Below are 51,302 nucleotides of genomic sequence, written 5' to 3'. Positions count from 1 at the left end.
GTTGTAACACGACGGCATTGGCGGGGGCCAAGTCGCCGACCGCCCACGATCCTCCGGCCGGGCCCTGGGGCTGTCAAGTACAAATCCCATTGTTTCAAGGGAATGGGGAGCCGCTATGATGCCCTTTCCCCGAACGGGACGAGGGAGGCTGGGTGAATTCGAGCGAAACGCCCCGAAGTGCCCTGGACGTCAAGGCGCAACTGACTCTATTGCAGTCATTTCTGACGATGCCCCGGGAGACCCTCCCGGGATTGACGGCGCGCGAGGCGGGACGCTACCTGCGCGGCGCCGCGGACCGTCTCGGCCTGGAATACATTGAATTGGCGGGAGTTGCTCCCGTGTTCCTGCTCCTTCCTCGGGGCGGCATCCCGCCCGCTGCGACCCTCTTCCAGACGTGGCATGCGGAGTCGGCCGGGGTGGCGCCGGCAGCCGTCGAGGGGGCCGAGCGATTGGCCCTCGGAGCCGCCGTGGCTGGCGCGGAAGCCGTGGCCGGGATCCAAGCCGCGGCCGGAACGCAGGCAGGTTCGGGGACGCGAATCGCGTTCGTCGTGGCTCCCTCGGCCAGCTCGGGTTCCCGGGGGCTGGCCGAAGCGCTTCGCGCCAATCGGGATCGCCTGGTGGGGAAGGCGGCCTACTGGATGCGGGTGACGCCATGGGGCTCGGGGCGGCGCAGGATCTTCCTCGGGGCCAGGGGGCGCGCGGTGATCGCGCTCCGAGGCGGCGATGGAAACCCCTACCGCGCGCGGGACGCGGTCCTCCAGGCGCTTCAGGAAGATGCCTACGGCCCGCGCCCGCTGGACTTCGAGCTGATCCGGAAGCTCGCCGTCGGGACGGAGCCGCTCGCGCTCATCGGCGCCGAGGCCGGTGGCGCGGGCCGGCGCTCGGCGGAGGAACGCTTGCGCTCCGCTCTCTTCGAGCCGCGCGGCGATGTGGTGATTCCCGCGGTGCCGCATCCCGACCGCCCGCGCGCCTGGCTCACGTTCGAGACCGCCGAGGCGATGGAGGCCGAGGCGATCGCGAGCCGCGTGGAGGCCGTGTCGGGCGGAGGCCGTGCTGAGGCCGTCGAGGATTTCCCGTGGGATCGCGCGAACATCCACCATCCCGCGATCCACGCCCTCATCGGGTTTTCGCGCGAGGTCTCCGAGGGCCCAGAGATCTGGCCCTCGTCACCTTGGGCGACCCCGTCGGGCGTGTTCACGCGCGCCCTGGGTCTGGGCCTGGCCGAATGGGGGGTCCCTCTTGCCCCGGGGGCGCAGGTCCGATTCCCTCGTCTGGAGGAGTTCGAGGCAATGGTCTCCGAGGTCCGTGGCGTGCTCGCCGCGGCTTCGGCGGAAGGCACCTAGCTACTCGGATTTAGGACCGGGCACGTACCGTGCAGTACGAGCTTGTACCGCATCCGGCACCTTTTTGACAGAAACGCAGGGCGTTGATTTTGGAAGCCGCGCATGTCATTGGGAAATAGTCGATTACGGGCAGGTGCCGATTAACCCAGTACTGGCACGCGCTCTGCCACAGTGTGACATCGAAGAGGAGGCGACCAGCTCCTGGGAAGACACAGGGGCGTGACACCACTCCCCGATTTGCACCTTGGCCGCCCCCTCTTTCTCGCCGTTGTCAGCGGCGGGTCAAAATGTGAGTCGCGCGTCGGCAAATTCTGTTTGCCCTGACCCCCCACGTGGCGCGCGATGAACGGCCCCCGCGTGCACTGCACGCGGGGGATTTTTTTTGCGCCCGCCTCTTGCGCCTGCTCGCGTGTCGGTGGGCTCGGCCCCGGCCGGGGCCGCCGGCTGCTCACGCGCCCCGCTCGGCTACCTCACACGGCCCGCCCGTAGCTCCTTCAGCGAGTAGAAGGTCCCACGCCAGACGATCCCGCCCCGGCGAAGCGCCTGCACCATGGACGCCAGGATGGAATAGCCGAAGAGGGTGGCTCCGATCGGCATGGTGAGCGCGTGCCACGTGCGCGTCTCCACGACGTGCGCCGTGGTCGCGTAGACGAGGAAGACGCCGGACCAGGCCAGGATCGCCGCGCCCTGCATGCGCGGGTCGGCCGCCAGCAGTCCCGCAACGGGAAGCCAGGAGAGCGCGAGCTGGAGCGCCACGGCCCCGACGGTGGCCGGCACGTCGTAGCGAAGCGCGGCGAAGGCGTTCTTCTCCACCCCCACGATCAGGCCGCCCAAGCCCTCCTGCCAGCGGGCGCGCACCAGCCCGTCGTGTCCCGCGAACATCGAGACCCCGCCGCTCCGCTTCACGATCAGTCCCAGTCCCATGTCATCGAGGAGCTCCATCCGGAGCCGCCGGTGCCCTCCCGCCCGTTCGTAGGCCTCGCGCCGGACCAGGTTGAAGGCGCCGATTCCAATGTGCGCTCCGGAGCGCGGGTTCTTCGCGTCCCAGGGGCGCTGACTCAGGTTGAAGGCGTAGACGAAGTAGGCGAGGAAGGTCGCCTCGCCCAGGCCGCCGACCTCCAGATCGGCGGCCACCGCCACGTGATCGGCCCCCTCGTGGATGGCGAGCGACACGGCGCGGCGCACGGCGTCAGGAGCGATCGTCACGTCGCCGTCGGTGAAGAGGATCCACTGCCCGGCGGCAGCCTGCTCTCCCACGGCCAGCGCGTGGCACTTGCCGAGCCATCCGGTTGGAAGCTCCTCCACGTGAACCACCCTCAGGCGTGGGTCTTCGGAGGCCAGGCGGTCCAGGATCGAGCCGGTCGCGTCCTCAGAGCGGTCGTCCACGGCGATGACCTCCAGCCCGGGATAGTCCTGGGCCAGGAGGCTTCGTGCCGCGGCTTCGATGCGCGCCGCTTCGTTCCGGGCGGCGACGACGATGGAGAGGGAAGGAAGCTCGGTATCGGAGAGCGGCGTGACGGACGTCAGCCCCCGGACGCGCCGAGTGCCCATGTAATAGATGAAGCCGCCTCCGAGCCACCCCGCGGCGGTGACCGCGGTCGCGACGAGGAGGGCCGATTGACACCATCCGGGCAGGGACATATGGTCCGAGAATGCGGCCCGACCGAGGCACGGTTCAAGTCGAGACGGTGACGAGCAAGCTGCTCGAGGACAATCTCCCGGGCGACCCGCACGTCCGCGATCTCTGGATCTATACGCCCCCAGGCTACGAGAAGAGCTCGGAGCGCTATCCGGTGATCTGGTGCCTGGCGGGATTCACGGGGCGCGGCCGGTCGTTCCTGAACGACGGCGCCTGGGTTCCCGCGTTGAACGAGCGGATGGACGGGTTGATCGCCACGGGCCGCTGCAAGCCCGCGATCCTCGCCCTTCCCGACTGCTTCACCCACCTGGGCGGAAGCCAGTACGTGAACTCCGAGGGCCTCGGGCCCTACGAAGACCACATCGTCGAGGAGCTGGTCCCACACGTGGACGCGAAGTACCGGACGCTGGGGTTCGGGCACCGGGGGGTGATGGGGAAGTCGAGCGGCGGCTACGGGTCGATGTCCTTGGGCATGCGCCAGCCCGACGTCTTCAGCGCCATCGCCTGCCACAGCGGGGACATGGGCTTCGACTGGTGCTACCCGCGCGATTTCGGCCCGGCGGCGAGGCGCATCCGCAAGTTCGGCGGCGTGGCCGGCTGGATGAAGCAGTTCGCGGCCCAGCCGAAGAAGCGCGAAGCCGACTTCCCGGCGCTCGACACGATCGCGATGGCGGCCGCCTACTCGCCCAATCCGGAGAACCCGCCGGCGTTCTGCGACCTTCCGTTCGATTGGGAGACGGGCGAGCTGCAGCCTCACGTCTGGGCGCGCTGGATCGAGCGCGATCCCCTGACGATGGTGGACCATCACGTGCACGCGCTTCGCGAGATGAAGCTCGTCTTCTTGGACTGCGGCACGGAGGACGAGTTCTATCTCGAGCTGGGCGCGCGTCAGATGGCGAAGAAGCTCACGGCGCTCGGCCTGAAGCACGAATACCAGGAGTTCGAGGACGGGCACATGAATATCCCCTACCGCTACGACGTGAGCCTGCCCAAGCTCACGGCGGCACTCTCCCCGTAGAGGCGTTCGGCCCGGCGTGACGTCCGAGCAGGCTGCGCTGGTGCGGGTCTCGGCGGCCGTCGCGGCGGGCGCCCCCGCCGACGTCGCGGCCCAGGCCCGCGCCTCGATCGAAGCCGGCGTGGACGCGTCGGCCCTCTACGAAAGCGTGCTCCAGAGCTATCTGTTCGTGGGATTCCCGCGCGCGATCGAGGCGCTGTTCGCGGTCGCGCCGATATTGGTGGGTGGGGTCCCCGATCGGGCGGCCCCCACCGATCCCGACCGATGGCGGCGCGACGGCGACTCCCTCTGCCGGCGCGTCTACGGCCGGAACTACGACAAACTGGTGGAGACGATGCGCGGACTGTCGCCGGACCTGGCCGACTGGATGATCCTGGAGGGCTACGGCAAGACGCTGTCGAGGCCGGGCCTGGGCGCCGTGGAGCGCGAGCTGTGCGTGGTCGCGATCCTGACGGCGACAAGGATGTGGCGCCAGCTGAGGTCGCACGCCATCGGCGCGGTCAACGTGGGCGCCGCGCGCGCGGACGTGAAGGAGGCCATCATGCTGTCGGAGCCCTGGAGCGGTGCTACGGCGGTGCGCGAGGGGCTGGCGGTGGCGGGGCTGGCGTGACGCGGGTCGCCGCGTCCGAGAAGGGCCTCATCGGGGCCGATTTCGTGAAATCGCACGGCCTGGGCAACGACTACATCGTCGTCGACGCCGCGCGCTTTCCGATTTCCTTGACCCCGGAGCGCGTCCGCCTCTTCTGCCATCGCCATCTCGGCGTGGGTTCGGACGGCGTTCTCGAAGTGAGCGCGAGCGACGATCGATTCTTCGTGCGGATCTGGAATCCTGACGGATCCCAGGCCGAGCGGAGCGGCAACGGCCTGCGCATCGTGGCCAAGTTCCTCGCCGAGCACGGCTACACCGCCGAGAGCGTTTTCTCGGTCGAGACGGTGGCGGGTCCGGTGCGCACCGAGGTGTTTCGAGAGGGGACCCGCGTCCGCGCGGTGCGGCTGGAGATGGGACGCGCGCGGGTGGATCGCGGCGTGAAGCGGCTGGAAGTCGCCGGACGGGGGCTGGACGTCACGGTGGTATCGGTGGGAAACCCGCACTGCGTGGTCTTCGGCGAGCCGCTGACGCGCGAGCGCCTCTTCGAAGCGGGACCGCTGATCGAGAATCACACGCGCTTTCCCGATCGGATCAACGTGCAGCTCGCCGAGCCGGTGTCGCGCGATCACGTGCGTGCGTTGATCTGGGAACGGGGCGCGGGACATACCCTGGCGTCGGGCACGAGCGCCTGCGCGGTGGCCGCCGCTTGCCGGGATCGAGGGCTCGTCGGCGGCCGCGTGACCGTCTTGATGGAGGGCGGCGAGCTCACGATCGAAGTCGCGGACGATCTCGACCTGGTGATGACGGGCCCGGTCGAGGAGGTGGCGACGGGCATGTTGAGCCCGGATCTCGTGGCGAGGCTGTTGGAGATCCAGTAAGGGACGCGGGCCGGGTCGGCTGTGGCCCGGTGCGCTTGCCGCGCCCGCGGCTGCCAGCCACGGCTACTGAGCCGCGCCCACTCGCCGTGCAGCCTGTTCGGCTCGCTTCGCTGACGATCCACGTCAAGTTATTCATTTTGTAAACATTCCTATTGACGGGTGTTGATGATCCTTCCAAGTCGCTTCTAGCCCCCTAACACAGGCTCGCTTCTAACCGCTCCACGAGTCTCCCCGGCGCTTCGCACTATCGAATCCCCCTCGTATCCTGACGCCGGCCTCGCGGCTCGCTGAACGCCACCCCGCTGGCTTGAGTCACGGCATGTTGTACTAGACCCACCCCAACCGGCACCCCCGCCGGCGAACCGCTCGACCCTCCCCGTTACAGGTGTTCGCATGTCTCAGTATTCGTTGACGCATCTCAGCGATGCCGTGCTTCTTCGCGACTTCAGAGGGATCCTCGCGCGTGAGCGCGGGGCCGCGGCCATGGCGCTCGCGCACATTGCCGAGGTGGATGCCCGGAAGCTGTACGCGCCGGAAGGGTACTCGTCGATGTTCGCCTACTGTGTCGAAGCGATGAGGCTCTCGGAAGACGCGGCGGCGAAACGGATCCACGCGGCGCGCGCGGCGCGGCGCTTTCCCGTGCTGTTCGATGCTGTGGCCGAGGGACGCCTTCATCTCACGGCGGTTTGCTTGATCGCGCCCCATCTCACGCCCGAGAACGTCGACGAGCTGATCGAGACGACGACCCATCGCCGGGCGGCTGAAGTCCGGGACTCGCTCGCGATGAAGTTTCCGAGCGACGTCTCGACCCCGGTTTCGACGATCCGTCCGATCGCGCAACATGCTTTGAAGCATGTTGAGAACGGATCGGAGCCGGGGGCGCTATTTGCGGAAAGCGCCGGCGCCCAGCCGGTTACGTCGTCCTCGAACCCAACTCTTGGCACGAACGCGGCAGAAGCCCCGCGTGAACATGCGGCGGAGGAACATGCTTTGAAGCATGTTGTTCCGGTGGCCGCATCGAAGCGGTTCCTGCTTCAGGTCGCGCTCGACGAGCACACCCACGACAGGCTCCGCTATGCGCAGGCACTGCTCAGCCACTCGGTATCACCGCAAGACTTGTCGCGGCTGATTCTTCAGGCTCTGGAAGCGTTGATCGAGAAGACCGAAAAGCGGAGGCTCGGGGCGCCGGAGCCTCGTAGAGCGCCTGCTCACAAGCGGGCCGCCCGGTCGATCGCGCGCAAGCCGGCGCGAAACCGCTACATCCCCACAGGCGTTCGCCGCGCCGTCTGGGAGCGCGACCGGGGCCAGTGCACGTTCGTCAGCGCGGGCGGCCATCGGTGCGCCGAGCGCCGCTTCTTGGAATTCGATCATGTGGAACCGCTGGCGCGTGGAGGAAGGAGCACGGTGGACGGTCTGAGACTTCGATGTCGCGGGCACAATCAGCTCGAAGCCGACCGGACATTTGGAGCCGAGTTCATGAATCGGAAACGCGCGAATCGTCGGAGGGCGCTTGTCGTAGAGCGATCGAACGAGCTGACGCAGGACGTGCTTGCCGGACTCCGAGGCCTGGGCTGCCGCGGAGACGAAGCGCAACGAGCCGCTCAGTTCTCCGAGACGATCGAGGGAGGCTCGCTCGAGGAGCGCATGCGTGCGGCCCTGACCTTCCTTTCGGGAAGGTCGAGGGCCGTGCGATACGCTTCGCCCTGAAGCTCCGGCCGACTCGGGGAAGTGGAGCGCCGAGAGCCCGGCATGCGCGCCCCGACGGCCGCCTGATGGTGCAGTGCAAGAGGAGCGGGGACCCGGAAGCCGGTGGTGCGGCCTATTTTTTCCGGGGCCAGATCACGAAACTGGACAGGAGCAGCGCCAGGCCGACCAGGAGCGGGATCGTCCCGATCACGTAGTGCTGCTTTTGCGGCTCGATGGAGTAGAACAGGATCATCATGCCGATCCCGGCGGCTACCGTGATGAGCCCGCCGATCATGAGACCATGCGCACGGCGCAGGCGGCCGTTACCGTAGCCGCCGTAGCTCTGGTCCTCGTAGCCCTCGACGCCGGCGAGAGGCGGGAGCTTGTCGGGATCCATGCCGCGCTCGATGGCGGCGATGCGCTCGCGACGCGCCAGCTCGGCCATGCGCTGCTGCCCGAGGGTGCGGATGATGCCCATCGTAATTCCGCCCGTGACCGCGATGATGGGGATGATGAACAGGATCGCGAAGCTGAAGAAATCGTGGCTCATGGAGCGACCTCCGTCCGGGTGTGATGGGGACGGCCGCGCCGTCCCGCTCGGGTTCAGCAGAATAGACCGGCACGGGCGATCCGCGGGTTTCAGGAATCGGCAAACCCCTGAAACCCGGCCGGCCCGATCCCCGGTCCAAAGGGGTCGATGATGGACTCCCGTCCGGCGCCCATGGAGTCCCCGACGCCGGCCGGGGATGAGCGGAATCTCCTTGCGCGCTGCCGCGCCGGGGACACCCGGGCGTTCTCCATCCTGGTCGAACGCTATCGCGATCGGGCGTACGGGCTGGCGCTGCGGATGGTGCGGTCGCCCTCGGACGCCGAGGAGGTCGCGCAGGATGCCTTCGTGAGGGCCTGGCGATCGCTGGCCGACTTTCGCGGCGATTCCTCGTTCGGGACCTGGCTCTACCGGATCGTCTGGCGGCGGGCGGTGGATCGCGCGGCCGTGCTGCGCACGCGAATGGGAAAGGAGACGGCGCTCGAGGAGATGCCGGAAGTCGGGCGCACCGCGGTCGCCCGCGAGAGCTCGGCAGCGGACACGGGCGACGCCTCCGAGTGGGATCGGATCACGGAGGGTCTCTCGGACGCGCAGCGCGCGGTGGTCACGTTGTTCTACTATGAAGACATGGCGCTCAAGGACGTGGCCCGGGTGCTGGACATGCCCGAGGGCACGGTGAAGACGCATTTGAGCCGGGCGAGGGCCGCGCTTCGGGCGCGGTATCGGGAAGGGAACCATGCGATGTGATGAGCTTCGAGCGCGACTCGACGCCGCGGGTCCTGGCGGCCTGACGCCCGCTCAACGGGCGCACGCGCGCGATTGCGAGACCTGCTCGGCCGAGCTCCAGGCGGCTCAGGCGGTCGAGGCCATGCTCCGCGCCGCGCCACCCTCCCCTTCGATGACGTTCGCGACGAACGTGATGAGCCGCGTCGAAGCGACCGAGCGCGTCCGGCAGCGGCTGGCCGAGCTGCCTCGCGTTCCCATGTGGCAGCGCTGGCTGCGTGCGGTCGTGGACGAGCCGGTCGCGGTCGTGGCGCTCGCGCTCGCGCCGGTGCCCATTCTGGTGGCCCTGTTCTGGCCGGGCACCGCCGTGACCCTCACCGCATTCCTCCGCGATGCGTTCGCCGCGTGGATCACGGCCGTCCATTCAGGGACGGCCTTCGCCGGAGGCGGGATCGGGGAGATCTCCTCGCCGATGGGGACGATCGCGAACCTGCTCGCGATCCCCGTGCTGATCGCGGTCGCCGTGCTTGGATTTCAGCGCGTGGGCGAGGGCTTCGGCGGCTCGCTGAGCTCGGCCAGACGCGCCCACAGGGAATCCACCTCGCGGCGCAAGCCCTCGTAGCGGGCCAGGAGCTCCTTCGTGCGCGCCCCGTCGGCGTAGACTCCGGGGTCGGCGAGCTGCGCTTCGATCTGCTTGAGCTCCGCCTCCTGCTTCTCCAGCTCTCGCGTGAGACGCTCTTCTTCCTGCTTCCGCTTGCGAGGGTCGGGAGCGCGTTTGGGAGACGGCTCCGCCTTCGCGGCGGCGTGCGCGTTCGGAGCGGCTTTCGCGTTGTGGGCGGCATGCGCCTTCGGGGCGGGCTGCGCCTTGCCCGAGTGCGCACCGGCCTTGCTCGAGTGCGCGCCGGCCTTGCTGTGCTTCTCAGACCTCTCGCCGCCTGACGGCGTCGAAACCCGGACTTCCGACTTCGCAACAGCCGCCGCGGTCTTTCCACCTCCGGGCGTGCCGCGCGACGCGGCCTCCGCCTTCGCCACCCGCGCGGCCTCGTAGTCGTCGTAACCGCCCGGATAGGGCACCACGCGGCCATCCTCGACGGCCAGGATGCGCGTCGCCAGCCGCGCCATCAGCGAGCGGTCGTGCGTCACGACCACCACGGCGCCGGGATACTGGATCAGCGCCTCCTCCAGGACCTCTTTGCCGGCCAGATCGAGATGATGCGTCGGCTCATCCAGCAGGATCAGGTTCGCCGGCGTGAGCAGCATGCGCGCGATCGCCACCCGCTGCCGCTCGCCTCCCGACAAGATCCGGCATTGCTTGAACACGTCGTCGCCGATGAAGAGGAAATTCCCGAGCAGCGAGCGGAGCCGCAGCCGCATGTCGTCGGACGCCACCTCTTCCACCGCTTCCAGCACCGTGAGCCTTCCTTCGAGCGTCTCGGCCGCGTGCTGCGCGAAGTAGCCGAGCCGCGCCTGCGGATGGATCTCGATTTCCCCCTCGCGCGGCTGGAGCTGGCCCGCCAGAACGCGCAGGAGGGTCGTCTTGCCGGCGCCGTTGGCGCCCACGATCGCGACCTTCTCGCCCTTCTGGATCTCGAGCGTGGCGTCGTGGAAGATGTCGCGCCCGCGCTTCTCGTAGGCGAACGCGGCATCCTTGAGCTGCACCATGACGCGCCCCACGTGCGGGGGCGGCGGGAACTGGAACCGGATGTGACGCGGCTTGCGCGGCAGCACCACGCGGCGCGACTTCAGCCGCTCCGCCTGCTTCCGCTTGCTCTGCGCCTGCGCCGCCTTCGACGCCTTGGCGCCGAACCGCTCGGCGAAGCGCTCGAGCTGCGCGATCTTCTTGTCGAGCTGGACGTTTTGCGCCTCCAGCCGCTCCCGCCGCGCCTCGCGCTCTTCCAGGTATTCCGTGAACGACATCGCGTACTCGGAGAGCTGCTCCTGGTCCAGCTCGCGGATCTCCGTCGTGACGCGGTCCAGGAACACGCGATCGTGCGAGACCACGACCAGCCCGCCGTGGAAGTCCTCGAGGTAATCCTCCAGCCATTCCATCGCGGGCAGATCGAGATGATTCGTGGGCTCGTCCAGGAAGAGCAGCGTGGGATCGGTCAAGAGCAGGGCCGCGAGTGCGGCGCGCATGCGCCAGCCGCCGGAGAATTCGGCGAGCGGACGGTCCTGATCTTCCGGCGAGAATCCGAGACCCGCGAGCACGCGGCGCGCCTCGGGCTCCAGGGCGTGCTCGTCGTGCTGCTCCAGGTGGTGCTGCAGCTCGCCCGCGCGGTCCAGCAGGCGCTCCATCTCGGGATTGTCCGGCGAGAGCGTCGGGATCTCCTGGTAGAGCGAGTCCAGCTCCTCGCGCATCTCGATCAGGTGCCGGTGCGCGTCCAGCGCGCGGTCCAGGACCGTGCCCTCGAACTTCTCTGCGGCCTCCTGCGGCAGGTAGCCGAACCGGGTCCCCTTGGACAGGACGCGATTCCCCCGCTCGGGCGCGATCTCCCCCAGGATGATCTTCAAGAGCGTGGTCTTGCCGGCGCCGTTCGGCCCGACGAGCGCCACGCGGTCGCCGGGACCGATGCTCCAGTCCACGCCCTCGAAGAGCGTGCGCGTGCCGATGGAGTAGCCGATGTCGTTCAGGCGGATCAATGGGGTCCCTGGTGGCGTGGGGCGAAAGGGCGCATCCGTATCGGACGGAACAGTATACGCGCTCCGTACTTACCCTTCCACCCCGAGGTATGTCACGATCATCCGGCGCCGGGACGGATGCCCCGCGCACGGCCCCGCCGTCGGACCAGCCGGACCGAGGAGTCCGAGGCGGAGGTGAAACTCATAGAGGAGGGTCTATGTCGAAACGGATCCTGGTATTCGTCGCGCTCGCGATCTGCCTGGCGGGCGTCGCCGGATGCAGCAGCGACGTCAGCAAGCAGATGACCACGAGCACCGAGACGCAATCGAAGGTCATGGACACGATCGCGTCGAATCCGGACATGGCCGGCACCATGATGGACCGGCTGATGGCTTCCGATACGACCCAGGCGTTGGTGATCGACAAGGTGATGGCCAACGGAAACGTGATGCAGGGCATCATGAACCGAATGGCGAAGGATCAGACGATGGTGGACGGCATCATGAACATGGCCGCCCAGGACTCGCTGATGCACGATCACATGATGGGCATGATGAAGAGCATGGGCACGATGACGCGGTAGTCCGCTTCCCATGACGACCAGCGGCGTCGCGCCTTGGCGCGCGGCGCCGTTTCTCATTTCAGATAGATCGTTTTGACGTTCGTGAACTCCCGGATGCCGAACGCCGCCAGCTCCCGGCCGTAGCCCGATTCCTTGATCCCGCCGAACGGCAGCCGGGGGTCCGAGTGCACCTGTGCATTCACGAAGCAGGAGCCGGCTTCGAGATCGTGTTCGGCGATCCGGCGGCCTCGCTCGAGATCGCGCGTGAACACGGCGGAGCCCAGCCCGAAGGACGAGTCGTTCGCGATCTGGATGGCGTCCTTTTCGTCGCGCGCGGCGATGAGCGCCGCGACCGGACCGAACAGCTCTTCGTTGTAGGCGGGCATTCCCGGGACGACCTTGTCGAGCACGGTCGGCGGGTAATAGGCGCCGGGCCCGGGAGGCACCTCGCCGCCCAGCAGCGCCCGCGCGCCGCGCTGGATGCTGGCGCGCACCTGGGCGTGCAGTTGATCTCTCAAGTCGTGCCGGGCGAGCGGCCCCAACCCATTCGCAGGATCGCGCGGGTCGCCGAACCGGGCCGCGCGCATCCTGGCGACGAAGCGTTCAGTGAACGGCTCGCGGACGGCATCCACCACGATGAACCGCTTCGCCGCGATGCACGACTGCCCGGTATTCACGAGCCGCGCCGCGGCGCAGACGTCGGCGGCGGCCTCCACGTCCGCATCCTCGAGCACGACGTAGGGGTCGCTCCCTCCCAGCTCCAGCACCGTCTTCTTCAAAGCGCGCCCCGCGGCCGCGGCGACCGATCGGCCTGCCGGCGTGCTGCCGGTCAGGGTCACCGCGCGCACGTGCTCCGAGGCGATCATGTCGCCGACCGCGGCGCTTCCCACGAGCAACGTCGTGAACACGCCCTCGGGCGCGCCGGCCTCGCGCCACACCGACTGGATCGCGAGCGCGCATTCGCTCACGTTCGAGGCGTGCTTCAGCACGCCGGCGTTTCCCGCCATCAGCGCGGGAGCGGCGAAGCGGAAGACCTGCCAGAAGGGGAAATTCCACGGCATGACCGCGAGCACGACGCCTAGCGGCCGGTAGGCCACGTACGACCGCGAGGCGTCGGTCGGGATCTCTTCGTCCGCGAGCAGCCGTTCGCCCTGTTCGGCGAACCACTCGCAGACCCACGCGCACTTCTCGCACTCGGACTTGCCCTGCGCGACCGGCTTGCCCATCTCCGCGGCCATCACGTCCGCGTACTCGGCCGACCTCGCGCGGAGAATGCCGCCGGCCCGGCGGAGCACCGCGGCGCGGTCCCCGAACGGACGCTCCCGCCAGGCAGCCTGGGCCCGGTCGGCCAATTCCAGTGCGGACGCGATCTTCCCGGCGTCCGCCTCTTCGTATTCCCGGATCACCTGGCCGGTGGCCGGGTCGATCGAACGCAGCATTTTTCTCACCTCCAAACGGGGCCCGGAACGCCCGCCCCTTCTCTCGCAACTCGTGTATTCGCAGCCAACTAAACCTGATGCTCGGGACACTCTTCCATGGCATCATAAGCGGCTTGCGCTTTGCGCCCAAGGATCGCGATCTCCATTGGACGTATCTAATGCGGAGGGGAACGGTGGCACGGCATTCGCAGTGCCAAGTCGGGTTCCCCCTGAGCGATAGCTTCGCACCCAACACCCAGGAACGCGACGCGACATGGCCGACGGCAAGCAGTCCCTGAACACGTTGAGCCTCCCCTTCGTAGAGGCGCTGTACGCCCAGTACCTCCGCGATCCCTCGGCCGTGCCCGAGGAGTGGCGGAGCTACTTCCAGAACCTGGCGGAGCCGAACGGCTTCGCGGCCGATCCCCGGCTGGATCCTTCCTTCCCGCGGCGCGGCCTTTTCGGCCGCATCGTCGAGCGAAACGGCTCGCGCGCGAATGCGCCGATCGTCTCGACCGAGTTGGAGTCCAGCTTCGTCGATCGCGATTCGGCCGCGACGGCCTCGCGGCCGGCGTCTTCGGCTCCGCCAGCCTCCCGACCCGCGCCGCGACCCGGCGTCCCCGAGCGGAGTGCGCCCGCGCCCTTCCCGGCGCCGACGCAGGCCGGTTTCGCGCCGCCCAGCGCCAAGTCCGCCTTCTCGCTGGTCCAGGCCTACCGCTCGCGCGGGCATCTCGCCGCGCGCATCGACCCCCTGGGCTCGGTGCGCCCCGATCCGCCCGATCTCGACCCGGCGTTCCATGGCTTCACCGAGGCCGACCTCGACCGTCCGGTCAGCGACGCGATCGGCGGGCGCCCCGCCGGCACGCTGCGCGAGCTGGTCGCGCGCCTTCGCGAGATCTACTGCGGGCCGGTGGGCATTCAGTACACCCACATCCGCGACGTGCGCTGGCGCCAGTGGCTGGAGGCCAGGCTGGAGCGTCCCGAGTTCCAGACGCCGCTCCATCCCGACGAGGAGCGCCGTGTGCTCGAGCGGCTGACGCAGGCCGCCGTGTTCGAGGAGTTCATCCAGCGGAAGTACATCGGGTCGAAGTCGTTCTCGCTGGAGGGCTCGGAGGCGCTGATCCCGCTGCTCGACGCCGCCGTCGAATCGGCGGACCAGCACGGTATCAGCGAGATCGTCTTCGGCATGGCACACCGCGGGCGCCTGAACGTGCTGTCGAACGTGCTCGGCAAGGAGCCGCGCCAGATCTTCTACGAGTTCGAGGACCAGGACCCCGAGCTGTACCACTACCGAGGGGACGTGAAGTACCACCTGGGCTACAGCAAGGACAAGGCGCTCCCCTCGGGACGCACGATCCATCTCTCGCTCTGCTACAACCCGAGCCACCTGGAATTCGTGAACCCGGTGGCGATCGGGCGGCTGCGCGCGAAGCAGGACCAGGTGGGCGACCGCGCCCGCGAGCGCGGGATGACGCTGCTCATGCACGGCGACGCGGCCTTCGCGGGCGAGGGAATCGTGCAGGAGACGCTGAACCTGAGCGCGCTCTCGGCCTACGAGACGGGCGGCACGCTGCACGTGATCGTGAACAATCAGATCGGCTTCACGACCGATCCCGACGACGCGCGCTCGACCCCCTATTCGTCCGACGTCGCGCGGATGCTGCAGACTCCGATCTTTCACGTGAACGGCGAGGAGCCGGACGCGGTGATCCGCGCGGCGCGCCTCGCCATGGAATTCCGCCGCGCGTTCCACCGCGACGTCGTGATCGACCTGTACGGCTACCGGCGCCATGGCCACAACGAGGGGGACGAGCCGGCGTTCACGCAGCCCTTGCTGTACGAAGCGATCGCGAAGCGGAAGCCGATTCACAAGCTCTACGCCGACCGGCTCGTCGCCGCGGGGCGGATCACGAACGAAGACGCAGAGGCCATGGCGGAGCGCATGCGCGCCTTCCTGGAATCGGAGCTGCACGAGACGCGGAGCGTGAAGCGCACGACGCTCCCGGATCCGCCCGCCGGGCCCTGGACCCGCTACATGGGCGGTCCCGAGTCCCACGCCCCCGAGGTGGCGACCGAGGTGAACGCGGACGCGCTCGCGAAGCTTCTCGCCGCGCAGACGGTGCTCCCCGAAGACTTCACGGCCAATCCGAAGATTCTTCGCGGGCTCTCGCAGCGCCGCGAGATGGCCGAGGGCAAGCGGCCCCTGGATTGGGCCGCCGGCGAGGCGCTCGCGCTGGCCACGCTCGCGGTGGAGGGCTATCGAATCCGGCTGACCGGACAGGACACCGAGCGCGGCACGTTCAGCCACCGGCATGCCGTGCTGCACGACATGAAGACCGGCGCCACGTACACGCCGCTCCATCACCTGTCCGACGGACAGGCCGAGGTCGAGATCCGGAACAGCCCACTCTCGGAAGCCGGATGCATGGGATTCGAGTACGGCTATTCCCTGGAGACGCCCGACGGCCTCGTGGCCTGGGAGGCGCAGTTCGGCGATTTCGCCAACGCGGGCCAGGTGATCGTGGACCAGTTCCTGACGAGCGGCGAGGAGAAGTGGCGCCGGCTCTCGGGGCTCGTCCTCTTGCTCCCGCACGGCTTCGAGGGGATGGGCTCGGAGCATTCGAGCGCCCGGATCGAGCGATTCCTCCAGCTCGCCGCGCGCGACAACATCCAGGTTGCGTATCCGACCACCCCCGCGCAGTATTTTCACCTGCTGCGCCGCCAGGTGAAGCGGCCATGGCGGAAGCCGCTGATCGTGATGACGCCGAAGAGCCTGTTGCGTCATCCCGACGCGGTGTCGCCGATGGCCGAGCTCGCGAGCGGAACGTTCGAGCGCGTGCTCGCGGACGCCGCGGTGCCGAACGACAAAGCGAAGCGCGTGCTCTTCTGCTCGGGGAAGATCTACTACGAGCTGATGCGAACGCGCGAGGAGCTGGGCGAGACGACGACGGCCATCGTGCGGCTGGAGCAGCTCTACCCGCTGGCCGAGGAGACGCTGGAGCGGCTGTTCGCGGGACTCCCCAAGGAGCTCGCGATCACCTGGGTGCAGGAAGAGCCGCGCAACATGGGCGCGTGGCCGTTCCTGCGCGCGCGGTTCGGGGACCGGCTGTTGGGCCGGCACCCCTTCCACGTCGTGAGCCGCGCGGAATCGGCGACGCCCGCAAGTGGTGCCGCGAGCAGCCACAAGATCGAGCAGGAGCGGCTCCTGCTCGCGGCCTTCGACAAGGAGCCTTCGGCGCATGGCGGTTGAGCTGAGAGTCCCCGAGGTCGGCGAGTCCATCAAAGAGGTCCAGATCGGCGCCTGGCTGAAGGGCGAGGGCGATCGGGTGGAGCGCGACGAGGCGGTGGTCGAGATCGAGTCCGACAAGGCGACGCTGGAGCTTCCCGCGCCGGTCTCGGGCACGATCGAGAAGCTGCTCAAGAAGAAGGGCGACGTCGTGAAGATCGGCGAGCTGATCGCGACGATGGCCGAAGGCGCCGGCGGAAATGGCGCCAAGCCGGCCAAGGGCACGCCCAAGGCGGCGGCTTCCGCGGCGCGCGCGGTGGTGGCCCCCGCCGCTGGCGCGGCGAGCGCGGCTCCCGCTCCGGCCGCCCCCACTCCGAAGGCCGGCGCCGCCCCCGCGGCCAAGGCGGCCCCGAAGGGAACGCCCGCACCGAGCGCGACGCCGATGCCCGCACCGCCCTCCGCCGCGCCCCCCCGCATGCCCTCGGCCGACCGGCTGATGGGGCAGCACGGGATCGCGCCGGCCGACGTGCCGGCGAGCGGCCCGGGCGGCCGCGTCCTCAAGGAAGACGAGCTGGAGCACATGGCGCGGAAGCCCGAGCCGGGCCGCACGCGGACGGAGCCCGCCGCGGGTGCGGCTGGCACGGGTGCGGCGGTCGCGGGCGCGGGCGAAGCCGGCGTGGGCGAGCCCTCCGCCACCGAGGAAGCGGTGCCGATGTCGCCGCTCCGGCTGCGCGTGGCCGAGCGGCTCAAGGAGGCGCAGAACACCGCGGCGCTCCTCACCACGTTCAATGAGATCGACATGTCGGGCGTCGTGGCGCTGCGCGAGGAGCTCCAGCAGCCCTTCCAGGAGCGCTACGGCGTGAAGCTCGGCTTCATGTCCTTCTTCGTGAAGGCCGCGATCGACGCGCTCATGCGCTTTCCGCAAGTGAACGCCGAGATCCGCGAGAAGGAGATCATCTACAAGAACTACTACGACATCGGCATCGCCGTGGGCGGCGGGCGCGGGCTGGTCGTGCCGGTGCTGCGCGGCGCCGACCGCCTCTCCTTTGCCGAGATCGAGATCGCGATCGCCGACTTCGCGCAGCGCGCGCGCGACAACAAGCTGAGCCTGGACGAGCTGAAGGGCGGCACGTTCACCATCTCGAACGGCGGCGTCTACGGCTCGCTGCTCTCAACGCCGATCGTCAACCCGCCGCAGAGCGGGATCCTCGGGCTGCACGCCATTCACAAGCGCCCGGTCGCGATCGACGACGAAATCGTCATCCGGCCGATGATGTACGTTGCGCTCACCTACGACCACCGCATCATCGACGGCCGCGAATCGGTCACCTTCGTGAAGCACGTGAAGGAGCTGATCGAGCGGCCCACCCGGATGCTGCTCGGACTCTGACCTCGGAACGGAAATGACAAACGCAAAACACGACCTGATCGTCATCGGATCCGGCCCCGGCGGCTACGTGGCCGCCATCCGCGCGGCGCAGCTGGGCCTGAACACCGCCTGCGTCGAATTCGAGCCCGCGCTGGGAGGCACCTGCCTTCGCGTCGGCTGCATCCCGAGCAAGGCGCTTCTCGAATCCAGCGAGCGCTATCACGAGACCAAGGAGATGCTCGCGCCGCACGGGGTGACCGTGCAGGGGGTCTCGTTCGATCTCGGCGTGATGATGAAGCGGAAGGACGAGATCGTGAAGGGCCTGACGGGCGGCGTGGACCTGCTGTTCCGAAAGAACAAGGTCACGCGTTACTCCGGCCGCGGCAGAATCACGGGTCCGGGCCGCGTGGCGGTGGAAGGCGGCGCCGAGCCCGCCACGCTCGAGGCCAAGAGCATCCTGATCGCGACCGGCAGCAAGTCGGCTCCGCTTCGCGGCGTCACCGTGGACGGCGACCGGATCGGCACCAGCACGGAGGCCCTGTCCTGGCCGGAGGTGCCGGGGCGGCTCGCCGTGATCGGCGCCGGGTACATCGGGCTCGAGATGGGATCGGTGTGGCTGCGACTCGGGTCCAGGGTCACCGTGCTGGAATACCTGGATCGCATTCTCCCCGGCATGGACGCGGAGATCGCGACGGAGGCGTTCCGGCTGTTCAAGCGGCAGGGAATGGAGTTCCGGCTGACCTCCAAGGTCACCGGCGCCAAGGTCGAGGGGAAGGAAGTCGTGGTCACGTGCGAGGGGCAGGAGCCGCTTCGCGTGGACCGCGTGCTCCTGGCCGTCGGGCGCGTGCCCTATACCGAGGGGCTCGGGCTGGAATCGGTCGGCCTGAAGCCGGACGACCGCGGCCGGATCCCGGTGGACGAGCACTATCGCACGTCGGCGGAAGGCGTGTACGCCATCGGCGACGTGATCGGGGGCGCGATGCTCGCGCACAAAGCGTCCGAAGAGGGGGTGGCGTGCGTCGAGTGGATCGCCACCGGCTACGGTCACGTGAACTACGAGGCGATCCCGGGAGTCGTCTACACGCAGCCCGAGATCGCGTCGGTCGGCCGAACGGAGGAGGAGCTGACCGCGGCCGGGGTCGCGTTCCGGAAAGGGGTCTTCTTCTTCCGGGGGATCGGCCGCGCGCGCGCCCTGGGCCAGATCGACGGGCGCGTGAAGATCCTGGCGGACGCCAAGACCGACCGGATCCTGGGCGTGCACATCATCGGCCCCCGCGCCGGCGACCTGATCGCCGAGGCGGTGGCGGCCATCGAGTTCAGCGCGAGCGCCGAGGACATCGCGCGAATCTGCCACGCGCATCCCACGCTGGCCGAGGCGGTGAAAGAAGCGGCGCTGGCCGTGGATGGACGCCCGATTCACGCTTAGACCCAATCACGCTTCGATAGAACTCGAGCGCCGAAGCGGCCCCGGGGCGAGAAGGCGAACATGCCCCGGGGCATGTTTATTTATATATTAACTGGACCGCACGACGTGAATCCGCGCGCTAACACACGCTCAAGATGGGCAAAATTCAAGACAGGTGTCGCGAGTTTCACACGCGCTAGCAGCGGTGAAATGGGTGGACAGATGTCGCGAATTTCCGACACGCAAGCGCGCCTCACGCCGAGACCGTACGAGGAGTGACCGAAGTTTGTGAGGGCTGTCGTCGAGAGCGCCAGAGCCGGCTCTGCGGGAGCGGCTTCGAGCTGCCGAAGCCCGCCCCGACTACTTCAGGAGGATGAGCTTCTTCGAATCGCGGAAGCCGGCGCCGGTCTCGATGCGGTAGAAGTAGACGCCGCTGCTCAGGCGCTGGCCGTTCGCGTCCTTGCCGTCCCAGCGCACGGTGTACTCGCCGGGGGCGTGCTGGCCGTCCACCAGCGTGCGCACCAGGGCGCCGCCCGCGTTGAAGATCCGGATCGTGACGGGGCCGGTCTCGGCGACCGAGTAGCGGATGACGGTGCTGGGATTGAACGGATTCGGCGCGTTCTGGCCGAGGGTGTTGCGGATCGCCGGCGCGCCGGAACCCGGATCTTCATCGACGCCGGACGGGCTGTAGCAGTTGGCCACCCCGAAGTAGCCCTGCATGATGTTCTTCGCGTAATTGAGACGCTCCCCGCCCTCTTCGATGTTGCTGAAATTGAACCCCTGGAAGAAGACCCGCGCGCTGTCCGAGCCGAACGAGACGTACTTCGTGGCGTACCGGGTCGCGGCGGCGAAGTTGTTCGGGTACTTGAGCGCGATGCCGACCTTTCCATTCGCCGCGCCCTGCGTCGACGTGGCGATCAGGTCGTTCTTGTCGAGAATCGGACAGTCGTCGTTCACGTGCATGAAGCGTCCGGCCGTCGGGGACCCGGCGAAGCCTTGAACCAGCGGGTGCAGCGTGTCCTGGGGCGCGTTCTCCCACATGTCGCGCAGGTATTTCATCCCGCAGGTGAACGACAGGAACGAGTTGTAGTCCAGGCTGTTCACGGTCAGGTCGTAGGCGACGTTGTCTCCGCCGATCCAGAGATTTCGACTCTTGCCCGTTTGCTGGATCCAGGTTTGGAGCAGTGCCTGATCCTGCTGCGACAGCGTGAACGCGGTCAGGCTGCCCGCATGCCAGATGATCGTGGAGTACTGGGTCAGCGCGCTCACCGGCGTCGGCGGCCAATCGTAGGGACCGGAGGTGCTGGCGCCCCCGGGAGTATTCCCCAGGGCGCTGGTGGGGGCGTTCACATCCCACGTGTCGAATTTGTAGCCCTGTGCTTTCAGGGCGTCGGCCCAGAGGTTCTTCGGCTCCCGACCCGAGTAGTTGTTGATGAAGAGTACGGTGGCGAGGCTGTCGAAGCAGGCGTTCGCCGGATTCGTCGCCGTTTTCAGCGGCAGGATCGCGGCCTGGAAATACGTGCCGTCGGTGATCGCTCCCGCCGGCAGGTAGGTCGTGGCGTCCGTGCTGTCGGTGACGCCGAAGTAGTATTCGAGATTGGTGTTTGCCGGATACGCGGCGGCCGGCACGTCCGCGTAGCGCAGGTTCGGGAGCGCGGCGGCCGATTTTCCGAGCGGCGTGGAGCTCCAGGAGCCTCCATTGAACCGGTAGTACATGAACCCCGTCTTGTACCCTCGCGAGCAGCTCACCTCGACCACCGCGCTGTCACCCAGCGCCGTGTTGAAGTTGTCGTCCTTGAAGAAGGCGGTCGTGCTGAACGTGTCGTTGAAGAGGTCGATGTCGCGCTGGATGAAGATGGGGGGCGCCACGGTGACCACGCCGACGGCGACGTTGTCGAAGAAGGTGTAGACCCCGTTCGACGATCCGATCCCGTCACAGTAGATGCTGCCGTAGTCGGTCAGTCCGAACTCGACCTGCACCGAGTCCCGGTTCGCCGCGCCGGGGAGCACCACCTTCTGCCGCGCCCAGTCCTTGGAAGCGCCGTAGTAGAGGACGCGCGTCGGATCCACCCACTCGGTCCATACCGGCTCTCCGGTGTTCCGGGTGCGGTAGCGCAGGTGGTAGAAGAAGCACGCGGCGGCCGGCAGATTCCGGTAGACGTCGAAGACGACGAAGCCCTCGCCAGGCTTGTTGATGAAGACGGACGGGGTCCGGAGGAGGTTGTCCAGGCGCGGCACCACCGAGAGCGTGGAGGCGTCCCAATCCGACCACACGTTGGTGCGGTTGGTGGTGCAGATGTCCTCGGTGAACACGTTGTTGCTGATCGCGTACAGGTCGCCCACCGGCGGGAAGATCGAGGGAGTCCAGCTGCCCTGGCCGTTCTCGCAGTTGTCGAAGAAGCGGAGCTGGGTGCCGACCTTGACGGTGATGTTGTCGATGGCCCAGCCATCGCCGTCATAGAGGCCGTCCTGGGACGAGTAGGCGGCGTCGCTGAGGAAGGAGAATCGGAACTGGACCTTCTGGTGCTGCGAACGGTCCACGATCGAGTAGAACACGGTGGCGATCGAGTCGGGAATGATCACCGTGGCCGTGTCGCAGGTCCCGTTGTTGGGCACCTTCCCGGTATAGTTGGCGATCGTCACCCAATCGTTCTGGCTGAGGTCGTACACCTCGATCCTGCCGAAGTCGAAGCCCTGCTCCACGTTGAGATGATGACGGAAGGAAAGCTTGATCGACGTGTTGTTCGGCAGGCTGTCCAGCCAGACGCCGTTCTGGAGATACTGCGTCCAGCTGTTCTCGTAACCGGCCCGGTTGGTGTCGTAGATCCAGGTCGAGTCGATCCGCCCGCACCACCAGCCGTTCCCCTGGCAACCGTAGAAGGTGTCGAGGTGCCACGCCGTCGGCTTGGCCGAGTTGTCGACGTGGGTCCAGTTCCCCTGATTGTTGATCGTGAGCGCGTTCAGGCTGTCCTGGAACACGACCGTCTCTTCCAGCGGCGGCGGCGTGAGGAGCGGCAGCCTCTTGGAGAGCGGGACCGTCGTGGACGGGGGCGTGGTGGGGATGGGGAATTCTTCGCGGATCACGCCGCGATCGGCCGGGCGTACCGGTCCTGCCGGGGAAGTCGCAGCGAACGCCGGCACAGCGGAAACCAGTGCCACGGCGAAGCCGATCAGGATGCGGAAGTCGCGCAGGTGCAAGCGGTTCGCCTAGGCTGTAGGGGAGTTGCCTTACGTGTCCAACAAGTATACCAGAACAGTGCCTCGACCGGCCACGATTCTACGGCCACGCCGGGGGCGCAACGCAAACTGTTTTTCAGTTATTTGCAGAACCTCAGTTTTTTGCAGAGCCGGAGATCCTGGCGCCTCCTAGACCGGCAGCTCCGCGAACTGCTCCAGCGGAAACGCGTCCACCTGGATCGCGTCGCGCCGCGCCACGTCCGCCTCGCGCCAGATCCGCCGCTCGTCCTCGTCGATCACGCCCGCCGTCAGGGCCGCGGCAAGCTGCGCCTCCGTATCGAGATGGGCGGGGATCCGCCTGGCCCGGACGGCCTCCTTGAGCTTCCGGTCGATCGGCTGGGCCGCGACCACCTTGGCGTAGGCCGCCTCGAGCCGGCCGAGGCTCCCCTCCCCGGCGGGAGGGATGTAGACGTCCGTCGTCATGGCCAGCCGGAGCGCGCGGTCGTCGAGCAGGCCGCGGGCGACCGCCGAGCTGAGACGGTCCGAGGGGGCCTTGGCCCGGAAGCCGAGCGGGAACGCCGCGAACCGGACCAGCCAGGCCGCCGGCCGGTTCGGCAGGTTGTCGAGAACGCCGGCGATCGCCGTCTCGATCTCATGGAAGGCGAAGTCGCAGGACCAGCGCACGAGCGGCAGGTCGCGGCGGAGCTGCCCGTCGTCCACGAAGCGCTTGAGCGCCGCGGAGGAAAGGTAGAGATACGCCAGCGCGTCCGCCAGGCGCCCGCTCAGCCGCTCGCGCCGCTTGAGCGTTCCGCCCAGCGTCGCCATCGCCGCCTCGGACGTGAGCGCGAACGCCGCGCTCAGGTGGGAGAGCCTTCCGAACAGGGGCCGTGCGGGACCGCTCACGGGAACGCCCTCGAACGCTCCTCCGGTCAACCCGTCCAGGAACGCGCGCCCCACCGTCGAGAGGACGTGCCCCAGGTGGCCGAAGAAAGCGCGATCGAAGGCCGCCAGGTCGCGCCTGGCGATAGCGGCCATCTCCCGCTGCACGTAGGGATGGCAGCGGATCGCCCCCTGGCCGTAGATGATGAGCGACCGGGTGAGGATGTTCGCGCCCTCCACCGTGATCCCGACCGGCACCGCGGCGTAGGCGGGCGCCATGACGTTGCGCGGGCCGCGCGAGATCGCCGCGCCGGCCTGGACGTCCATCGCGTCGTTCACCACCGAGCGCATCCCCTCGGTCAGATAGCGCTTCACGATGGCCGAGATGACCGCGGGCTTCTGCCCCTCGTCGATCGCGCCCAGCGACAGCCGCCGCGCCGCGTCCATGAGGTAGGTGCGCCCGCCGATCCGCGCGATCGGCTCCTCGATCCCTTCGAAGCGCCCGATCGGAAGGCCGAACTGCTCCCGAACGTTCGCGTAGGCGGTGACGGTCCGGGTGGCGAGCTGGGCGCAGCCCACCGCGAGCGAGGGAAGCGAGATGCCCCGGCCGGAGGCCAGGGTCTCCATCAGCATCCGCCAGCCGATCCCCGCGTTGGCGCTCCCGCCGATGATGGCGTCGAGCGGCGCGAAGACGTCGTGTCCTTCGGTCGGCCCGTTCAGGAAGGGAACCCCGAGCGGATCGTGGCGCGGTCCGATCATGATCCCCGGCAGGCTCGCGGGAAGGAGCGCGCAGGTGATCCCGATCTCTTCCTTGTCGCCCAGGAGCCGGTCGGGGTCGCGCAGCACGAACGCGAGACCGATCACGGTGGCGACGGGGCTCAGCGTGATGTAGCGCTTCGACCAGTTGAGGCGCATGCCCAGCACCTCGCGCCCCTGGTAGATCCCCTTCGTCACGATGCCGACGCTCTTCTGCGAGGTGGCGTCGCTCCCCGCCTCGGGCTCGGTCAGCGCGAAGCAGGGGATATCCTCGCCGCGCGCCAGGCGCGGCAGGTAGTGCCGCTTCTGCTCCTCGGTCCCGTAGTGGAGGAGCAGCTCGGCCGGACCGAGCGAGTTCGGCACCATGGCGGTGACCGAGGCCGTGACGCTCCGGCTGGAGATCCTGGTGATCACGGCCGAGTGCGCGTTCGCCGAGAACCCCAGCCCGTCGTATTCCTTGGGGATGATCATTCCGAAGAAGCGCTGCTTCTTGAGGAAGCTCCAGACCTCCGGCGGGAGATCGTGGCCCTTCATGACCTCCCACTCGTTCAGCATCCGGCAGAGCTCCTCGACCGGGCCCGCCAGGAAGGCGCGCTCCTCGTCGGTGAGCGCCTTGGCGCGGAACGCGAGGAGCCGCTTCCACTCCGGCCGGCCGGAGAAGAGCTCCGCCTCCCACCAGACGCTCCCCGCCTCGAGCGCGATCCGCTCGGTGTCGCCCATCCGGGGCAGCGCCCCGGCGACCAGCGGCATCAGGGGCCTCGTGATGAGATTGCGGCGGATCGGCGGGACGAGAAGGATCAGCACCAGCAGGGCGAGAACGATCAGCAACACGATCACGGGTCGGACTCCTGTCCTTGGGGTACGGCGCGCGCGGGCCCATCATAACCCAGCGAATCCCGTGGCGGGGCGTCGTTTGAATCCCTATTCTCATCGGCCTCCATGGGCCCGTTCCGAAGCTTTTCCATCGCGGAGGATATCCGCGCCGCCTCCACGCTCCCCGCCTGGGTCTACTCCGACCCCGGGGTCTTCGCGGCGAGCCGCGAGCGGGTCTTCGTCCCCTCCTGGCAGCTGGCGGGGGATACCGATCGCGTCAAGGTTCCCGGGCAGGTCTGCCCCGTGTCCCTGCTGGAGGGGATGATCGACGAGCCGGTCCTGCTCACCCGAGATGCCGAAGACCGGGTCCATTGCCTCTCCAACGTCTGCACGCACCGGGGCAACCTGGTCGTCGAAAGCGAGGGGGTCGAGCACGTCCTGCGCTGCCGCTATCACGGCCGGCGCTTCGCCCTGGATGGGCGGTTCCACTCGATGCCGGAGTTCGACCGGACGCAGGGCTTCCCGTCGCCGGCCGACGATCTTCCGCGCGTCCCGTTCGGGACGTGGGGGAAGTTCCTCTTCGCCTCGCTCCGCCCCGCCGTGCCGCTCGAGACCCTCGTCGGACCGATGGACGCCCGGTGCGGCTGGATGCCGATCGCCGACGCGGCGCTGGATCCGTCGCGGACCCGCGAATACATCGTGCGCGCCAACTGGGCGCTCTACTGCGACAACTATCTCGAGGGGTTCCATATCCCCTACGTGCACGCCGCGCTCTCGGACGCCCTCGACTATGGCCAGTACACGACCGAGACGCACGGGCTCTCGGTGCTGCAGGTGGGTGTGGCCAAGGAGGGAGAGGACGCGTTCGACCTGCCGCGCTCCTCGCCCGACCACGGCCGGAGGATCGCCGCCTACTACTGGTGGCTCTTCCCGAATCTGATGTTCAACTTCTATCCGTGGGGCATCTCCGTGAACGTGGTCCGCCCGCTGGACGTGGACCGGACGAAGGTGCTCTTCCTCGCGTACGTGTGGGATCCTTCGCGCCTCGACCGGGGAGCCGGCGCGGCCCTGGACCGCGTGGAGCGCGAGGACGAAGTCATCGTCGAGAGCGTGCAGCGCGGCGTCCGTTCCCGCCTGTACGAGCGGGGACGCTACTCCCCCACCCGCGAGCAGGGGGTGCACCGGTTTCACCGGCTCCTGGCCGAGGTCCTGGGCTCCGAGAGCGGACCGGCTCCAACCTAACCGCCCCAGGCCCTGTCGAAACCCTACGCAGCGCACGACCGGTCGAAACTTCCAGGCAACCGAAGCCGGTAGTGATTCCGTTGGCCCTCGAGCCTCGCCGCGTAAGGAGATCGCCTATGTCCCGCGCAGGAGCCCGTATCCGTTCCGCCTGCGTCATGCCGGTTCTGCCGCTCGTCCTCGCCCTGGGTATCGGAGCGTTCGCGGCCGCGCCGGCCGCCGCGCTTCCCGGCTTCTCACCGACCGACGAGGGGCCCTCGTACGCCGATTCCGCCGACGGCCGCAAGTCGACGAGCCCGACGATCCAGGCCTACCGTCTCGACAATCAGGAGATCCGTCTCGACGGCCATCTCGACGACGCCGCGTGGCAGGCCGCGCCGGCAGCCCGCGGATTCACCGTGTGGGAGCCCGACCGCGGCGTGGCCCCCGCGGAGCAGACGGTCTTCAAGGTCGCGTACGACGAGGGCGCCGTCTACTTCGGCATCGCCTGCCTGAAGAGCGATCCGAAGGCGAAGATCGCGGCCACGCTGACGCGCCGCGACCACATGACGAACTCGGACATCGTCGCGATCTACCTCGATCCCTATCACGACCACACGACGGGCTATGCCTTCAAGGTGAACCCGCTGGGCGTGCAGCTCGACTCCTACATCTATAACAACGGCGACGGCAACGACGACGACTGGGACGCGGTGTGGGAAGCGGAGACCTCGCGCGACGACCAGGGGTGGTACGCCGAGATCCGGATCCCCTTCTCGGCGATCCGCTACCGCTCGGGCGAGGACATGACCTGGGGACTCAACGTCTGGCGCTTCATGCAGGGGCTGGGACAGGACACGGCCTGGCACACCTGGGACCGGAAGCAGGCCGGCTTCGTGAGCCAGTTCGGCCAGCTCACGGGGCTGCGCGGGATCCGCGCTCCGCGCCAGATCGAGGTGCTCCCGTACGTGGTGCAGCGCGAGACCGACCACGCCATGATCTCCTCCCCGAGCCGGCCCGACCGCCTGGACGGGTTCCAGGACGCCGGCGCGGACTTCAAGTACGGGGTCACGTCGGACCTGACGCTGAACGCGACGGTGCAGCCCGATTTCGGCCAGGTGGAGGCGGATCCCGCCGTGCTCAACCTGTCGCCGTTCGAGACCTCCTACCAGGAGAAGCGCCCCTTCTTCGTCGAGGGGAGCCGCTTCTTCCAGCATCCCACGTTCAACCTCTTCTACTCGCGGCGCATCGGCACCGGCGATGAGAACGCCCGGATCCGCTACGCCGGGAAGCTGACCGGCAAGACGGTGGGCGGGATCTCGGTCGCCGCGCTCGCCGCCTCCACCGATCTCACGCAGGACGGGCAGGCGCACAACATCTTCAAGAGCGGCGACCGGCTGTCGCGCTTCTTCGTGGGACGCTTCGGCAAGGAGTTCGCGCAGGGGCGCCATCAGATCAACTTCATGCAGACCGGGGTTCTCAACACGGCCGATCGCGCCACCTGGGGCGACCGCGCCTCGCGCGAAGCCTACACGAGCGGGCTGGACTTCGCGCTCACCTCGCTGCACCGGTCCTGGCGCGCCAGCGGCTCCTTCGTGGGCTCGATCATCAACTCCGAGCCGGCGCCGGGGGCGAGCGACGCGCCGCGCTACGGCACCGGAGGCACGTTCCAGGTCGACCGCATGGGCGGGAAATGGCGCGGGAACGTCGGCGGCCGGTGGGAATCGGCCAAGCTCGACATCAACGATCTGGGCTATCTCCAGGCCCCGGACGAGATCAACAGCTACGCGTGGCTGCAGCGGCGGTTCAATCCCGAAGGAAAGAGCCGCGTGTACAACAGCGCCAATCTCAACTTCAACTTCAACCGCTCCTGGATGTACGCGGGGCGGACCGGATACGACCTCGGCACGGGAATGCCCGCCTGGCACTACGAAGCGGGCCATCCGCAGTACCTGGCGTCGAACATCAACGGCTGGATGCAGTTCAAGAACTTCCGCGAAGCGTGGTTCGGCGCCCTCTTCAACGACTGGGGGCACCACCGCTACGAGACGCGCGGCGGTCCCGTCATCAGCGAGCCGCTCACCTACGGGGGCTGGGTCGGCGCCTCCACCGATCGCCGGAAGAACCTGAACGCGTCGTTCGAGACGAGCTGGAACAAGGACGTCGCGCAGAACGTCTCGCTCGACCTGACCACCAACATCAACTGGAACCAGTCGAGCGCGGTCAACCACACGCTGAGCCTGGGCTATCACAACCGCTACGACGACACCCAGTACCTGGACCAGCGCCCCGTATCGATCTACGGCGGGCAGGGGATCGGCGGGATCTCCTACATCTTCGGCGACATCCACCAGCAGACGGCGTCGGTCACGCTGCGCTCGAGCCTGCTCTTCACCCGCAACCAGTCGCTCGAGGTCTATGCGGAGCCGTTCCTCACGGTGGGCAAATACAGCCGGGCGCGGGAGCTGGCGCGAGCCGACAGCTACGACCTGGTGAACTACGCCGGGCACAACGTGGACGCGAGCAACAACCCCACGACGCCCTACGATTTCCGGGACAACGATTTCAGCTACTCGTCGATGAACGTGAACGTGGTCTACCGGTGGCAGTACCGCCCGGGGAGCACCTTCTTCCTGGTCTGGAAGCAGAGCCGCGAGCGGTTCGAGGATCGCTCGATGTTTTCGATCGACCCCAACCGCTTCGAGAGCGGCCTCGGCACGCGCACCCTGTTCCGGAACGAGCCCGAGAACACGCTGCTCGCCAAGATCACCTACTGGCTCCCGATCTGAGCGCTTCGCCCCGGAGGGCGTTCGCGCCTTCCGGGGCTTGGACCGGTCCCCCCGACCGGGCCGGCGGACGCGCCGGCTGAGGATTCCCCCCTCCACATCGCATGCGGGCCGCCGGGGGGGCGGCCCCTGCTCACCCGCGGCGGCCCCGTCCTCCTCCGCCCAGCGGCCCAACGGCTCCTCCGCCATCGGGTTCACGCCTTCAAGAACGCCCCACGGAGCGCCGATACTCCTAGCGCGGAACACCGTCGCACGAAGCGCCGACGATCGCCAAGGAAGGAGCCGGAACCGGGGTGCTCCGAGGATTCTCCAAGGGGCTGACGATGCTCGAGCTCGCCGTCGCCATGACGGTGGTCGGCATCCTCGCGGCCGTCGCCATCCCGAACTACATGAACTTCATGCGCGACGTGCGCGCCGCTCAGGCCGTCGCCGACATCCAGGCCGTGCGCGCGGCCGTGTACCTGTATTTCGGCGACCACCAGCACTGGCCCCCCGAGGAGCAGGCCGGAGTCGTGCCGGTGGAGCTCGCGCCTTACCTTCCGCGCGACATGATCTTCTTCAAGAGCACGTACAAGATCGACTATGACAACTGGATCACGAACGGGGGGCAGTCCCGGTTCCCGGACGTGGGCGTCCTCGTCGGAGTGTCGGTCATCTCCGCGGACAAGTCGCTGCTCCAGGCGGCCAAGTCGCTGCTGGGGCCCCAGAACACGGTCAATCTCTCTCCGAGCCGCACGACCCTCGTCATCGCGAGCGAGAAGGGCTTCTAGCTCGGCCCCGGCTCGTAGCGCCGGAAGAACGAGGAGGGCTTCCACCGAGGCCGCGCGGGACGGTCGGCCACGTCGCGGGTGAACCGGAGCAAGAGCCGGTTGAAGTCGTCGGCCGCGCGGAAGTCGATCGGCTGGCGCGTGTCGTCGGAAGGCGCGTGGTAGCGGTTCTTCCTCCAGAGCTGGAACCGCCGCACCACGGCCGAGTCGCCGCCGGGACCGATCTCCACGAAAAGCGACGGAACCCCGGCGCGCACCAGGCTGTACTGGTCGCTTCGAACGAAGATGTTCTGGGCGGGCTCCGGATCGGGCTCCACCTTCACGCTCGAGGACTCCGCGGCGGCCCGGAACCAGTCGCCGAGATCCGACTCGTCGGCTCCGTAGGCGATCACGGAGCGGAGCGGAGCGATCGGCAGGAACATGTCCAGATTGAGGTCCGCCACCATGCGCCCCACGGCTGCGGGCGGATGCGCCGCGAACACGCGCGAGCCGAGGAGTCCCTCCTCCTCGCCCGTCACCGCGAGGAGCACGATGGAGCGCCGCGGCGGGGAGCCCGAGCGCAGCGCGCGAGCGATCTCGATCAGCGTCGCCACCCCGCTCGCGTTGTCCATTGCGCCGTTGTAGATCGAGTCGCCCGCGATCGGCGCGCCGATCCCCAGGTGATCGAGGTGCGCCGAGAGCACGATCGACTCGCCGCGCAGCACGGGGTCGCTCCCCGGGATCACGCCGACCACGTTCGGACTCTCCACGGCCCGCCGCGTGAGCCGGACCCGCGCGCGGATCCTGTAGGGGAGCGCGAACCGGGGAAGCGGCTGGTTCGCGTCGGCCCGCTGGAGAATCTCCGCAAAGGTGTGCCCGCTCCCCTGGAAGAACCGCTCTGCGCGATCGGGATTGGCGTACAGGGCGAAGCGCATCCCTCCCTTCTCGTCCAGGGAGGAATCGGCCAGCGTGAAACCCTCCTCGAGGCGGGTGAGCCTCGCGCGCTCCCACGGGAGCGACCGCACCTTGGGATTGGAGATCGTGACCAGGCCGATCGCGCCGCGCTCGCGGAGCCGCGCCCAACGTTCGCCCGTGGATTGGGCATGGGCGGCGACCGTGGAGGGGACGTCGCGCGGCGCGCCGCGCAGGTAGACCGCGACCGCGCCCCGCAGGTCCAGCCCGTCCAGGTCGCGCAAGCCCGACTCGGGCAGCTCGAGACCGTGCCCGACGAACACGGCGGGGGCATCGATCGAATCGGCGGCATCGAGCGACGCGGAGAGCAGCGCGTCCTCCCCGAGATCGAGCGTGTCGGCGCGATCCCGGCGGCTCAGAACGACCGAGCACTCCGGCTCGACCACTCTCCGCGCGACGAAGGAGGCCGGCTGAAACCAGCCGGCGGTTCCCGCGGGGCGCGCTCCCGCCATCTCGAACTCGTGCGCGACGTACTGCGCCGCGGCGAGGTAGCCGGGGCTTCCCGTCTGGCGACCCTGGCGGGCGTCGTCGGCGAGCCAGCGGACGTGCCGCCACCAGGATTCGGCGGGCGCGGGAGCGCAGGAGGCGAAGAGCGGGAGCGCGAAGAGGGCGGCGGGTAGAAGCGAAGCGAAGCGGCGGCGTATCGGGCGCAGCCGCACGACGATTAGCCGGCCGCCGCCTGAAGCTGCGCGCGCTTGTACTCGCGGATCGCGGCGGGGACGCCTTCTTCGATCGTCGAATAGCGCGGGGTCCAGCCAAGCCGTTCGCGCGCCTTGGTCGAGTCCACTTTGGGACAGAAGGTGTAGGCGTCGACGTTCCAGGGGCCGAGCTGCCCCACCAGCTCCTCCTCGGGAACCGAGCGCGGCTCGGGCACCCCCAGCTCGCGCGCGACCAGCCGGGTGAACTCGCCGAGGGTGGAGGGGCGGTCGTCGCCCAGCAGGTAATCCTCGCCGTCCAGGCCGTGCTCGATCGCGAGACGGTATCCGCTGGCCGCGTCGGAGGCGGCCACGTAGTGCATCGTCTGGTGGCCGTCGCCGATCAGGACCGCCTGCCCGCGGGTGAGCGGCTCGACCAGCCCATGTTCGAACCAGCCGCCGCGCCCGTAGACGAACGCCGGGTTCACGCTCATCGCCCGGAGCCCCTTCTTCCGGTGCTTCTCGAAGACGGGATAGGTCCGGCGATGGCGCACGCCGTAGCCGCGCCCCGAAGCGATGGCCGAGGTCTCGCGCACCCATCCGTTGGCGTCGGGCTCGTAGAGGAGCGCGCCGAAGGTGTGCACCAGGCGGCGCTTTCTGCGCCGGACCAGGTCGCACAGGCGGTCCAGGATCGCGGCCAGGTCGTCCGCTTCGCGCTCGGCGTCTTCGTAGGTGAGGGCGCCGGTGGACAGGTCTCTCGGAAAGGAGCAGTTCACGACGACCTGCGTCCGCTCGATCGCGGTTTCCCACGTCTGGGGAGCGCGCACGTCCCCCACCACGCCGACGACGCCGTAGGGAAGGCGGTCCCGGGATTCGGCATCGCGGATCAGGCCGTAGACGCGGTAGCCGTTCACGATCAGGTCGCGGGCCACCGCCCGCCCGATCGCGCCGGTGACGCCCACGATGAGAACGCTGGTCGTGTACTCGCGGCTCGGATCGTACATGGCAGGGGCGGAGCGTAGCAAACCGCCCGCGGCCCGGCTAGGTCTTCTTCTCCTTCTTCTCCGCGGCCGGGAAGAGGACGTTGTTCAGGATGAGCCGGTAGCCGGGGGAGTGCTTGTGGAGGGCCAGATCGGTGGGCGGGTCGCCCACGGCGTGCTGGTAGTCCTCGGGGTCGTGGCCGCCGTAGAAGGTGAAGGTGCCCTTGCCGTAATGGCCGTGCAGGTACTTCACGTCGTCGGCCCCGGGGGTCTCGGCGAGGACCGTGATGCCGGGCTTGATCATCGACTTCTCGAACCCGGTGGTCTGTCCCATGAACCCGGGCACCACGGCCGTGTGGTCCTGCACCAGCATCGACGGAACCGGGTCCTGCTTCGCCGAGAAGTCGAAGAGGGTGAAGGTGTCGTTGCGCTGGCCGCGCAGGGAGGCGCGGTTCGTCGTATCGATGTTGGAGAATTCGTAGACCATGGGGTTCTCGTCGAGCTGGAAGTTCTGGAAGGCGAGGCACTCGCCGAAGTCCAGCTTCGCGTCCGCGCGCGGGTCGGCCCCGTCGCCGTCGTATTCCGGCCCCACGATGTCCACGTTCTTCGCGGCGAGCGCGATGTCGAAGGTGTCGGTCGCCGAGCACATCGCGAACAGGAACCCTCCCGCCGCCACGTACGCCTTGATCGTGCGCGCCACGGCCTTCTTCAGCTCCGACACCTTGGCGAAGCCGCGGCTGTGCGCCATCGCCTCGTTCTCCGCCACCTGCCGCCGGTACCAGTCGGTCGTGGCGAAGGCCGCGAAGAACTTGCCGTACTGGCCCGTGAAATCCTCGTGGTGCAGGTGCAGCCAGTCGTACTGGGAAAGCTTCCCGTCGAGAACTTCCGCGTCCCACAGCTTGGTGTAGGGGATCTGCGCGTAGTCCAGGGCGAGCTGCACCGCGTCGTCCCAGGGCGGCGCGCTGGGCGGCACGTAGACGGCGATCCGCGGCGCCGTCTCGAGCTTCACCGACTCCATGTTGTTGTCCGCGATCTCGGCCATGATCCGCGCCACCATCGCCTCGTCCACCGGCTCCACGGTGACGCCGCGCACCACCGCCTCGGTCGCGAGCGTGGCGTTGTCGGGGAGAAGGAACGATCCGCCACGGTAGTTGAGCAGCCACTCCCCGTGGAGCCCGCGCTCCAGCGCCCAGTAGGTGAGCCCGTAGGCGCGGAGATGGTCGGCCTGCTTGTCGTCCATCGGGACCAGGAGCCGCGCGCCGGCCGCGCCGGGAAGGGCGCCGAGCGCCGAGGCCGCCAGGACGAGAACGACGAGCCACCGCCGGGCGCCGGTCACAGCTGCATCTTCTTTCGGATCTGGAGCAGCCGCTCCCGCACCGAGGGAGCGAGCGGAGAATCGGGGAAGCGCTCCAGGAGCGACTGGTAGTAGCCCGACGCGCGCTCCGGCGGCCCGCCCATGGCGAGCGTCTCGTCCCCGGCCAGCTTGAGCGCCGCGGGGGCCAGGCGCGAATCGCCGGAGGTGTCGGCCACCGCCAGCGCCTGCTCGATGGCGGCGGCATGGTTCCCCTTGTCGCGCGCGATCTCCGCCAGCGCGTAGCGGAAATGGTAGCGCAGTTTCGTACCCGGATAGCGGGCGAGGCCGGCGGCCAGCGCGGTCTCGGCCGAATCCGCGCGCCCCTCGGCGCGCATGAGGTCGGCGCGCGCGTAGATCCGGAGCGGCTCGTCGCCGAAGTCGCGGCCGTCCTTCATGAGGAGCAGCCGCTCGAGCGCCAGGTTCGCGCGCAGATTCCGCGGGAAGCGCTGCACGAAGTCGGCGTAGCGCCCGCCCGCCTCGTCGAACGCGCCCGCATGGAACGAGCCCTCCGCGAGCGCGAACACGCCGTCGCCCAGGGTGTCGCCGGGCCCGCGCGCCATCAGCCGCCGCACGAGATCCTGGTATCCCTCGGGCAGGCGGTCGTCGCGGTTCAGGATCGGGAGCGGCTGCGGAGCGTTGGTCCGGGAGGGGACGCGCGCGTCGGGCTTGGCCGGGGGCTCGGGGTCGCGCGGCTTGGCGCCGGCGCTACCGAAGGCGGCGGTCACGAGCAGGGCGGCGAGGGCGATCGCGGCGTGGCGGGCGCGGCCGGTCCCAGGGACGCGTCGGGTCACTTGGCCTTCCCGCCCAGCACCGACTGGAGATACTCGTCCACCAGCGCGCGGTAGCGCGGCGCCACCGGGTCGCGCCCCGCCCGCGCGAGCAGCGCGGCCAGCGAGGGGCGCGCCTGGAGAAGCTCGGGCGAGAGCGCGCCGGGCGAGGAGCGCACCACGTCCACGCCGGGGCGCGACTGCCGCTTGCGCGAGTAGTCCCGCTTCTCCACGCTGCGCGGCGCATCCAGAAGCCGGCTCAGGATCCGCTGCTGCCGGTCCACGGTGTCGTGATCGAGCCGCCCGCCGCGCAGGTCCTGCTCCACCTTCTTCATCTCGTCGCCGACGTCGCCCATGTTGCCCAGCGTCCCGCCTCCCTTGCCGATCTTCTGCATCGTCTCTTCCAGGCCGCGGCGGATCGCCTCCTGCTCGGCGGCCATGCGGGAGAGCGCCTGGCCCTCTCCCTCGCTCAACCGGTTCGCCTGGCTCCCCTCCTGCTGTCCTTCGCCCGGCATCATCCCCATCGACTCGCTGTTCAGCTGCTCCTGCTCGCCGGCCAGGCTCTGCAGCCGGTCCATCGCCTCCTGGAAACCGGTCGAGGAGGAGGAGCTCTGCATCGACTGCTTGCTCCGAAGCAGCCCCGCCGCGGCCTGATTCAGCGCGATCGCCGCCTCCTTCCCGGCCATCAGCCCTCCGCCCAGGTCCTGCTCGGAGTAGCGTCCGACCGAGTTCTCCTGGTTCGTGAGCGCGCGTCCCAGCGCCTGCCCGATGTCCGGCGTGATGTGGAGCGTCTGCTTGCCGATGTCGGCGATCCGCTTCGTGACGGACGTGGTCGCGTCCTCCAGTCCCTTCTGAGTCTCGGCGCGCTCGGAGAGGCTGCTCTCCTGATCGTTCAGCATCTTCTGCTGCAGCCTTCCGATGTCGAGGAGGTCCTGTGCGGCGTCCTCCATCTTCTTCGCGAGTTCGTTCTTCCGCTTGTTCTGGAACTTCTCGCGCATCTTGTCGACGCCCTGGCGGAGCTGGGTGAGGCGCTGCTTCAGCCGCTCGGCGGCCTGGCGTGAATTCTCGCGATCGCCCTGCTCCATCGATTCGGACGCATGCTGGAAATCAGGCTTGGCTCCCTGTTCCCCGAGATCGTCCGCGAGCTGCTCCGATTCCTTCGAGGCATCGAGGTCCATCGCCTTGAGATCGGCGGCCAGCGAGTCGAGCGCGGCGCGCTCCTCGGCGCTCAGCTTCTCGTTCTCGCGCTGGGTCTTCGCCAGCGACTTCGTCTCCTCGCTCTTGTTCGCCCGCGACAGGGAGTCGTTGAGCGCGATCTGCCGCCGTTCCATCTCGGCGGCGCGCTCCGACGCGGCCTCCATCTTCTCCTCGGTGCGGATCTGCTTCAGCATCTCGATGGTCCGCTCCAGGCTCTTCATGACCTGCTCCTGGTTCATCTTGAGATTCTGGAGCGCGGCCTGCATCTGCTCCGGCGAGAGATTCTTCATCGCGTCCTGGAGCCGCTGGATCGAGCGAAGGAGCGACTGGTCCTTGATCTGGCTCAGGATCTCGTGCAGCTCCTGGATCTTCTGCGACAGATCGGAATTCAGCGCGCGCGACTGGCTGAGCTTCTCCGCGTCCTGGCTCAGCTTGTCGGCCACCTGGTCGATCTTCTGCTGGAGCTGCTGCTGCCCCTCCAGGGTCTTCTGCGCCTCCTGCTGCTTTTCCCAGGTCATTTCGCGGGTGCGCCCCAGGTCGCGCGAGAGCTCCTCGGCCTTCTGGGAGAGGTCCTTCGCGTCCTGCCACGCATCCTCGAGGGAGTGGATCGTCTCGTCGCGCTCGCCCGACATCGAGGCGAGGATCTCGGAGGCGGAGGGGAAGCGGAGGAGGCGCGCGTCGGACCAGGTGGTCTGCGGCCCGTCCACCGCGTTGCCGTCCATCGCCCCGATCCGGTACTCGACCTCCTCGCCGGGCAGGAGCGAGTAGCTCTGGAGCGCCCACGTGTAGCGCACGGCCAGCTCGCGCGCCGTTCCCTTCTCCTCGTGCAGCACGTCGGTCTTCTCGGCCCCGTCGCGCACCTTGTAGCGGATCAGGATCTTCCGCACGCCGTAGTCGTCGGTCGCACCCGCGATGATCGTCGCCGTCATGTCGCGTCCCACGTCCTCGACCGAGCCGGGCGAGAGCACCGAGACGGTGGGCGGCCGGTCGGGAATGCCGCGGACCTCGAACGGGCCCAGGTCCACCCGTCGGCCGCGCGCGTCCTCGAGCCGCGCGGTGTAGCGGTCGTCGCCCCGGATCGGCACCGTGAAGGCCGCGAGACGCTCGCCCGGCTCCGCCGCGATCGACAGCCCGCCCTCGAACAGGAGCGCGCCGCGGCGAACGCTCCGGCTGAGCGTGACGACGAGGTGGGCGCGCGTGCCGCGCGGCGCGGCGAGGTCGCCCGTCACCGCGTGGCTCTCTTCCGATTTGAGGCCGGTGTACGGAGGATAGTCGTAGCGAACACGGTAGCCGGTCGCGCGCGGCAGGTCGCGCACGGTGAGCGCGTACACGGGAGATTCCTGGCTGCCGGCGCGCACCTTGTAGCGGACATCGTCTTTGACGTTCCGGAGGAGGAGCGACCACGCGCGCTCGCCGGACTTCACGCCGGTGGCGTCCTCGGCCTCGTCGAGCGACGCTTCCTTCCAGTCGCCGCGATCCGCCACCTCCAGCTTGGGGCGCTGTCCCGTGCCGCGCACGTAGGCCCGGATCACGACCGACTCGCCGCCCTCGATGTCGCGCGTGCCCGGATCGACGCGGATCGCGATCGGCGCGATGGGGGCGGTCCGGGGATCGGCGATATGGCGGAGCACGGCCGGGGTCCTGGCCCCTCCGGCGACCGCGGTGGCGCCGAGGAGCACGAGGGTGCCCCCCGCCGCGAGAAGCCAGCGGCCGCGCGCATCCCACCGGCGGAGCCGCGCGATCGGAGCGCCCGCGGCCCGCGCGGCCGCGGCGCCGACCGCCGCGTCGCGAAGGGCTCCGGAGTCGCGCGATTCGTCCGCTCCCGAGCGCGCCAGCTCGAGGGCGCCGAGGAGCTCATCGTCCCGCTCGCCCAGGAGGCGCCCGGTCGCCAGCGCCGCGTCCTCGAGACGCGCGGGGGCCAGCACCACGCGGGCCGCCGCGAACAGGAGGAGGAGCGCGCCGGTGCCCAGGAGACCCAGGCGGATCAGGACGAATTCGTCGCGATGCAGCGGCGTGGCGAGCGCGACCCCGAGCGCGATCAGCGCGACCAGGATCGCGGCCACGACGAGCGCCAACCCGGCCTGCTCCACCGCGCGCCAGACCAGGAAGCGCCGCGCGCGGCTCAGCGTCGCATGAAGGCTTTCGCCCGATGGGGTCATGACCGCCTCATGATGGGGAACCGGACCTCAGTGGCTCACCGCGTAGGTCGCGATGTTGATCGCAAAGCGCATCGCCGCGTCCCGCTTCGCCTGGGGATCGTCGTGCACACCGGCGTCCTCGATCCCGTTTCCGATATCGGTGTCGAACGTGTAGAGGACGACCATCCGCCCGCCGCGAATGATGGCGAAGACGCGCGGCGGACCCCCGTCGTGCTCGTGGATCTTGGGCGCGCCGCTCGGAAAGGGGTTCGGCCGCCGGAAGATCTCGTGGTTGAACGGAAGCTCCACGAGCGGCGACTCGGGATAGACGCGCTGCATCGCCTCGCGAAACGACTTGTCCATGCCGAAGTTGTCGTCCCCCCAGAGCATCCCGCCCTGGTCCAGGTATCGGCGCAGCGAGGCCGCTTCTTGGTCGTTCAGCTTCACGTTTCCGTGGCCGGTGACGAACAGGAGGGGGTAGTTCCAGAGGTCGGGATCGGTCGCCGTCACCACCGCCTCCTTCTGCTGCGACACCCGGATGTCGCCTCGCGCCTTGACCGCGCTGAGGAGATTCTTGAGCGAGGTCTCGTCGGAGTACCAGTCGCCCCCGCCCGTGTACTTGAGGCGGGCGACCGAGAACCCCCCGGTCAGGTCGGAAGCGGCGCTTGCGGACGTGCCCTGCCCGGCCGCGGGACCGGGAAGGGCAAGGAGGGCCGCCAGGACCGCTCCCAGAGTCCCCAGGGCGACGCCCGAGCCCACCCGTCCAGCGACTCTAAGCCATTGGAAGAGTGGGAGTTTTGGCGGCAAGAGAGCCTCGTTCAGGGTCGGGTCGGCGCGGCCTTCAACTTCGGCCACGAAAGGATACCAGAGGGATCCTCGGCCGGGGGGCCGGGCTTCCTATCAGCTAAACCGCAGGCGATTAGCGCGGTTCCGCGAGGTTCGCCGGACCGTGCAGGGTGTGGCGCAGGGTGCCCGCGATATCGGCCATGCGGAAGGAGACGGCGTGGAGCGCGGCCGGGGTCTGCCCGGGGTTGACGCAGACGGTGGCGCCGACGCGGTCGGCGAATCGTCCCGAGACCGAGGGGGATTCGTGGATGTGCCCGTGCAGCGAGAGCGCGGGGCGCATCCGCTCCAGGAAGCGGCGCGTCACGCGGGAGCCGACGTGGGCGCCCCCCGCGATCTGGTCGAGGGCGGTGTCGTGGGGCGGGCCGTGGAAGACGCAGACCAGCGCCTGGGAGGCGACGGCGGCGGCCTCGGAGGCGCCGGTGGCTCCCCGGACCGCCGCTTCCAGCCGTTCCATCTCGCCGTCGAGGGTCTCCTCCCGCTCGCGACCCTGGAACGTGAACTCGTGGAGCGTCCCGTCGGGAGCGCTCCGCTGGCCGTCGGGCCGTCCCAACGCCCCCGGCACGACCTCCCATCGCTCCCAGTCCTTGAGCCGGATCGGCGTCGGCGGAACGCAGTTCTGCCCGGCGATCCAGGTCCCGTCTAGGAACGGCGCCGCGCCGCCGTGCACGTAGCGAAGGCCCGGAAGCCGCGACTCCTCGAGCACGGCCTCGTTCGCGCGCCAGTCTCCGTTCCCAAAGATGTAGAAGACCTGGGGCGCTCCGGGGGCGGCGAGGCGCTCGCGCAGCAGCGGGATCAGGAAGTCCTGGAAGAACTGCCGCTGCGCGCCCGGGTCGCCCATCGGCGCGAGGTCGCCTCCCAGCACGACGGCCCGGACGCCCAGGTCGCCGGCCATCCGGAAAGCAGCCTCGTAGTGGGAGCGGCTGCCGTGGAGGTCGGAGGTGTAGAGGACGTCCGCTTCGTTCATGGGTGCGGCCGCGTGCGGCTCTGCGCGGCTTGGGGCGCCGAGTCGGCGCTCAGCCCTTCACCCGGACTTCGCGCAGGTACCACCGACCCCCCAGCGGCACCGCGCTCAGGGTCACGGTGAGCTTCCGGGTCCCCTCGCGCGCGCCCCAGTCGCCCCACCAGCGCGCGGTCGCCGTGGCGGAGGCGTTCCCCACGCTGACGCGGGTGACCTGGAACGACTGCGTCCTCACCAGCCGGAGCTGATCCTGGAAGAGGAACGCCGCGGCGCTGCGGGTCATCGCCGCCGTCGGGGTGGAACCGGGCTTCAGGCCGATTCGAACCTGCGTCGTGTCGACCAGGGAAGCCAGGGTTTCGGCGTCGCCCGAAGCCCACGCCTCTTCGGCCGTGGCGAAGAGCTGGAGCGGAGTCGCGCGGCGGTCGGCCCCATGCCCCTCGGCGCGGGAATCGGGAGCGAGGATCGGCGTCGAGACGGGAGGAGGCGGCGGCGGGGGCGCTTCGGCGCGGCCGAGGGAAGGTCGGGCCAAGGCCGATCCGGCCAGGATCAGCATCGCCGCGGTTCGCGCCGGAAGCGCCGCGGTTCGCATCGGGAGCTTCCTACCGCTTCCGGGCCGGCGTCCGCCGCTCGAGGTAGAGCTGGGTTTCGAGCGCGAGCGCGCTCGCCACGTAGACCGACGAGTAGGTCCCGTAGATCACGCCGACGAGCATGGCGAAGGAGAAATCGTGGAGCACCTCGCCGCCCAGGAAGAAGAGCGCGAGCACGGTGAGCACGACCGTGAAGGAGGTGATGATCGTCCGACTCAGGGTCTCGTTGACCGCGATGTTCATGATCTTCTCGGGGGACTCGCGGCGCAGCGCCTGGCGCCGCTCGCGGATCCGGTCGAAGACGACGATGGTGTCGTTGATCGAGAACCCGGCGATCGTGAGGAGCGCCGCCACCACGGTCAGGGTCACCTCCTTGTTGAAGATGGAGATGGCACCCAGCGTGATGAAGACGTCGTGGAACAGCGCCACCACCGCGCCCAGCGAATAGCGCCAGTCGTAGCGGATCGCGACGTAGATCAGGATCAGTCCCAGGGCGAGGAAGACCGCCTTGATGGCCGCGCCGCGCAGCTCGCCCCCGACGCGGGGGCCCACGTGCTCCAGATGCCGGATCTCCACGTTCGCGCCGGGGTGCGCCGCCTGCAGGGCGCTGCGCACCAGCGGGCCCGGGTTCTGCGTCTCCTGTCCGGTCTGCAGCCGGATCAGGAAGAGCTCGGGACGCTCCAGGCGCTGGATCTCCGCGCCCTTGAATCCCGCGTGATCGATCCCCCGCCGGACGTCGTCCACGGAGGGAGGCGGCGTGATCGAGACTTCGATCAGGGTCCCGCCGGTGAAGTCCACGCCGTAGCGGGGACCGCCGTGCACGACCAGGGAGATGATCGCGGCCAGGATCGACAAGCCGGAGACCATGTACGCAAAGCGTCGCCGGCCCATCCAATCGACGTTGATGTCGTGAAGAATCTGGAACACGAGCCTCTCCTAGATGCTGATCGTGCTGACCTTCCGGCGCAGGGACCATGCGTCGAAGATCATCTTGGAAATGCCGACGGCCGTGATGAGGTTGATGATGAGACCGATCGAGAGCGTGATCGCGAAGCCGCGGATCGGGCCCGTGCCGAACCACATCAGGGCCAGCGCCGAGAGCAGGGTGGTCACGTGGGCGTCGATGATCGTCCGGTAGGCGCGCGAGTAGCCCGTGTCGATCGCCGTGAGGACGGTCTTCTTGTGCCGCAGCTCCTCGCGGATCCGCTCGAAGATGAGGACGTTCGCGTCCACGGCCATACCGATCGTGAGCACGATGCCGGCGATGCCGGGAAGCGTGAGCGTCGCGTGGAAGGCGGCCATGCAGGCGAGCAGCCCGATGATGTTCAGCAACAGGGCCACCACGGCCACGACGCCCGACATGCGGTAGTAGACCAGCATGAAGATGACGACGAGCAGGGTGCCGACGCCCGCCGCTTCGATCCCCTTCTGGATCGAGTCCTGCCCGAGGGACGGACCCACCGAGCGCTCCTCGGCGATGTTGACGGGAGCCGGGAGGGCGCCGGAGCGGAGCACGATCGCCAGATTCTGCGCCTCCTCCTCCGTGAAGGAGCCGGTGATCGAGCCCTGGCCGCGGGGAATCCGCTCATGGATGTTCGGCGCGGACTGCACCCGGTTGTCCAGGATGATCGCCAGCCGGCGGCCCACGTTGGCGCCGGTCACGTCGGCGAAGACGGCGCCGCCGCGCCCCGTCAGCGTGAACGACACGCCGGGCGCGCCGGGACGCTCCTGGTCCAGGTCCATCCGCATCTGCGCGCTGGCCACTTCCTTCCCCTGCATGAGGGGATCCTTGCCGAGCACGTAGAGCGCGCGGCCGGTGCGGCTCTCATGCTCCCCCTCGTGCGCGTCCCAGTTCAGGGAGGCGTCCATGGCGAACGAGGAGTCGGCGAGGAGCACGTTCTTCATGGAATCGATCGCCGCGACGTTCTCCGGGAGCGCGAACGACTCGCCCGCCTGGGCCACGGTGAGGAAGCGGGACGACCACGGGTGCGCGGAAGAGTCGGGCTTGGCCCCGGTGGCCGACGCGGCCTTCCGGGCGAAGTACTGGTCGATGCGGTCGAACAGGGCGCGCGCCTCGTCGTCGGTCTTCACGATCTTGAAGTCGAGGAGGGCGGTCTGCCCGATCAGCTCCTTGGCGCGCTCCTGGTCGAGGAGGCCGGGGAGCTGGACCAGAATTCGATTGTCCCCCTGTTTCTGGATCGAGGGCTCGGCCACCCCGAACTGGTCGATGCGGTTGCGGATGATCTGCATCGCCTGATCGACGGCGTTCTTGGCTTCCGCCGGACCCAGCTTCGACTTGTCGACCTCGAGGAGGAGGTAGAGGCCGCCCTGGAGGTCCAGCCCCAGCTTGATCGCCTTGTCGCGCAGCGTGGCCATCTTGGTGAGGCGCGCGCGCTCGTCGTCGTTGGTGGCGGTGGCCGGCCGCGCCTGGAGCACCTCCGCCCGCTTCGCCGGCGGCAGGGCGTAGAACTGGAAGGTGGGCCAGAGGGTGTAGAGCGCGGCCGCGAGGCCGATCAGGGTCAGGAAGAGTTTGTTCCGATCGCTCTGCGTCACGTCGGTCCTCGGGTTTCCATCTGTCGCACGGGTTTGTGGTTGGAATGGGTCTCGGTCAAGACCGGGCAGACTACCGGAAGGGCTCTCGTGAAGTCAATGCGCGAGTGGGAAATGGGGGAAGCGGGCCGCCGCGCCCGTGCCGGGGCCGTAACCGATTCGACACGGTCTCGACGCGAGCCGGTAACAGGCCCCGGCCAGACTGCCGGCCATGAACGCCCGTGCTAGACTGGGTGCCCAGAACGTGCCGGGTCCTGTGCGCTCCACCATCCTCGTCGTCGACGACGAGGCCGAGATCTGCGACCTCGTGAGCTACAACCTGGGCCGCGAGGGGTATCGGGTCATTGCCGAAAACGACGGCGCCGCGGGCCTCGACCGCATCTTCAAATCCCCTCCCGACCTCGTCGTGCTGGATCTCCTCCTCCCCAAGCTGAGCGGGCTCGAAGTCCTGGACGCGATCCGGGGGGAAACGAGGACCAAGGGGCTCCCCGTGCTCGTCCTGACCGCCCGCGGCACCGAGATGGACAAGCTGGTGGGCTTCGAGCGGGGCGCCGACGACTACCTGACCAAGCCGTTCTCGCCCAAGGAGCTGGTCGCGCGCGTGAGCGCGATCCTCCGGCGCACGCGCGGCGAGGAGCGCCAGGCGTCCACCGTGATCGGACCCGTGCGCTTCGACCCCGACCGGCATCAGGTCTTCGTGCGCGAGCGCGAGCTCCGCCTCACCCCCACCGAATATCGCCTCCTGGAATTTCTCCTCGAGCGCCCCGGACGGGTCTTCTCCCGCGAGCAGCTCCTCGACAAGGTCTGGGGGCTCGGCTACTTCGGCGAGACGCGCACCGTGGACGTCCACGTCCGGCGGCTGCGGGCCAAGCTGGGGAAGGACGCGGGCCTGATCCGGACCGTCACGGGCGTCGGCTACGCCGCGGAGGTCCCGAAGAGCTGAGAGGTGGTAGGCTACGCCCCGTGCGATCCCTCACGGGTCGGGCCTTCTTCCTCCTCTTGCTGGCACTCCTCCTCGCGGCGTGCGCGATCGGGGTGCTCCTCAGCTCCGTCGGGCCGATCGGCGTCCTGAATACGATCGCGCTCGCGGCCTGCGCCATCGTCGTGGCGCTCGGCGCGGGATGGCTTCCGTTCCGGTCCCTCAATCGCCGCTTCGCCCACGTCGCCGAATCCGCGGGCTGGATGGCCGCCGGCGACGTCTCCCGCCGCGCGCCGGTGGATGCCCACGACGAGCTCGCGCGACTCGCGCGCTCCCTGAACGACATCGCCGACAGCTTCGAGTCGAAGCTCCAGGAGCTGCAGCAGGGCCGCAACGCGAGCCGGGCGATCCTCGGCAACATCCCGCTGGGGCTGGCTCTCGTCGCCCCGGACCTCCTGATACGCCAGGCGAACGCGCGGTTCTGGGAAATGCTGGAGCTCGACCACCCGCCCCGCAACGCGCGCCTCGCGGCCACGCGCCAGCCGGTCCTGGAGCAGATGACGCAGCACGCGCTCGAGCACCGGAAACCGATCGCCCGCGACCTCACGCTCTATCTGGCGGAGCGCCGCGAGTACGAGGTGCGCGCTTCGCCGATCGGCGCCTACGCGGGCGCCGAACCGGAATCGATCCTGCTCAGCCTGGAGGACCTGGGCCCGGTGAAGGCGATGGCCGCCCTCCGGCGCGAGTTCGTGGCCAACGCCTCGCACGAGCTGAAGACGCCCTTGACCTCGATCCGCGGCTACGCCGAGACGCTCCTCTCGGGCGGGCTGGAGGATGAAACGAACCGGACGCGTTTCGTGGAGACGATCCGGGACCAGGCCTCGCGGCTGGAGGCGCTGGTCGAGGATCTCCTCGAGCTGGCCGACCTCGAACGCTCCGACGCGCCGCTCGACTTGAAAGACTGGGACCTGGGCGAGATCGTGCGCGACCTGGCCTCGACGTTCGAGGACGTGGCGGCGCGCCGCGGCCTCAAGCTCTCGCTGGAGAGCCGGGCGGGGGTCCGCGCGCGCGTGGACCGCAAGCGCCTCGAGCTCGCGCTCCGGAACCTGCTCGACAACGCGGTCAAGTACACCGAGCGCGGAACCGTCGAGATCTCCGTGGAGGAGCAGGGGGATTCGGTGCGGGTCCGCGTGACCGACACGGGACGGGGCATCGAGGCGGAGCACCTGCCCCGGGTCTTCGAGCGCTTCTATCGCGTGGACCGGGGCCGCTCGCGCGCCCTGGGAGGAACCGGGCTGGGACTCTCCATCGTGAAGCACGCCGTTCAGCTGCACGGGGGAACGGTCGGGGTGGAGAGCCAGGCCGGTCAGGGGAGCACGTTCTGGATCGAGCTGCCGCGGGAAGGCCCGGCCGCGGAGCCCGCCGGGAACGGCGCGTAACGGAAACGTAACAACGGCGACACACGCCGAACGCCGCCGCCGGTTAGGCTCGATCCGGATGGACCCGACCGCTACGCTTCTGGAGCGCCGCACCCAGGCCCTGACGACCGCGCCGATTCTCGAGACGCGGAGACTCTCCCTCTTCTATGGAAGCCATGCGGCCCTGAAGGGGGTCGATCTCGGAATCGGGCAGAACCGGATCACGGCCATCATCGGCCCATCCGGGTGCGGCAAGTCGTCGCTTCTCCGCTGCTTCAACCGGATGAACGATCTCTTCCCGCCGGTGCGCTACGAGGGGAACGTCCTCTTCCACGGCTCGGACATCCTGAGTCCCGGAACCGACCTGGTGGCGCTCCGACGGCGCGTGGGAATGGTGTTCCAGAGGGCGAACCCCTTTCCCATGTCGATCTTCCAGAACGTGGCGTACGGCCCGAAGCTGCAGGGCACCCGCGACCGGAGGCGGCTGGAGGAGATCGTGGAATCGGCCCTCCGCCGCTCGGCGCTGTGGGACGAGGTGAAGGACCGCCTCGGGCGCTCGGCGCTGGGTCTGTCCGGCGGCCAACAGCAGCGGCTCTGCATCGCGCGGGCGCTGGCGGTCGAGCCGGAGGTGCTCCTCCTGGACGAGCCGGCGTCCGCGCTCGATCCGACCGCCACCGCCAAGATCGAGGAGCTCACGCTGGAGATCAAGAAAGGCATCACGGTGGTCATGGTGACGCATAATATGCAGCAGGCGGCGCGCATCTCCGACCGCACGGTCTTCATGCTGAACGGCGAGCGGATCGAGGAGGGACCCACGCGGACCCTCTTCACGTCGCCGCGTGAAACGCTGACCGAGGACTACATCACCGGCCGTTTCGGCTGATGTCGCCATGGGCCGCGCCGCCCGGCGCGGGCCGCGACCGTCCGGGATCCATCGAGGAGCCGACGTGGAACGTCATTTCCATCACGATCTGCACCAGCTTCAAGACCGGTTGAGCGACATGGCCGGCCGCGCCGAGACGGCGCTCTCCAAGGCCATGGAAGCGCTCAAGACGCGGGATACGGTGCTGGCGCGAGACGTGATGACCGAGGATCTCGAGATCGACCGGATCGAGCTGGAGGTGGAGCGGCGCTGCCTGGACTTCCTGGGATTGCAGCAGCCGGTCGCGCGCGACCTCCGGTTCCTCGTCGCCTCGATCCGGGTGTCGAACTTCCTGGAGCGGATCGGCGACCACGCGGTGAACATCTCGCAGAGCGCAACCAAGCTCTCCGGGATGCCGCCGGGGAGGGGACCGGAGGACCTGGCGACCATGGCGGACCGGACGATCGCGATGCTTCGCGACGCCGTGTCGGCGTGGCTCAACCACGACGCGCCCCTCGCCAAGCGCGTCTGCGAGAACGACGCCGAGGTGGACACGCTGAAGGCGCAGATCTTCGCGCGCTTCTCCTCGCTCATGGTGCACGAGCCGGAGACCGTGCCGCGCGCCCTGGAATTGGTCCTGGCGAGCCGGAATCTCGAGCGGGTCGCCGATCTGGCCACGAACATCGCCGAGGAGGCGATCTTCGTGGCCGAGGCGCGCGTCATCAAGCATCACGCCGACGAGGTCCGCGACGCGACCCTCGGTTCCTGAGCGCGCCGCCGGCTCGCAAGCCGCCGGTTCGCGCGCCGTCGCCCCCGCCTACCGGACCCGGATCCTCCGCACCGTCAGCCGCAGCACCCCCGAGATCAGCGCCACCAGGAGCACCAGCACCAGCGCGCCGGTCCACGCCTGCCGGTTCCAATCCGCGTAGGGGGCGCGCGCGTAGTCGAAGATGAAGACGGGCAGCGTGGCGATCGGCTGATCGATCCGGAGCGACCAGAAGCGGTTTCCGAGCGCGGTGAAGAGAAGAGGCGCCGTCTCGCCCGCCGCGCGCGCGATGGCGAGCATCGAGGCGGTGACGATCCCCGCCCGGGCCGCGGGGAGGACCACCTGCTGGATCACTTTCCAGCGCGGAGCGCCCAGCGCCAGCGCGCCCTGCCGGTACGACTGCGGCACCAGCCGGACCATCTCCTCGGTGGCCCGGATGATCGGCGGGAGCATGAGGATCGCGAGCGCCACGCTCCCGGCGATGGCCGAGAAGCGGCCCATCGGCATCACGACGAGCCCGTAGGCCACGACCCCCACGACGATCGAGGGCACGCCGCTCAGCACTTCCGTCGTGTACCGCACCATCATCGCGAAGCGCCCGCGGCCGTACTCCGCCAGGTAGACGCCCGCCCCGATGCCGATCGGCAGGGCGAACAGGGCGCCGATCCCGACCACGACGAGCGTCCCCACGATGGCGTTCGCCATGCCTCCGCCCGGTTCCCCCACCGGCTTCGGCATGTGCACGAAGAAGCCCGGGTTGAGCGCCGGCAATCCCTTCGCGACGAGATGCCACACGATGAGGACGAGCGGGAGCACCACGAGGGCCGCGGCCGCGTAGCAGGCGGCCAGGACGACCCGGTTCGCGAAGCCGCGCCACAGGCGGACGCGGGCGGGGGCGGGATCGGTCCACCCGCCGGCGCCCTTCGCGGGATTCCGCACGGCCGCGCTCACGCCGCGGCTCCGACGTCGCGCCGGCCGCCCGTCGTGAGGTAGACGAGCGCGCGGGCGAGCGCGTTCACGACGATCGTCACCGCGAACAGCACCAGCGCGATCTGGATCAGGGCCGACAGGTAGAGATCGCCGGTGGCCTCGGCGAACTCGTTGGCGATCACGCTCGACATGGTGGCGGCCGGGGAGAGCAGCGAGGCGGAGATCCGGTTCGAGTTTCCGATGACCATCGTCACCGCCATCGTCTCGCCCAGCGCGCGGCCGAGGGCCAGGATCACCGCGCCCAGGATTCCCGGCTTGGCGGCGTCCAGCGTCACGCCGATCGCCTCGGCGCGCGTGGCGCCCAGGGCCAGCGACGCCTCGCGCAGCGTGCGGGGCGTGGCGAGGAGCACTTCGCGCGAGATCGAAACGATGGTGGGCAGGATCATGATCGCGAGCACGATCCCCGCGTTCAGCATGCCGATCCCGAACGGCGTGCCGCGGAAGAGCGGGATCGCCCCCCAGTTGGCGATGAGCCACGGCTCCAGCGTGGAGCGGAGCCACGGCGCGAGCACGAAGAAGCCCCAGATGCCGTACACGATGCTCGGGATCGCCGCGAGGAGCTCCATCACGAAGGAGACGATCGATCCCACCCGGTGGGAGGCGAGCTCCGCGAGGAAGACCGCGCTCCCGATGCCGAGCGGCACCGCGAGGACGAGCGCGAGAAGCGAGGAGACGAGCGTGCCGTAGACGTACGGCAGCGCGCCGTAATGGTCCGCCACCGGGTCCCACTGGGACTGGACGAGGAAGCTCCAGCCGATCGTCTTGATCGAGAGCCACGAGCCGCGCGCGACCTCGAAGACGATCAGGGCGACCACCAGGAAGACGGTGGCCGCCGCCGCCTGGAGGAGCGCCTTGTAGATGGGATCGAGCGCCAGGCCGCGGCGGCGGGCCAGGGGCCCGGCGACAACCGGACCCGGGGGCCCCGTGCCCGGCGCCGCGCGCGTCGCCGACCGGCTCAACGCGACGCCAGGACCGGCTTCCCGCCGGAGGTGATCTTGCTCAGCGCCGCCTGGTCCACCCGCACCACCTCCGGCGGGAGCTTCGCGTAGAAGAGCGGCTCGGCCATCGCCTGGCCGTCGGTGATGGCCCACTGGATGAACTGGGCGATCGCTTTCGCCTTTCCCGCGTCCTGCTGGTCGGCATCGACGAGCAGGAAGGTGAGCCCCGCGATGGGATAGGCGTCCGGCGCCTTCGCGTTCACGATCGGGGTCCGCACGTCCTGGGCGAGCGCGGCGGCGGAGGCCTGGATGGCCGCGGTGGTCGAGGCGAGCGTCGGCTCGACGTAAGCGCCCGCCGCGTTCTGCAGGTGTGCCACGGGGAGATTGTTCTGCCTGGCGTAGGCCAGCTCGACGTAGCCGATCGATCCCGGCGTCTGCCGCACCTGGCCCGCCACGCCGTCGTTCCCCTTGCCGCCGATGCCGTTCGGCCAGGACACGGACGTGTTCGCTCCGACCGAGTCCCGCCAGGTCTGGCTGATCGCGGAGAGATAGGTCGTGAAGATGTTGGTGGTCCCGCTCCCGTCGGACCGATGTACCGGCAGGATGGCCAGGTCCGGGAGCGCCACACCGACATTGCCCGCGGCGATGCGGGCGTCGTTCCACTTCGTGACCTTGCCGGAGTAGATCGCGACCAGCGCGTCGATGGTCAGCTGGAGCGGCTGCTTGAGGCCGGGGAGGTTGTAGGCGAGCACCACGGCGCCGCCCACGGTCGGGAAATGGAGCACCGGATGCGGCATCTCACGCAGCTTGTCGTCCGAGAGCGGAGCGTCGCTCGCCCCGAAGTCGACGGTGCCGGCCTTGAGCTGCTGGATCCCGCCGCCCGAGCCGATCGACTGGTAGTTGATCTGCACGCCGGACTTCTGTTTGTAGGCGTCGAACCACTTGGAGTAGAGCGGATAGGGGAACGTGGCGCCCGCGGCCGTGAGGGTCGTGCCCGCGCCGCCGCCGCCTCCCTTGGAGCATCCGCCCGCCGCGCCCACGAGGAGCACGGCCGTCACGAGAAATCGCACGTATCGGTGCATGGGTCCTCCTCCGGTATCGGTCAGGGCTTCGAGAAGCGGTAGTAGAACGTCATCCGGGCCTGGAGATCGTGGTGCGGCGGCGCGTCGGCCGTGCCGCGCGCGCGGTAGCCGGTGGCCTCGACGTTGGGCATGAAGTGGAGGTCCTTGAACGGCTCCCAGTCGAGACCCGCGACGTAGAGATCGGAGTCGATCCGGTTCGCCGCGCGCGTGTCCGGCTGCCAGCGGTCGTAGCGCGCGAAGACCCCGAGCTTCTCGGAGGCGCGCCCGCGCGCGAACAGCGAGATCCCGAACGGCTCCCGGTTCCGGGCGCCGACCACGTGCACCACCTGGTCGACGACTTCCGCGCCGATCGCGGCGCGCCGGAGCTCGTAGCCCAGGAACAGCTTGTAGAGCGCCTTGTCGCCGTTGCCGGCGAAGTCCTCGTAATCGACGTAGGGCTCGATCCGGAGGTCCTCGATCGGGCGCAGCGGCACGGAGAGATACATCCGCTTGTACCGGTTGTTCTCCGGCTTCTGCCCCGTGCCGTCCCCGATCATCCCCGAGTAGCCGATCCGGTGCCCCCCGTCGAGGAAGCCCTTGAGGTTGAGGCCGAGATCCGAGCTGGACGCGAGCCCGCGGAAGTCCACGATCGTCTTCTCGACCGCGCGGTAGGCCCAGAACTCCTCGGAGTTCTCGAACGTGGGGGTGTTCGTCATCCCGACGAGCAGATTGCCCCGCGGCACCAGGTCCTTCACCTGGACGTAGGCCGCCTTCACGTAGACGCCGATCTTGCCGCCCGACGTGAGCTCCTTGCTGTCGGCTTCGAGGCGGAATCGGGTCGCGACGCGAATCGAGAGGTCGTTGTCGAGCTGGAAGTAGATCCGGCGAATCTGAAGGCCGTTCAGATCCTTCCCGATCAGCTTCGGCTGTGCCGCCGGGCTGCTCGCCGAGGGCGACGAACCGTCCAGGTTGGCGGGGAGGGCGTCCGCCCCGTTCGTGTACACGTGATTCGGATCGCCCGTCACGTTGTAGTACACGTCGCCGAACACGAGCCCGCTGATCTTCCCGCGCGGGAACTCGGGGTCGCTGGAGACCGGCGGGGGCGGAGGATTGGACGGCGTCTGCGCGGACGCCGGCGTGACGAGAGTGCAACTCAGCAGGGTTACGACCCACCATCCCATCTTCATGGAGACTCCTTGGCGCAGGTCTGCTGTTGGTTCTGGAGCGCTCGCTCCGGCTGACTCCTCCATCGGCACGGCGGATGGTACGACGCCGCATGTAACCGAAATATTACGGAGGATTGCCTTCGATGTTACGGCTCGAAGGATTTCGGAATCGGGGAGAAGTCCCTTCCCCAAAGGGCCGTGCCGGCTAGGCCCTCATCGCGGCGAGCATCGCCTCGACCGCCGCGCGCATGCCGACCTCGATCGCGAGCGAGACGATGTGGTGCCCGATGGAAAGCTCCGTGAAGGGGAAGGCGCGCAGCAGGGGGGCGACGTTGGCGGTGGTGATGCCGTGGCCGGCGTGGACCTCGAGTCCGACGGCGTGGAAGGCGCGCGCGGCGAGCGCGATGCGGTCGAGCTCGGCGCGGAGCGCCGCCTCTCCCGCCGCATTCGCGTACGCGCCCGTGTGGATCTCGACCATCGCGGCACCGCAGTCGCGCGCGACCGGCGCCAGGGCGGGCTCGGGGTCGAGGAAGAGGCTCAGCGCGATGCTGCGCTCACGTAAGCGGGGTGCGGCGCGGCGCACGGCGGGGGCATGGCGCATCAGGTCCAGGCCGCCCTCGGTCGTCAGCTCCTCGCGCCGCTCCGGCACCAGGGTGGAGCGCTCCGGGCGGAGATCGAGCGCGATCGCGAGCATCTCCTCGGTCAGCGCCATCTCGAGGTTCAGCTCGCCGCGTCGCATCGCGCGCAGGCGCCGCACGTCGTCGTCCTGGATGTGGCGGCGGTCTTCGCGCAGGTGCACCGTG

Annotated in this window: 39 protein-coding genes; 18 read left to right on the top strand and 21 right to left on the bottom strand. The window is 68.9% G+C overall.

All coding sequences use genetic code 11. The features are described 5' to 3' along the window. Positions 1-227 precede the first annotated feature (227 nt). Entirely contained in the window at positions 228-1,343 is a 1,116-nt protein-coding gene (locus VE326_00215) for a hypothetical protein (GenBank protein HYJ31623.1), read from the top strand. 465 nt (positions 1,344-1,808) lie between these two features. Here the strand turns inward: VE326_00215 and VE326_00210 are convergent, their stop codons facing one another. Further along, positions 1,809-2,984, bottom strand: coding sequence for a glycosyltransferase family 2 protein (locus VE326_00210; protein HYJ31622.1), 1,176 nt, complete (start codon positions 2,982-2,984; stop codon positions 1,809-1,811). An 11-nt stretch (positions 2,985-2,995) separates the two neighbouring features. On the opposite strand from VE326_00210, the gene VE326_00205 reads away from it, so the two are divergent. The 4 genes from VE326_00205 to VE326_00190 all read left to right on the top strand — a co-directional run bounded on the left by VE326_00205 (position 2,996) and on the right by VE326_00190 (position 7,171). Then, entirely contained in the window at positions 2,996-4,000 is a 1,005-nt protein-coding gene (locus tag VE326_00205; protein HYJ31621.1) for an alpha/beta hydrolase-fold protein, read from the top strand. 16 nt (positions 4,001-4,016) lie between these two features. Beyond that, complete coding sequence (locus tag VE326_00200; protein HYJ31620.1) at positions 4,017-4,607, top strand: carboxymuconolactone decarboxylase family protein; 591 nt, start codon at positions 4,017-4,019, stop codon at positions 4,605-4,607. Next, on the top strand, positions 4,604-5,464 hold the full coding sequence (dapF, locus tag VE326_00195; protein HYJ31619.1) for a diaminopimelate epimerase: 861 nt from the start codon (positions 4,604-4,606) through the stop codon (positions 5,462-5,464). The genes VE326_00200 and dapF overlap by 4 nt, the downstream gene beginning before the upstream one ends. A 393-nt stretch (positions 5,465-5,857) precedes the next feature. Beyond that, a complete protein-coding gene (locus tag VE326_00190) occupies positions 5,858-7,171 on the top strand; it encodes a hypothetical protein (protein ID HYJ31618.1) in 1,314 nt (437 codons plus the stop codon). Positions 7,172-7,283: 112 nt separating this feature from the next. Here the strand turns inward: VE326_00190 and VE326_00185 are convergent, their stop codons facing one another. After that, on the bottom strand, positions 7,284-7,700 hold the full coding sequence (locus VE326_00185; protein ID HYJ31617.1) for a hypothetical protein: 417 nt from the start codon (positions 7,698-7,700) through the stop codon (positions 7,284-7,286). Between the two features lie 171 nt (positions 7,701-7,871). On the opposite strand from VE326_00185, the gene VE326_00180 reads away from it, so the two are divergent. Together VE326_00180 and VE326_00175 are read left to right on the top strand one after the other, a co-directional pair. Beyond that, positions 7,872-8,444: a sigma-70 family RNA polymerase sigma factor gene (locus VE326_00180; protein HYJ31616.1), complete on the top strand. Its 573-nt coding sequence runs from the start codon at positions 7,872-7,874 to the stop codon at positions 8,442-8,444. Beyond that, positions 8,434-9,042: a hypothetical protein gene (locus VE326_00175; GenBank protein ID HYJ31615.1), complete on the top strand. Its 609-nt coding sequence runs from the start codon at positions 8,434-8,436 to the stop codon at positions 9,040-9,042. Before VE326_00180 ends, VE326_00175 begins: the two co-directional genes overlap by 11 nt. On the opposite strand, the gene VE326_00170 is transcribed toward VE326_00175, so the two are convergent. Continuing rightward, entirely contained in the window at positions 8,955-11,060 is a 2,106-nt protein-coding gene (locus VE326_00170; protein HYJ31614.1) for an ABC-F family ATP-binding cassette domain-containing protein, read from the bottom strand. The genes VE326_00175 and VE326_00170 overlap by 88 nt on opposite strands. A gap of 197 nt (positions 11,061-11,257) precedes the next feature. Between VE326_00170 and VE326_00165 the strand changes: the two genes are divergently transcribed. Further along, a complete protein-coding gene (locus VE326_00165) occupies positions 11,258-11,623 on the top strand; it encodes a hypothetical protein (protein HYJ31613.1) in 366 nt (121 codons plus the stop codon). 53 nt (positions 11,624-11,676) lie between these two features. Here the strand turns inward: VE326_00165 and VE326_00160 are convergent, their stop codons facing one another. Further along, entirely contained in the window at positions 11,677-13,041 is a 1,365-nt protein-coding gene (locus VE326_00160) for an NAD-dependent succinate-semialdehyde dehydrogenase (GenBank protein ID HYJ31612.1), read from the bottom strand. A 253-nt stretch (positions 13,042-13,294) separates the two neighbouring features. Between VE326_00160 and VE326_00155 the strand changes: the two genes are divergently transcribed. Genes VE326_00155 through lpdA form a run of 3 tightly spaced genes read left to right on the top strand, consistent with a single transcriptional unit; the run spans position 13,295 to position 19,041 of the window. Then, positions 13,295-16,270, top strand: a complete 2,976-nt coding sequence (locus VE326_00155) for a 2-oxoglutarate dehydrogenase E1 component (GenBank protein HYJ31611.1) — start codon at positions 13,295-13,297, stop codon at positions 16,268-16,270. Beyond that, positions 16,260-17,636, top strand: a complete 1,377-nt coding sequence (gene odhB / locus VE326_00150) for a 2-oxoglutarate dehydrogenase complex dihydrolipoyllysine-residue succinyltransferase (GenBank protein HYJ31610.1) — start codon at positions 16,260-16,262, stop codon at positions 17,634-17,636. Before VE326_00155 ends, odhB begins: the two co-directional genes overlap by 11 nt. Before the next feature lie 13 nt (positions 17,637-17,649). After that, positions 17,650-19,041 carry a dihydrolipoyl dehydrogenase gene (gene lpdA / locus VE326_00145; GenBank protein HYJ31609.1) on the top strand — a complete coding sequence of 464 codons (1,392 nt, stop codon included), beginning with the start codon at positions 17,650-17,652 and terminating at the stop codon, positions 19,039-19,041. Positions 19,042-19,380: 339 nt separating this feature from the next. Here the strand turns inward: lpdA and VE326_00140 are convergent, their stop codons facing one another. Together VE326_00140 and VE326_00135 are read right to left on the bottom strand one after the other, a co-directional pair. After that, positions 19,381-22,104, bottom strand: a complete 2,724-nt coding sequence (locus VE326_00140; GenBank protein ID HYJ31608.1) for a FlgD immunoglobulin-like domain containing protein — start codon at positions 22,102-22,104, stop codon at positions 19,381-19,383. Positions 22,105-22,386: 282 nt separating this feature from the next. Next, a complete protein-coding gene (locus VE326_00135; protein HYJ31607.1) occupies positions 22,387-24,669 on the bottom strand; it encodes an acyl-CoA dehydrogenase in 2,283 nt (760 codons plus the stop codon). 102 nt (positions 24,670-24,771) lie between these two features. On the opposite strand from VE326_00135, the gene VE326_00130 reads away from it, so the two are divergent. The 3 genes from VE326_00130 to VE326_00120 all read left to right on the top strand — a co-directional run bounded on the left by VE326_00130 (position 24,772) and on the right by VE326_00120 (position 29,419). Further along, on the top strand, positions 24,772-25,887 hold the full coding sequence (locus VE326_00130) for an aromatic ring-hydroxylating dioxygenase subunit alpha (GenBank protein HYJ31606.1): 1,116 nt from the start codon (positions 24,772-24,774) through the stop codon (positions 25,885-25,887). Positions 25,888-26,042: 155 nt separating this feature from the next. Continuing rightward, entirely contained in the window at positions 26,043-28,652 is a 2,610-nt protein-coding gene (locus VE326_00125; protein ID HYJ31605.1) for a DUF5916 domain-containing protein, read from the top strand. 290 nt (positions 28,653-28,942) lie between these two features. Next, the gene (locus VE326_00120; GenBank protein HYJ31604.1) at positions 28,943-29,419 is read left to right on the top strand and encodes a type II secretion system protein; all 477 of its coding nucleotides are present in this window, start codon (positions 28,943-28,945) and stop codon (positions 29,417-29,419) included. Here VE326_00120 and VE326_00115 read toward each other — a convergent pair. The 10 genes from VE326_00115 to secD form a co-directional block, all read right to left on the bottom strand. After that, positions 29,416-31,026 (bottom strand): M28 family peptidase, encoded by a 1,611-nt coding sequence (locus VE326_00115; protein HYJ31603.1) that lies wholly within the window; start codon positions 31,024-31,026, stop codon positions 29,416-29,418. The two genes, VE326_00120 and VE326_00115, sit on opposite strands and share 4 nt — an antisense overlap. 5 nt (positions 31,027-31,031) lie before the next feature. Next, positions 31,032-32,006 carry an NAD(P)-dependent oxidoreductase gene (locus tag VE326_00110; GenBank protein ID HYJ31602.1) on the bottom strand — a complete coding sequence of 325 codons (975 nt, stop codon included), beginning with the start codon at positions 32,004-32,006 and terminating at the stop codon, positions 31,032-31,034. 37 nt (positions 32,007-32,043) lie between these two features. Continuing rightward, positions 32,044-33,222 (bottom strand): asparagine synthetase B, encoded by a 1,179-nt coding sequence (locus tag VE326_00105; GenBank protein ID HYJ31601.1) that lies wholly within the window; start codon positions 33,220-33,222, stop codon positions 32,044-32,046. Between the two features lie 92 nt (positions 33,223-33,314). Further along, on the bottom strand, positions 33,315-34,127 hold the full coding sequence (locus VE326_00100; protein HYJ31600.1) for a hypothetical protein: 813 nt from the start codon (positions 34,125-34,127) through the stop codon (positions 33,315-33,317). After that, entirely contained in the window at positions 34,124-37,459 is a 3,336-nt protein-coding gene (locus VE326_00095; protein ID HYJ31599.1) for a hypothetical protein, read from the bottom strand. The genes VE326_00100 and VE326_00095 overlap by 4 nt, the downstream gene beginning before the upstream one ends. A 27-nt stretch (positions 37,460-37,486) precedes the next feature. Next, entirely contained in the window at positions 37,487-38,197 is a 711-nt protein-coding gene (locus VE326_00090; protein ID HYJ31598.1) for a DUF4159 domain-containing protein, read from the bottom strand. 160 nt (positions 38,198-38,357) lie between these two features. Further along, the gene (locus VE326_00085; GenBank protein ID HYJ31597.1) at positions 38,358-39,248 is read right to left on the bottom strand and encodes a metallophosphoesterase; all 891 of its coding nucleotides are present in this window, start codon (positions 39,246-39,248) and stop codon (positions 38,358-38,360) included. 49 nt (positions 39,249-39,297) lie between these two features. Beyond that, on the bottom strand, positions 39,298-39,831 hold the full coding sequence (locus VE326_00080; protein HYJ31596.1) for a hypothetical protein: 534 nt from the start codon (positions 39,829-39,831) through the stop codon (positions 39,298-39,300). 10 nt (positions 39,832-39,841) lie between these two features. Next, positions 39,842-40,756 carry a protein translocase subunit SecF gene (secF, locus tag VE326_00075; protein ID HYJ31595.1) on the bottom strand — a complete coding sequence of 305 codons (915 nt, stop codon included), beginning with the start codon at positions 40,754-40,756 and terminating at the stop codon, positions 39,842-39,844. Positions 40,757-40,765: 9 nt separating this feature from the next. After that, positions 40,766-42,382, bottom strand: coding sequence for a protein translocase subunit SecD (gene secD / locus VE326_00070; protein ID HYJ31594.1), 1,617 nt, complete (start codon positions 42,380-42,382; stop codon positions 40,766-40,768). 208 nt (positions 42,383-42,590) lie between these two features. Here secD and VE326_00065 point away from each other — a divergent pair, with 208 nt between their 5' ends. The 4 genes from VE326_00065 to phoU all read left to right on the top strand — a co-directional run bounded on the left by VE326_00065 (position 42,591) and on the right by phoU (position 46,347). Beyond that, complete coding sequence (locus tag VE326_00065) at positions 42,591-43,322, top strand: response regulator transcription factor (GenBank protein HYJ31593.1); 732 nt, start codon at positions 42,591-42,593, stop codon at positions 43,320-43,322. A gap of 20 nt (positions 43,323-43,342) precedes the next feature. Continuing rightward, positions 43,343-44,737: an ATP-binding protein gene (locus VE326_00060; protein HYJ31592.1), complete on the top strand. Its 1,395-nt coding sequence runs from the start codon at positions 43,343-43,345 to the stop codon at positions 44,735-44,737. A 58-nt stretch (positions 44,738-44,795) separates the two neighbouring features. Continuing rightward, complete coding sequence (gene pstB, locus VE326_00055) at positions 44,796-45,599, top strand: phosphate ABC transporter ATP-binding protein PstB (GenBank protein HYJ31591.1); 804 nt, start codon at positions 44,796-44,798, stop codon at positions 45,597-45,599. Positions 45,600-45,663: 64 nt separating this feature from the next. Then, positions 45,664-46,347 carry a phosphate signaling complex protein PhoU gene (gene phoU / locus VE326_00050; protein ID HYJ31590.1) on the top strand — a complete coding sequence of 228 codons (684 nt, stop codon included), beginning with the start codon at positions 45,664-45,666 and terminating at the stop codon, positions 46,345-46,347. A gap of 48 nt (positions 46,348-46,395) precedes the next feature. Here the strand turns inward: phoU and pstA are convergent, their stop codons facing one another. From pstA to VE326_00025, 5 genes are all read right to left on the bottom strand, one after another. Further along, positions 46,396-47,295, bottom strand: a complete 900-nt coding sequence (pstA, locus tag VE326_00045; protein HYJ31589.1) for a phosphate ABC transporter permease PstA — start codon at positions 47,293-47,295, stop codon at positions 46,396-46,398. After that, positions 47,292-48,293 carry a phosphate ABC transporter permease subunit PstC gene (gene pstC, locus VE326_00040; GenBank protein HYJ31588.1) on the bottom strand — a complete coding sequence of 334 codons (1,002 nt, stop codon included), beginning with the start codon at positions 48,291-48,293 and terminating at the stop codon, positions 47,292-47,294. The genes pstA and pstC overlap by 4 nt, the downstream gene beginning before the upstream one ends. Then, positions 48,290-49,354, bottom strand: a complete 1,065-nt coding sequence (gene pstS, locus VE326_00035; protein HYJ31587.1) for a phosphate ABC transporter substrate-binding protein PstS — start codon at positions 49,352-49,354, stop codon at positions 48,290-48,292. Before pstS ends, pstC begins: the two co-directional genes overlap by 4 nt. 20 nt (positions 49,355-49,374) lie before the next feature. Further along, positions 49,375-50,520: a hypothetical protein gene (locus VE326_00030; GenBank protein ID HYJ31586.1), complete on the bottom strand. Its 1,146-nt coding sequence runs from the start codon at positions 50,518-50,520 to the stop codon at positions 49,375-49,377. Between the two features lie 184 nt (positions 50,521-50,704). Beyond that, positions 50,705-51,302, bottom strand: a 598-nt coding sequence (locus tag VE326_00025; protein HYJ31585.1) for a pyridoxine 5'-phosphate synthase, incomplete at its 5' end; no start/stop codon positions are given.

It is taken from the genome of Candidatus Binatia bacterium, assembly GCA_035631035.1.
Taxonomy (GTDB): domain Bacteria; phylum Eisenbacteria; class RBG-16-71-46; order SZUA-252; family SZUA-252; genus DASQJL01.
The sequence above is the reverse complement of the archived record's forward strand: the minus strand, read 5'-3'. Positions and strand labels throughout refer to the sequence as shown.

Bases quoted from the DNA above. Each gene is read 5' to 3' on its own strand.
- VE326_00215 (HYJ31623.1), top strand. From the start codon at position 228: ATGCCCCGGGAGACCCTCCCGGGATTGACGGCGCGCGAGGCGGGACGC.
- VE326_00210 (HYJ31622.1), bottom strand. From the start codon at position 2,984: ATGTCCCTGCCCGGATGGTGTCAATCGGCCCTCCTCGTCGCGACCGCG.
- VE326_00205 (HYJ31621.1), top strand. From the start codon at position 2,996: ATGCGGCCCGACCGAGGCACGGTTCAAGTCGAGACGGTGACGAGCAAG.
- VE326_00190 (HYJ31618.1), top strand. From the start codon at position 5,858: ATGTCTCAGTATTCGTTGACGCATCTCAGCGATGCCGTGCTTCTTCGC.
- VE326_00185 (HYJ31617.1), bottom strand. From the start codon at position 7,700: ATGAGCCACGATTTCTTCAGCTTCGCGATCCTGTTCATCATCCCCATC.
- VE326_00180 (HYJ31616.1), top strand. From the start codon at position 7,872: ATGGAGTCCCCGACGCCGGCCGGGGATGAGCGGAATCTCCTTGCGCGC.
- VE326_00175 (HYJ31615.1), top strand. From the start codon at position 8,434: ATGCGATGTGATGAGCTTCGAGCGCGACTCGACGCCGCGGGTCCTGGC.
- VE326_00165 (HYJ31613.1), top strand. From the start codon at position 11,258: ATGTCGAAACGGATCCTGGTATTCGTCGCGCTCGCGATCTGCCTGGCG.
- VE326_00160 (HYJ31612.1), bottom strand. From the start codon at position 13,041: ATGCTGCGTTCGATCGACCCGGCCACCGGCCAGGTGATCCGGGAATAC.
- VE326_00155 (HYJ31611.1), top strand. From the start codon at position 13,295: ATGGCCGACGGCAAGCAGTCCCTGAACACGTTGAGCCTCCCCTTCGTA.
- odhB (HYJ31610.1), top strand. From the start codon at position 16,260: ATGGCGGTTGAGCTGAGAGTCCCCGAGGTCGGCGAGTCCATCAAAGAG.
- lpdA (HYJ31609.1), top strand. From the start codon at position 17,650: ATGACAAACGCAAAACACGACCTGATCGTCATCGGATCCGGCCCCGGC.
- VE326_00130 (HYJ31606.1), top strand. From the start codon at position 24,772: ATGGGCCCGTTCCGAAGCTTTTCCATCGCGGAGGATATCCGCGCCGCC.
- VE326_00125 (HYJ31605.1), top strand. From the start codon at position 26,043: ATGCCGGTTCTGCCGCTCGTCCTCGCCCTGGGTATCGGAGCGTTCGCG.
- VE326_00110 (HYJ31602.1), bottom strand. From the start codon at position 32,006: ATGTACGATCCGAGCCGCGAGTACACGACCAGCGTTCTCATCGTGGGC.
- VE326_00105 (HYJ31601.1), bottom strand. From the start codon at position 33,222: ATGGACGACAAGCAGGCCGACCATCTCCGCGCCTACGGGCTCACCTAC.
- VE326_00095 (HYJ31599.1), bottom strand. From the start codon at position 37,459: ATGACCCCATCGGGCGAAAGCCTTCATGCGACGCTGAGCCGCGCGCGG.
- VE326_00085 (HYJ31597.1), bottom strand. From the start codon at position 39,248: ATGAACGAAGCGGACGTCCTCTACACCTCCGACCTCCACGGCAGCCGC.
- VE326_00080 (HYJ31596.1), bottom strand. From the start codon at position 39,831: ATGCGAACCGCGGCGCTTCCGGCGCGAACCGCGGCGATGCTGATCCTG.
- VE326_00065 (HYJ31593.1), top strand. From the start codon at position 42,591: ATGAACGCCCGTGCTAGACTGGGTGCCCAGAACGTGCCGGGTCCTGTG.
- pstB (HYJ31591.1), top strand. From the start codon at position 44,796: ATGGACCCGACCGCTACGCTTCTGGAGCGCCGCACCCAGGCCCTGACG.
- pstS (HYJ31587.1), bottom strand. From the start codon at position 49,354: ATGCACCGATACGTGCGATTTCTCGTGACGGCCGTGCTCCTCGTGGGC.
- VE326_00030 (HYJ31586.1), bottom strand. From the start codon at position 50,520: ATGAAGATGGGATGGTGGGTCGTAACCCTGCTGAGTTGCACTCTCGTC.